This is a genomic window from Martinezella sp. CNPSo 3959 (assembly GCF_057784355.1).
In genome coordinates this window covers 169,116-226,411 of sequence record NZ_JBXSOV010000004.1, presented here as the reverse complement: position 1 = coordinate 226,411, position 57,296 = coordinate 169,116, and the positions used below count along the sequence as shown (strand labels likewise).

The 57,296-nt window shown below is 60.2% G+C and carries 51 protein-coding genes and 1 tRNA gene (2 of these 52 cut by a window edge); 15 read left to right on the top strand and 37 right to left on the bottom strand.

The features are described 5' to 3' along the window. Positions 1–43: the start of an IMP dehydrogenase gene (gene guaB, locus AC13RE_RS13495; RefSeq protein WP_488485566.1), read on the bottom strand. 1,442 nt of this gene lie to the left of the window's left edge; only the first 43 of its 1,485 coding nucleotides appear in the window; the start codon lies at positions 41–43; its stop codon lies off the left edge, out of view. Positions 44–389: 346 nt separating this feature from the next. Then, positions 390–1,913 carry an MFS transporter gene (locus AC13RE_RS13490; protein WP_488563285.1) on the bottom strand — a complete coding sequence of 508 codons (1,524 nt, stop codon included), beginning with the start codon at positions 1,911–1,913 and terminating at the stop codon, positions 390–392. Between the two features lie 52 nt (positions 1,914–1,965). Here AC13RE_RS13490 and AC13RE_RS13485 point away from each other — a divergent pair, with 52 nt between their 5' ends. Beyond that, entirely contained in the window at positions 1,966–2,895 is a 930-nt protein-coding gene (locus AC13RE_RS13485) for a LysR family transcriptional regulator (protein WP_488563284.1), read from the top strand. 173 nt (positions 2,896–3,068) lie between these two features. Here the strand turns inward: AC13RE_RS13485 and AC13RE_RS13480 are convergent, their stop codons facing one another. Continuing rightward, entirely contained in the window at positions 3,069–3,941 is an 873-nt protein-coding gene (locus tag AC13RE_RS13480) for an MBL fold metallo-hydrolase (RefSeq protein WP_488563283.1), read from the bottom strand. A gap of 344 nt (positions 3,942–4,285) precedes the next feature. Here AC13RE_RS13480 and AC13RE_RS13475 point away from each other — a divergent pair, with 344 nt between their 5' ends. Further along, complete coding sequence (locus AC13RE_RS13475) at positions 4,286–5,716, top strand: MFS transporter (RefSeq protein WP_488563282.1); 1,431 nt, start codon at positions 4,286–4,288, stop codon at positions 5,714–5,716. An 80-nt stretch (positions 5,717–5,796) separates the two neighbouring features. Here the strand turns inward: AC13RE_RS13475 and AC13RE_RS13470 are convergent, their stop codons facing one another. The 5 genes from AC13RE_RS13470 to AC13RE_RS13450 form a co-directional block, all read right to left on the bottom strand. Next, a complete protein-coding gene (locus AC13RE_RS13470; protein ID WP_112398726.1) occupies positions 5,797–6,534 on the bottom strand; it encodes an RlmE family RNA methyltransferase in 738 nt (245 codons plus the stop codon). Beyond that, positions 6,531–8,111: a Ppx/GppA phosphatase family protein gene (locus AC13RE_RS13465; protein ID WP_488563281.1), complete on the bottom strand. Its 1,581-nt coding sequence runs from the start codon at positions 8,109–8,111 to the stop codon at positions 6,531–6,533. Before AC13RE_RS13465 ends, AC13RE_RS13470 begins: the two co-directional genes overlap by 4 nt. A gap of 146 nt (positions 8,112–8,257) precedes the next feature. Next, entirely contained in the window at positions 8,258–9,061 is an 804-nt protein-coding gene (locus AC13RE_RS13460; RefSeq protein WP_488563280.1) for an anti-sigma factor family protein, read from the bottom strand. Beyond that, positions 9,054–9,698 carry an RNA polymerase sigma factor gene (locus AC13RE_RS13455; protein WP_132716675.1) on the bottom strand — a complete coding sequence of 215 codons (645 nt, stop codon included), beginning with the start codon at positions 9,696–9,698 and terminating at the stop codon, positions 9,054–9,056. Before AC13RE_RS13455 ends, AC13RE_RS13460 begins: the two co-directional genes overlap by 8 nt. A 62-nt stretch (positions 9,699–9,760) precedes the next feature. Further along, on the bottom strand, positions 9,761–10,303 hold the full coding sequence (locus AC13RE_RS13450) for a tetratricopeptide repeat protein (protein ID WP_132715887.1): 543 nt from the start codon (positions 10,301–10,303) through the stop codon (positions 9,761–9,763). A gap of 196 nt (positions 10,304–10,499) precedes the next feature. Between AC13RE_RS13450 and AC13RE_RS13445 the strand changes: the two genes are divergently transcribed. From AC13RE_RS13445 to AC13RE_RS13435, 3 genes are all read left to right on the top strand, one after another. Beyond that, on the top strand, positions 10,500–11,552 hold the full coding sequence (locus tag AC13RE_RS13445) for a type III polyketide synthase (RefSeq protein ID WP_488563279.1): 1,053 nt from the start codon (positions 10,500–10,502) through the stop codon (positions 11,550–11,552). Further along, positions 11,552–12,049: an isoprenylcysteine carboxyl methyltransferase family protein gene (locus AC13RE_RS13440; RefSeq protein ID WP_488563278.1), complete on the top strand. Its 498-nt coding sequence runs from the start codon at positions 11,552–11,554 to the stop codon at positions 12,047–12,049. The genes AC13RE_RS13445 and AC13RE_RS13440 overlap by 1 nt, the downstream gene beginning before the upstream one ends. 117 nt (positions 12,050–12,166) lie before the next feature. Continuing rightward, positions 12,167–13,414 carry an NAD(P)/FAD-dependent oxidoreductase gene (locus AC13RE_RS13435; RefSeq protein ID WP_488563277.1) on the top strand — a complete coding sequence of 416 codons (1,248 nt, stop codon included), beginning with the start codon at positions 12,167–12,169 and terminating at the stop codon, positions 13,412–13,414. A gap of 60 nt (positions 13,415–13,474) precedes the next feature. On the opposite strand, the gene AC13RE_RS13430 is transcribed toward AC13RE_RS13435, so the two are convergent. The 11 genes from AC13RE_RS13430 to AC13RE_RS13380 all read right to left on the bottom strand — a co-directional run bounded on the left by AC13RE_RS13430 (position 13,475) and on the right by AC13RE_RS13380 (position 25,153). Beyond that, complete coding sequence (locus AC13RE_RS13430) at positions 13,475–14,002, bottom strand: gluconokinase (RefSeq protein WP_488563276.1); 528 nt, start codon at positions 14,000–14,002, stop codon at positions 13,475–13,477. Between the two features lie 265 nt (positions 14,003–14,267). After that, positions 14,268–15,221 carry a peptide ABC transporter ATP-binding protein gene (locus AC13RE_RS13425; protein ID WP_488563275.1) on the bottom strand — a complete coding sequence of 318 codons (954 nt, stop codon included), beginning with the start codon at positions 15,219–15,221 and terminating at the stop codon, positions 14,268–14,270. Further along, on the bottom strand, positions 15,218–16,234 hold the full coding sequence (locus AC13RE_RS13420) for an ABC transporter ATP-binding protein (protein ID WP_488485553.1): 1,017 nt from the start codon (positions 16,232–16,234) through the stop codon (positions 15,218–15,220). Before AC13RE_RS13420 ends, AC13RE_RS13425 begins: the two co-directional genes overlap by 4 nt. Further along, positions 16,234–17,142 carry an ABC transporter permease subunit gene (locus AC13RE_RS13415; protein WP_488563274.1) on the bottom strand — a complete coding sequence of 303 codons (909 nt, stop codon included), beginning with the start codon at positions 17,140–17,142 and terminating at the stop codon, positions 16,234–16,236. The genes AC13RE_RS13420 and AC13RE_RS13415 overlap by 1 nt, the downstream gene beginning before the upstream one ends. A gap of 9 nt (positions 17,143–17,151) precedes the next feature. Beyond that, positions 17,152–18,156: an ABC transporter permease subunit gene (locus tag AC13RE_RS13410; RefSeq protein WP_488563273.1), complete on the bottom strand. Its 1,005-nt coding sequence runs from the start codon at positions 18,154–18,156 to the stop codon at positions 17,152–17,154. An 89-nt stretch (positions 18,157–18,245) separates the two neighbouring features. Next, positions 18,246–19,841, bottom strand: coding sequence for an ABC transporter substrate-binding protein (locus AC13RE_RS13405; RefSeq protein ID WP_488563272.1), 1,596 nt, complete (start codon positions 19,839–19,841; stop codon positions 18,246–18,248). A 342-nt stretch (positions 19,842–20,183) separates the two neighbouring features. After that, complete coding sequence (gene rirA, locus AC13RE_RS13400; RefSeq protein ID WP_132715878.1) at positions 20,184–20,672, bottom strand: iron-responsive transcriptional regulator RirA; 489 nt, start codon at positions 20,670–20,672, stop codon at positions 20,184–20,186. Positions 20,673–20,791: 119 nt separating this feature from the next. Continuing rightward, complete coding sequence (locus tag AC13RE_RS13395; RefSeq protein ID WP_488563271.1) at positions 20,792–21,895, bottom strand: M48 family metallopeptidase; 1,104 nt, start codon at positions 21,893–21,895, stop codon at positions 20,792–20,794. Next, positions 21,867–22,934 (bottom strand): YjgN family protein, encoded by a 1,068-nt coding sequence (locus AC13RE_RS13390; protein ID WP_488563270.1) that lies wholly within the window; start codon positions 22,932–22,934, stop codon positions 21,867–21,869. The genes AC13RE_RS13395 and AC13RE_RS13390 overlap by 29 nt, the downstream gene beginning before the upstream one ends. Positions 22,935–23,162: 228 nt before the next feature. Then, complete coding sequence (locus tag AC13RE_RS13385) at positions 23,163–23,510, bottom strand: VOC family protein (RefSeq protein ID WP_075855705.1); 348 nt, start codon at positions 23,508–23,510, stop codon at positions 23,163–23,165. A gap of 146 nt (positions 23,511–23,656) precedes the next feature. Continuing rightward, positions 23,657–25,153 (bottom strand): CoA-acylating methylmalonate-semialdehyde dehydrogenase, encoded by a 1,497-nt coding sequence (locus tag AC13RE_RS13380; RefSeq protein WP_488563269.1) that lies wholly within the window; start codon positions 25,151–25,153, stop codon positions 23,657–23,659. Positions 25,154–25,344: 191 nt separating this feature from the next. On the opposite strand from AC13RE_RS13380, the gene AC13RE_RS13375 reads away from it, so the two are divergent. Next, complete coding sequence (locus tag AC13RE_RS13375; protein ID WP_488563268.1) at positions 25,345–26,226, top strand: LysR family transcriptional regulator; 882 nt, start codon at positions 25,345–25,347, stop codon at positions 26,224–26,226. Between the two features lie 39 nt (positions 26,227–26,265). Here AC13RE_RS13375 and AC13RE_RS13370 read toward each other — a convergent pair whose 3' ends face one another. Beyond that, a complete protein-coding gene (locus tag AC13RE_RS13370) occupies positions 26,266–26,472 on the bottom strand; it encodes a hypothetical protein (protein WP_015338869.1) in 207 nt (68 codons plus the stop codon). Positions 26,473–26,656: 184 nt separating this feature from the next. Between AC13RE_RS13370 and AC13RE_RS13365 the strand changes: the two genes are divergently transcribed. Beyond that, positions 26,657–26,803: a hypothetical protein gene (locus AC13RE_RS13365; protein ID WP_015338868.1), complete on the top strand. Its 147-nt coding sequence runs from the start codon at positions 26,657–26,659 to the stop codon at positions 26,801–26,803. A 52-nt stretch (positions 26,804–26,855) separates the two neighbouring features. Here the strand turns inward: AC13RE_RS13365 and AC13RE_RS13360 are convergent. Together AC13RE_RS13360 and AC13RE_RS13355 are read right to left on the bottom strand one after the other, a co-directional pair. Next, positions 26,856–26,932 (bottom strand) — tRNA-His (locus AC13RE_RS13360). A gap of 217 nt (positions 26,933–27,149) precedes the next feature. After that, positions 27,150–27,596, bottom strand: a complete 447-nt coding sequence (locus AC13RE_RS13355; RefSeq protein WP_015338867.1) for a phasin — start codon at positions 27,594–27,596, stop codon at positions 27,150–27,152. A 223-nt stretch (positions 27,597–27,819) separates the two neighbouring features. Between AC13RE_RS13355 and AC13RE_RS13350 the strand changes: the two genes are divergently transcribed. Then, entirely contained in the window at positions 27,820–31,473 is a 3,654-nt protein-coding gene (locus tag AC13RE_RS13350; protein WP_488563267.1) for an ATP-binding protein, read from the top strand. An 18-nt stretch (positions 31,474–31,491) separates the two neighbouring features. On the opposite strand, the gene AC13RE_RS13345 is transcribed toward AC13RE_RS13350, so the two are convergent. Continuing rightward, positions 31,492–31,893: a GFA family protein gene (locus tag AC13RE_RS13345; protein ID WP_488563266.1), complete on the bottom strand. Its 402-nt coding sequence runs from the start codon at positions 31,891–31,893 to the stop codon at positions 31,492–31,494. Positions 31,894–31,915: 22 nt separating this feature from the next. Continuing rightward, a complete protein-coding gene (locus tag AC13RE_RS13340; protein WP_488563265.1) occupies positions 31,916–32,566 on the bottom strand; it encodes a Type 1 glutamine amidotransferase-like domain-containing protein in 651 nt (216 codons plus the stop codon). Between the two features lie 43 nt (positions 32,567–32,609). Here AC13RE_RS13340 and AC13RE_RS13335 point away from each other — a divergent pair, with 43 nt between their 5' ends. Continuing rightward, positions 32,610–32,804, top strand: a complete 195-nt coding sequence (locus AC13RE_RS13335) for a hypothetical protein (protein ID WP_132715865.1) — start codon at positions 32,610–32,612, stop codon at positions 32,802–32,804. Positions 32,805–32,824: 20 nt separating this feature from the next. Here AC13RE_RS13335 and chrA read toward each other — a convergent pair whose 3' ends face one another. Together chrA and AC13RE_RS13325 are read right to left on the bottom strand one after the other, a co-directional pair. Further along, positions 32,825–34,228, bottom strand: coding sequence for a chromate efflux transporter (chrA, locus tag AC13RE_RS13330; RefSeq protein WP_488563264.1), 1,404 nt, complete (start codon positions 34,226–34,228; stop codon positions 32,825–32,827). Positions 34,229–34,234: 6 nt separating this feature from the next. Beyond that, complete coding sequence (locus AC13RE_RS13325; RefSeq protein WP_488563263.1) at positions 34,235–35,047, bottom strand: chromate resistance protein ChrB domain-containing protein; 813 nt, start codon at positions 35,045–35,047, stop codon at positions 34,235–34,237. A gap of 373 nt (positions 35,048–35,420) precedes the next feature. Here AC13RE_RS13325 and AC13RE_RS13320 point away from each other — a divergent pair, with 373 nt between their 5' ends. Beyond that, positions 35,421–36,443 carry an SAM-dependent methyltransferase gene (locus AC13RE_RS13320; protein ID WP_488563262.1) on the top strand — a complete coding sequence of 341 codons (1,023 nt, stop codon included), beginning with the start codon at positions 35,421–35,423 and terminating at the stop codon, positions 36,441–36,443. Between the two features lie 87 nt (positions 36,444–36,530). On the opposite strand, the gene AC13RE_RS13315 is transcribed toward AC13RE_RS13320, so the two are convergent. Both AC13RE_RS13315 and AC13RE_RS13310 read right to left on the bottom strand, forming a co-directional pair. Beyond that, a complete protein-coding gene (locus AC13RE_RS13315) occupies positions 36,531–38,447 on the bottom strand; it encodes a DEAD/DEAH box helicase (RefSeq protein ID WP_488563346.1) in 1,917 nt (638 codons plus the stop codon). A 356-nt stretch (positions 38,448–38,803) separates the two neighbouring features. Next, positions 38,804–40,756: an acetoacetate--CoA ligase gene (locus AC13RE_RS13310; protein WP_488563261.1), complete on the bottom strand. Its 1,953-nt coding sequence runs from the start codon at positions 40,754–40,756 to the stop codon at positions 38,804–38,806. A 164-nt stretch (positions 40,757–40,920) separates the two neighbouring features. Here AC13RE_RS13310 and AC13RE_RS13305 point away from each other — a divergent pair, with 164 nt between their 5' ends. Next, on the top strand, positions 40,921–42,816 hold the full coding sequence (locus tag AC13RE_RS13305; RefSeq protein WP_488563260.1) for an AsmA family protein: 1,896 nt from the start codon (positions 40,921–40,923) through the stop codon (positions 42,814–42,816). Positions 42,817–42,843: 27 nt separating this feature from the next. Here the strand turns inward: AC13RE_RS13305 and AC13RE_RS13300 are convergent, their stop codons facing one another. The 4 genes from AC13RE_RS13300 to AC13RE_RS13285 form a co-directional block, all read right to left on the bottom strand. Further along, positions 42,844–43,659, bottom strand: coding sequence for an ABC transporter permease subunit (locus AC13RE_RS13300; protein ID WP_112398702.1), 816 nt, complete (start codon positions 43,657–43,659; stop codon positions 42,844–42,846). 3 nt (positions 43,660–43,662) lie between these two features. Continuing rightward, the gene (locus tag AC13RE_RS13295) at positions 43,663–44,574 is read right to left on the bottom strand and encodes an ABC transporter permease subunit (protein WP_132715859.1); all 912 of its coding nucleotides are present in this window, start codon (positions 44,572–44,574) and stop codon (positions 43,663–43,665) included. 2 nt (positions 44,575–44,576) lie between these two features. Beyond that, entirely contained in the window at positions 44,577–45,719 is a 1,143-nt protein-coding gene (locus AC13RE_RS13290) for an ABC transporter ATP-binding protein (protein ID WP_488563259.1), read from the bottom strand. 130 nt (positions 45,720–45,849) lie between these two features. Continuing rightward, positions 45,850–46,938 (bottom strand): polyamine ABC transporter substrate-binding protein, encoded by a 1,089-nt coding sequence (locus AC13RE_RS13285; protein WP_488485634.1) that lies wholly within the window; start codon positions 46,936–46,938, stop codon positions 45,850–45,852. Between the two features lie 325 nt (positions 46,939–47,263). On the opposite strand from AC13RE_RS13285, the gene AC13RE_RS13280 reads away from it, so the two are divergent. After that, a complete protein-coding gene (locus AC13RE_RS13280) occupies positions 47,264–48,262 on the top strand; it encodes an aldo/keto reductase (RefSeq protein ID WP_488563258.1) in 999 nt (332 codons plus the stop codon). 37 nt (positions 48,263–48,299) lie between these two features. Here the strand turns inward: AC13RE_RS13280 and AC13RE_RS13275 are convergent, their stop codons facing one another. Then, complete coding sequence (locus tag AC13RE_RS13275; protein WP_488563257.1) at positions 48,300–49,172, bottom strand: LysR family transcriptional regulator; 873 nt, start codon at positions 49,170–49,172, stop codon at positions 48,300–48,302. A gap of 88 nt (positions 49,173–49,260) precedes the next feature. Here AC13RE_RS13275 and AC13RE_RS13270 point away from each other — a divergent pair, with 88 nt between their 5' ends. After that, complete coding sequence (locus AC13RE_RS13270; RefSeq protein WP_488485539.1) at positions 49,261–49,521, top strand: hypothetical protein; 261 nt, start codon at positions 49,261–49,263, stop codon at positions 49,519–49,521. Here the strand turns inward: AC13RE_RS13270 and AC13RE_RS13265 are convergent. The 4 genes from AC13RE_RS13265 to AC13RE_RS13250 all read right to left on the bottom strand — a co-directional run bounded on the left by AC13RE_RS13265 (position 49,494) and on the right by AC13RE_RS13250 (position 54,426). Further along, positions 49,494–52,034, bottom strand: a complete 2,541-nt coding sequence (locus tag AC13RE_RS13265) for a methyl-accepting chemotaxis protein (RefSeq protein WP_488563345.1) — start codon at positions 52,032–52,034, stop codon at positions 49,494–49,496. The genes AC13RE_RS13270 and AC13RE_RS13265 overlap by 28 nt on opposite strands. Positions 52,035–52,353: 319 nt before the next feature. Further along, positions 52,354–52,497 (bottom strand): hypothetical protein, encoded by a 144-nt coding sequence (locus tag AC13RE_RS13260; protein ID WP_488563256.1) that lies wholly within the window; start codon positions 52,495–52,497, stop codon positions 52,354–52,356. Between the two features lie 165 nt (positions 52,498–52,662). Next, entirely contained in the window at positions 52,663–53,172 is a 510-nt protein-coding gene (locus AC13RE_RS13255; RefSeq protein ID WP_488563255.1) for an ankyrin repeat domain-containing protein, read from the bottom strand. A 72-nt stretch (positions 53,173–53,244) separates the two neighbouring features. Beyond that, a complete protein-coding gene (locus AC13RE_RS13250; RefSeq protein ID WP_488563254.1) occupies positions 53,245–54,426 on the bottom strand; it encodes a BaiN/RdsA family NAD(P)/FAD-dependent oxidoreductase in 1,182 nt (393 codons plus the stop codon). A 136-nt stretch (positions 54,427–54,562) separates the two neighbouring features. On the opposite strand from AC13RE_RS13250, the gene AC13RE_RS13245 reads away from it, so the two are divergent. Continuing rightward, positions 54,563–55,999: a glutamine synthetase family protein gene (locus tag AC13RE_RS13245; protein WP_488563253.1), complete on the top strand. Its 1,437-nt coding sequence runs from the start codon at positions 54,563–54,565 to the stop codon at positions 55,997–55,999. A gap of 11 nt (positions 56,000–56,010) precedes the next feature. Continuing rightward, positions 56,011–57,296 carry the 5' portion of an NAD(P)/FAD-dependent oxidoreductase gene (locus AC13RE_RS13240; protein WP_488563252.1) on the top strand. The gene runs 13 nt beyond the window's last position, so 1,286 of the gene's 1,299 nt are visible here — the first part of the coding sequence; its start codon is at positions 56,011–56,013; its stop codon lies off the right edge, out of view.

Genomic DNA, 57,296 nt, shown 5'->3' with positions numbered 1-57,296 from the left:
TCAGAGCATCCAACCCGGTTGACGTTTCAATGATGCGTGCCATGGCCAATTCCTTCGTCTGTGAAAAACAGGAAAGCCCGGAACGAATCGTCTACCGGGCGATCTTGCAAGTGTTGCTTGGAAGTTGGCGAGGGCTGGTAACACGTCTATGACAGGAAGGGAATAGCAAAAAGCGATGGGCAGCTATGCCAAACCCTGTCTTCGGTTGCAGCGTCAGGATCGAAGCCATTCACGGCGTCCCATTGTGACATGCTGGAACTTTGAAAAGATTTCCATACAAGGTGTGCGAGAGGCAGCCCGCCGGAAACGCCCGTTTCGCAAACAGTAGAAAGATCAGATGCAAGACGGACGCTTTGACCGGAGTTTTCGAAACTGCGTAAACCCTTGATCTATGCGTATGATCTCCTTCGCCCACGTAACGTATGGAAGAGAACAAGGCTTAGAGTGACGGCAGCCAAATTATAGAGCGTCGCGACTGCGAATGCCGCCCCATAGCCGCCGGCGGCCGGGACTATAGAGTTTGCTTGCACACCGCTGTCGTCAATGACGCCGAACAAGATGATGCCGACAATCGTCAGGCCGAAGGCCGAACCTGCCGCCTGAATGGTGCTGAAGACGCCGGACGCCATCCCGACTTCCGAATCGGCAATGGTGCTCAGAACCATATTGAGCAAAAGCGGAATGACAATTCCCTGCCCAAATCCTTGCAGTATCACCGAGATAGTCAAGGTCGACGTCTCTCCGCCGAGAAAGCCGTCAGCAACCGCGATTAGCAAGCCCAAGCTGAAGATGCCCATGCCGAAGATTGGCGCCTGATGCTCCATCCGCTTCGCCAAGAAGGCCGAAACCAGGGAACCCGCGAAGAAAGCGATCGTGGAGGGGAGAAACAGCATCGCCGCCTGCAAAGGGGTCCTGCCGAGGCCGACCTGTAAAAAGATCGTCAGCGACAGCGAGAAGGAACTGATCGCAGAGAAAAACAGGAACGACGCCAGCATACCGAAGGCGAAGCCGCCGTTCTTGAACAGCAGGGGATCAACAATCGGGACACCGCCTCGCCGCGTCAGGCGGTTTTCATAGGCGATGAAGGCGGCGAACAAGGGCACGGATGACAAGAGGCCGATGATCGTCCACCACGGCCAATGCTGCTCTCGCCCCATCATCGCTGGCAGGAGGATTGCCGTGAGAGCGGAAGCCCCCAGGAATGCTCCGACAACATCGAGCCTCGCCGATGCGGTTTCTCTGGTTTCAACGATGAACCACTTCCCGGCAATGATGGCGTAGGCGGCAACCGGTAGATTGACGAAGAAGATCAGGCGCCAGCCGAGATCGCCGATATCGAGCGCCATCAAGCCACCGCCGAGCACTTGCGAGGCGGCACCGGCCGCGCCCTGTACCCCTCCCATCACCCCAAACGCCCGGCGACGCTGATCCCCATCGAACAGCAATCGCAGCGACGCGTAGATCTGCGGCATGAGCAGCGCCGCGCCGATCCCCTGCAGTGCTCGCGAAGCAATCAGGCTCCAGGGCGACGAAGCGAGGCCACACAGCAAAGATGCGACCGCAAAGATGGCCATGCCAGAGAGAAACATCCGCCGCCGGCCGTAGAGATCGCCCAACCGGGCGCCATTGAGCAGCATTGCGCCATAGGAGACGCTATAAGCCACCATGATCATCTGCAACTCGGCGTTCGAGGCGTGCAAGTCCCGTTGAATATTCGGGAGCGCGACGTTGACGATGAAAAGATCGAGGATGGTGACGAAATTTCCGGTCAGTAACACTGCGAGCGATGAATTGGCCCCTGCCCAGCGAGGCTCTTTCCTAACCAACTTCATTTGTATCTCCGACTGAAGGGAAGCAGGGTGGGGTTGGGCTTCCCGTGGGAGAAACGATATCCAGTCTTGAATATTGATCAATTATGGGAAATGGACTTTCATTAAGGACAATAAGTCTTCAATTGGTATCGCTATGGATAGCTTCAGTAGTCTTGCCGCCTTCGTTCACGCAGCCGAGCAACGCAGCTATGTGGCGGCGGCTCGCGTCGCCGGCCTGTCGCCATCGGCCATCGGCAAGGCCATCGCACGCCTCGAAGCCAGGCTTGGCGTCCGGTTGTTCAACAGGACAACGCGCAACATCAGCCTGACTGAGGAAGGTTCAGCGTTCTATGAGCGCTGCAAGCGTATCATCGACGATCTCGAAGATGCGGAGGCCAGCCTTATAGAAAGCCGGATGCGCCCGAGGGGGCGCCTGCGCATCAGCGTCCCGCATATCGTCGGTCATCACCTCTTGATGCCCATGCTGCCGACCTTTGTCGCACGATATCCCGAGATCGAGCTGGAAATCGACTTTGAAGACCACGTCACCGATCTGGTGACGGAAGGAGTGGATGTCGCCGTTCGCAGCGGCGAACTCGCCGATACCCGTCTGATTGCCCGACACCTCGGGGAGCAGCATTTCGCTGTTTGTGGAAGCCCTGCCTATTTCGATCGCCACATTCTTCCGACGACGCCGGCCGACCTCGCCCTACATGCGTGCATCCATTTTAAATATCCAACGAGCGGCCGGCTGGCACCCTGGGCCTTTGCTCCTTCAAACGAAAAGCTGACCTTGCCGAGGAGCCTGATCTTCAACAATACAGACGCGAGCTTGCGGGCAGCATTGGACGGCTTGGGGATCGCCCACCTGCCGATCTATGTCGCGGCGGCATACATCCGCGCAGGGTCGCTTGTTCCCGTACTGACCTCATACATGGTCGCGTTTGGCTCATTGTCGCTCGTCTGGCCGTCCAATCGCCAATTGTCCCCGAAGGTCCGGGCCTTTGTGGATTTCGTGGCCAAGCATCTCGCAGCACGACCAGATGCTTTCCAAGCAGCGGTGATGCTGTCGCCAAACTCCTAAAGTCAGCGACAAGCTACCAATAGTGAGACGTCAGGAACAATTCTGTCGCAAGCCTGCTCTCGAAAACCCGATTTGCGCTACCGACTTTCACGACAGAAACTATCCGCATATTCGTTGCCGATCAGCCTTGTGATCTTACTTTGAAAATAGGCCGTAATCTTCCCCAGCTCGCGCTAAACATCGAACTGGTAGGACTTCGGCACATAGCGAAAACCTTCCGGCTGCTTTTCGACGAAGCCGACGGCGGGGAAAGGCATGTGGAAGCCGAGGAAGGGGATGCGGTCGGCGGCGATCATGTCGAAGATGCGGCGGCGGGTCTTGGCAGCCTGCGGCTTGTCCAGATCGAAACGCACGTCCCAGTCCGGACGACCGAGCGACAGGACATAATGGTTGGCGGTGTCGCCGGTCATAACAAGCTGCCTGCCGCCGGATTCCAGGTGGAAAACGAGATGGCCGGGGGTGTGGCCCGGCGCCAGCATGGCGGTCATGCCGCTGACGATCTGGTCACCATCCTTCAAGAAGGTCATCTTCTCGGCGAAGGGCGCGACATTGGCGAGCACGGCCTTGTGACCGCCTTCCGCCGGCGTTCCCTCGCGCGCCTTATCGGTCCAGAACCCATACTCGATCTCGCCGCTGACATAGCGAGCATTAGGAAAGGCCGGGCCGCCCTCCTCCATCAGTCCGTTGATATGATCGCCATGCAGATGCGTGAGCGCGACGACGGTGACCTGCTCCGGCGTGTAGCCGACGGCCTTCAGCCCCTCGCGAAAACGGCCGAGGCCACGCGCGCGTCCGGCTGCACCAAAGCCGGTATCGACGACGATCACGTCGGAACCGGTATCGATGATGGCGGGCGCATAGCTGTTCACGAGCTTTTCCGTCGGCAGGAAATTCTGCTCCAGCAATTTGCGAACCGTATCGGGGGCCTGGTTCGAGCCAAAGGTCTCCCAGGGATTATCCATGATGCTGGCGCCGTCCTTGACGACTGTTACGGTGCAGGATCCCAATTTGAACTGATGCGTATCCGGGGGCAGGACGGCAGTCATGAACTTACTCCTTGTGCTGATGCGCAACGTAAGCTGCGCCTATCGACGTCGTCGGCAGCAACGGCCTGGAACACATGCTGCTTGACCGAAAATTGGTCATGACAAGACGATCCGAATCCGCTAATACACCGAACGATGTTTTATGCGTTTAGCATTTACATGCTCTTAGCATATGTCAAACCCTGTGTTCCACGCCAGCGACGGCGGCCGTCACGAAGACGTGATCCCCAAGCATTCATGGAGCAAGATCCGGGATTGGCAGCGGCCTCGCATAGGACTACAGAGCGGCTGATCGCGCCAACAGCGATAGCCTTACCAAGACAGACCTATCAAGGCGGATGCCTATGAATCGCATCGTTCCATTGATCCTCGCCGTCGCACTCTTCATGGAACAGATGGATTCCACCGTCATCGCGACAGCGCTGCCGGCCATCGCCAACGATCTCCATGTCGGCCCGATCACGCTCAAGCTGGCCCTGACCTCCTACATGGTGTCGCTGGCCGTCTTCATCCCGATCAGCGGCTGGATGGCGGATCGCTTCGGCGCGAAGAACATCTTCCGTGTTGCCATCTGCGTCTTCGTCATCGGTTCCATCATGTGCGCCTTTTCGGGCGGCCTGCTGGAATTCGTCTTCGCCCGCTTCCTGCAGGGCGTCGGCGGCTCGATGATGACTCCGGTCGGGCGCCTTGTGCTGGTGCGCACCACGCAGAAAAGCGACCTGGTTTCGGCCATGGCGCTGCTTTCCATCCCGGCGCTCGTCGGCCCGCTTGCCGGCCCGCCGCTCGGCGGTTTCATCACCACCTATGCTTCCTGGCACTGGATCTTCCTGATCAACGTTCCCGTCGGCATCCTCGGCGTGATCTTGGCGTCAATCTTCCTGCCTGAGGTGGAAGCGACCAAGCCGCCGAAGCTCGATGTCATCGGTTTCCTTTTGACGTCCTTTGCCGCCTCCGGGGTCGTCTTCGGCATGTCCGTCATCAGCCTGCCGGCGCTGCCGCCCTATGTCGGCATCTCGGCTGTTGTCATCGGCTTTGTCTGCGGCTTCCTCTATGTCGGCCATGCGCGCCGACACCCGGCGCCGATCCTCGATCTCACGCTGCTGAAGAACGCCACCTTCCGCGCCTCGGTGACGGGCGGCACACTGTTCCGCATCTGCATAGGCGCCATGCCGTTCCTGACGCCGCTGATGCTGCAGCTCGGCTTCGGCCTTAATCCGTTCCAGTCCGGCCTCATCACCTTTGCCGGCGCGATCGGTGCGATCTCTACCAAGTTCATCGCGCGCCGCGTCTTTACCGCCGTCGGCTTCAAGACGGCGCTGCTTTCGGCTGCTGCCGTTACGACAGTCACGACGATCTGCACCGGTCTTTTCCAGCCATGGACGCCGCATCTCATCATTGTCGGCACCCTGCTGATCGGCGGCTTCTCGCGCTCGTTCTTCTTCACCGGCATCAATGCACTCGCCTTTGCCGATATCACCGACAAGCAGGCGAGCCAGGCGACATCGATGAGCTCGGTCATGCAGCAAATCAGCCTGGCGCTCGGCGTTGCCGTCGCCGCCATGATCCTGGAAGCCTCGACCTTCTTCAGCGGCACGCAGCTGCAGGTTCGCGATTTCCATATCGCGTTCTTCTGCATTTCGATCCTGACCGTGGTTGCCACCATCCCCTTCATCCGCATGGATCGCAGCGCCGGCGCCATGGTTTCCGGCCACAAGGCTGGCCTCAAGCGTGTCGCAGCGGTACAGCCGCAGGTGGAGCAGACGGTCGTAAAGTGACGGTCCAGCCCTCATTGCGCTTCAGCCAAACGGCAGCGCTATGAGGGTTTCGTCAGTTTAGCGATCGAGGGTCGCCGGATTTAGCGGTCGGCGGCGGATTGCTCTTCTTCCGTCTCGCCTTCCGGCTTCCGGCCCTTGAAGCCTTTCGCCAGCAGGAACATTTCCACCGACTCGGCTCTGGATGCGCCGGGCTTTACATGGACGACCTGACGGAAATTCTGCTTGAGGAAGGTCAGCAGGTCTCGCTCCGTGCCGCCCTGGAAGGTCTTGGCGAGGAAATGCCCGCCTTCGGCCAGCACCTCGACGGCGAAATGGGCTGCGACTTCGCAAAGATGCATCGTGCGCAGGTGGTCGGTCCGGTGATGACCGGTCGTCGGTGCGGCCATATCCGACAGCACCAGATCGGGCGTACCTCCGACCGCATCGATCAGCCGCTGCGGCGCATCCGGCTCCAAAAAGTCGAGCTGCAGGATGCTGACGCCAGGGATCGGCGCCATTTCGAGGAAGTCGATAGCGGCGACGCGAATATCCTCCTCGGTCGAATCGGTCACCTTGGCGGCGATCTGCGACCAGCTGCCCGGAGCGGCACCCAGATCGATGATGCGGCGAGCACCCTTGAGGATCTGATGCTTCTCGTCGATCTCCAGCAGCTTGAACGCGGCGCGGGCGCGGTAACCTTCAAGCTGGGCGCGCTGCACATAGGGATCGTTGATATGGCGCTGCAGCCATTGGCGCGACGAAGCCTTCAGCTTCTTTTTCTTGACGCGCTGACCGAGCTTGCGGCCCGTGCGGTTGCCGGCGATGGTTGGCTTGGTCACGTCTGCGGCCCCTTCATATCCCTCGGTCGATGACCCCGGCGCGAGCGGCCCCGCCGCCAAACGCCATCGTCTGCCATCATGTCGGTCAGCAATCCCTCGCGCAGGCCGCGATCGGCAACGCGCATGCGCGGGCTCGGCCAACGGCGGCGGATCGCCTCCAGAATGGCGCAGCCTGCCAGCACGAGATCGGCGCGATCCGGCCCGATGCAGGGATTGGCGGCGCGGCCGGCAAAATCCCAGGACAAGAGCTTCGCCTGCATCGCACTCACCTCGTCATCCGACAACCAGACGCCGTCGACCCTGCGCCGGTCGTAGCGCGGAAGATCGAGGTGAACGCCGGCGAGCGTCGTCACCGTGCCCGAAGTTCCGATCAGGTGGAAGTCGCCGCTGTCGCGTGCGGCGCCATGCACCGGCGGGCAATCGAAACGCTCGAGCATGCGCTGAACTTCGCACACCATCGTCTCGAACAGTTCAGGCGTCACGTCGCGACCGCCATGCCGCTCGGAGAGCGTGACGACACCGACGGGCAGCGAGGTCCAATGGGTGATGTGATTGGCCAGCCGGCTTGAGCGATTCTCGCCGATACGGATGACGGCAATCTCGGAAGAGCCGCCGCCAATATCGAACAGCACGACGGAGCGCGCCTCCGGTCCCACCAGCGACGAGCAGCCGGAAACGGCAAGCCGCGCCTCGGTCTCGCGATCAATGATTTCGAGCTGGAGTCCTGTTTCTTCGGTTACGCGCGCAAGGAATGCCTCGCCATTGTCGGCGGCGCGGCAGGCTTCGGTCGCGATCAGCCGCATGCGCCGGATTTCGCGTGTCTTCAGCTTGGCCGCGCAGATGCGCAGCGCCTCCACAGCCCGATCCATGGCATCGCTCGACAGACGTCCGCTGGCACCGAGCCCCTCACCGAGGCGCACGATGCGAGAAAATGCATCGACCACCCGGAACTGGCCGGGGCGGGTCGGCTGCGCGATCAGCAGGCGGCAATTGTTGGTGCCAAGGTCAAGGGCCGCATAGAGGTCGAGTGGCCGGGAATCGGCGTCGGCATAGTGGTGATGTTGGCCCTGCCCTTCACGGCGCGGCGGCGATTGCCTGATCTGGCGATGCTCGTCATGGGCCACTGACGCATGCGCGTTCGAAGGCGCATTGGCAGGAGCGACGATCTGCGCCACTTTCTCATGCACCAGAGGCCGGCCCTGCAGGCCACGCTTGCTGCGATGCTTGCGCCGGTTCTTGCCGCTTTTATGCGAAGACGGATGGCCATGATCCGGCGAGGCACGATGCTCAGCCGATGCCGAAAGCTGCTGTGTCTGGGAAGCAGGCTGCGCGCCACCTTGGGCTGCGCGTGCACGGCGCCGCCGCTTGCGCTTTTTGGCCGGTAAGCCGGCCTCATCCTCTGCTGGGCGTTGCACCACCTGGCTGGACTTGCCTGCCTGGGCGGCCTCCGCAGAATGAGCGTTCGGACGGCCGTGACCGCGCTTACGCTTCGCGCGCCGGGAGGATTTACCCTTCCTGCGCTCTGCTGCCGACGCCCCGTCTGCCTGCGGCGCTAGGCCGCTGTCGGGGTCACTCACGTATCTTTTCCACCGCGCCGCGCAAGGCCCCTGAGGGTATGCTGCTGGCGCTCGTTCGATTTTCGTTGGGCAAAGAATACCAGCAGGATGGGTTTTCGCCAAATTCTTTTTGAATCACGCCATTTTAGTCGCGCGCCAAACAGCCCTCAGGCGACCAGATGCGCCCTGACATCAGCCGCAAGTTGCTCCATCCGGTCGATCGGCGCATGCCCGATCAGCATGAACGCGTGGGTGGCGCTCGACCAATAGACGACATTCATGCCCTTGCGATTTTCCATGTCCGGCGCCGCCGCACCCTTGGCGGATCGGACGATGCAGAGCGCCATGGGACCGCTTTCCGGATCGAGATAGGCGATCTGAGCCAGTGGCTTGCTGTCATAATTCAGGATCTGAGCACGCTTGAACGCGATACCCGGCATGGCGACGGCTTCGGGCGCCAGCGACAGATTCAATTTGGCGCCGACTTCATTCAATTGCGCAACCTGTTGCGCATGATCGCCAGCCGGCGCGCTCAGCGTATCCGTCGTATAGAGCGAGAGATATTCCGCCACTACGGCACGCCATTCCGTATCTTCGTCCGGTTTCGAAAGCCGGTGGCCGATGCCGATCACGGCACGGTCGACGGCAATGGCAGCGACGAAGCTTGCGGCAACGGCCGCAAGGAAACCGCGGCGACCGATGCCGGCAGTGCGGACTTTGCTCTCCTCTCTCGAGGGAATGCCGGCAAGCATGGCATCCAGCCTCGCAGCCGGAGCATCGGCAAGCATCGGCTGGAATGCCTCTGCGAAGGGCAAGGTGCTGCGCGACAGAAAATCGAATCGTTCCGCCACGCGCTCGTCGTCGGCGATCAATCGTTCGATCCGCTCGCGCTCGGAGGCATTCAGCTCGCCATCGATGAAGGCGGTAAGCTGCTCGTCCGAGGGCATCTGTCCTTTATGCAATTCACTCATTTCCATTCCCCAGTCGCTCACCTCCGGACGATTTTCCGTCAGCCGCCATTCCCATGCCTTCGGCGAGTTTCGCCCGCGCCGCCGCCAGCCGGCTCATGACCGTTCCGATCGGCACATCAAGAACGTCAGCCACCTCGCGATAGGAAAGCCCTTCGACATAGGCCAGGAACACCGCAGTGCGCTGCGCCTCCGGCAGGGCCTGAACGCGTTGCAACACCTGCCCGGCCAAAATATGCGTTTCGGTTTCCCGAGCACCGTCGAAAACCAGCGTCTCGTCGGCATCGACAAAGCCCTGCCCCATGCGCACTCGGCGCGAGCGAACCTCGTTCAGCCAGATCGAATGCAGGATGGCAAAGAGCCAGCGATCGAGCCGCGTACCCGATGTGAACTGAGCCGCTCGCTCCAGAGCCCTGACGCAGGTCGCCTGCACGAGATCGTCGGCCACGTCACGCTGACGCGATAGCACCACGCCATAGCGCCACAGCCGCGTCAGATGTTGGGACAGGCCCGCCCTGATATCCTCTTCGCTCGCTATGACATCCTCCGCCACTTTCGCATGTCCGGGAGCCGCCGATCTTTTTGGCGGCTCCGCTGCCGTCAGACTATAAGCAGAAATTGCGCCACGAGCGACTGGCATCACTCCCATATCCCTCGCAAAGCTCCCTGCTTCTCGTCTTTATCTCCGGCGCTGACCTGCGATCACAGGCTGGACGGATTCATGATCGCGGCGTGGAGATCGCGATATTCCTCACAGCTCGTATTGCCGCAGAGCGTCTTGATCGTGCTCAACTGATCCTTGGCGAGGTCCATCTGGCCCTTGATGACATAGGCTTCGCCGAGATACTCGCGAACCAGCGTATACTTCGGGTCCATGGCGACGGCCTTCTGGTAATAGGAGATGCCTTCGTCGGTACGGCCGAGCTTACGGGTGGCGTAGCCGCGATAGTTCAGCGCTTCTGCCGTATTCGGATTCTTCATCGTGTCGAGCACAGCCAGGGCTTCCTCGTAGCGATGATCCTTCTTGGCGAGCGAGTAGGCATAATCCGCGCGGTTTTCGTCCGTGACGTTGGCGCCCTGCTGCTTGACGCACTTCTTCGTCTTCTGGTCGTAGATCTCGCCCTTCTTGCAGGTCGGCGTCGTGCTGGAATCGTCGCCGGCAGCAAAGACCGGGATGGCGAAAGCGCCGAGGGTCAGGCTTGCGCCGAGAGCGATGGAAGCCAGGCGAATTGCTTTGGTCGTCATGGAATGTCTCCTTGCAAAATGAACGTTGCGAGGGGAGAACACACCATCGGCATCTTTTATTCGGACGATGCGCAAAATTTTTTCGGCGCATCCCAAGCCGGGACGCCGTCACTCTTTTGTGACCGCCCCGGCATCGAATAGACCACCCTCGCCACGTGTTTCCATCCCAGGCCCCTCAAGGGCGCAGGAGAAACTCGTGACCGATACCGTCAAACTTCTAAGCCTTGCCGTCGCAACGCCCGATAACATCATCCTCCAGACTGACGCCGCCGAAACGGCGAGCCGCCTCTTCTCGAGCCGCTTTCAAGATTTCAAATATCTCGCCCGCGTTTTCGAGAGCGCGGGCATTCGCAAGCGCCATGTGGCGCGGCCTCTGTCCTGGTTCGAACAGCCGCATGGCTGGCAGGACCGTATGGCTGCCTATACGGAGGTGGCCTCTGAGCTTTTCTGCCGGACGGCGACAGCAGCCCTGCAACGCGCTGGTCTTGAGGCCCGGCATGTCGACTGCGTTGTTACAGTCTCATCCACCGGACTTGCGACGCCGAGCCTCGACGCGCGGCTGACCGGCTTGATGGGCTTCCGTACCGATATCGAGCGTGTGCCGGTCTTCGGGCTCGGCTGTGCAGCCGGCGTATCCGGTCTTGCGGTCGCGACGAAGATGGCACGAAGCCGGCCGGGCGCCGTCGTCCTTTTTATCTCGATCGAACTCTGCTCCCTTGCCTTTCGGCTGGACGAACTGACACGGCCCAACATCATTGCCACCGCGCTGTTCGGCGATGGAGCGGCAGCCTGCGTGCTGCGGGCCGGCGAAAGCGGAATTGCGGAGATCGAATCGACGGGCGAACATCTTTTCCCCGACAGCCTCGGCATCATGGGCTGGAAGATAGATGACACCGGCTTCGGGATCATCCTCGAACAATCACTGCCGGTCTTTGCCGAGACGCATCTCAAGAGCGCCGTCGCCGGCATTCTGGAGCGATCCCGGCTTTTGATCTCCGATATCGACCGCTTCATCTGCCATCCGGGCGGCGCCAAGGTGTTGGCGGCACTCGAAAGCGCGCTCGGCCTTGAAGAGGGTTCGCTCGAAATCGAACGCGAGGTGATCCGCGACTACGGCAACATGTCCTCGCCCACGATACTGTTCGTGCTGGAGCGGGTGATTGCGACCGGCTTGCCGGAGCGCTCTGCCCTGCTCGCCATGGGACCGGGATTTTCGGCAAGCTGCATCACCCTGAGGAGGGTCGCCTGATGCTGTGGCCATCGATCGCGCTTCTGACTTTCGTGACGCTGCAGCGGCTGGCGGAGCTCGTCTATGCAAGGCATAACACCGCAGCGCTCCTTGCCCGCGGAGCCCGGGAATATGCAGCGGAGCACTATCCCTTCATGGTGGCGACGCATGCGGCCTGGCTGATCGGATTGTGGTTCTTAGCCATCGGCCGGCCGGTCGATCCTTTCTGGTTCGTACTGTTCGTGGTGCTGCAGGCAATGCGCCTCTGGGTGCTGGCGACGCTTGGGGAACGCTGGACGACGCGCATCATCATCTTGCCCGGCGCCGCTCTGGTGACCAAAGGCCCCTATCGCTTCCTCAGCCATCCGAACTATGCCGTCGTCGTCGGCGAGATCGCTGTCTTGCCGCTTGCCTTCGGCATGCCGCTTTACGCCGCGATCTTTTCGCTGCTCAACGGCATCATTCTTGCGATCCGCATCCGCGCCGAAAACGCCTGCCTGAAACAGAGTACGGCCTGACCGCATTTTTCAATTGCGCCGGCGAAATTTGGCAGGCATTTTCGATGCTTAGAGCGCGGTCAGACAATACGGAACGACCGGGCGGCAATGCAATAGGCATGCGGATAGCAGGATAAAATGACAAAGGACGCAATCGTTCTCGGTGCGGGCATCGTCGGCGTTTCGACGGCAATCCATCTGCAGCGGCGGGGACGGCAAGTCGTCCTAGTCGATCGCCAGCCACCAGGCCAGGGAACCTCCTTCGGCAATGCCGGCCTCATTCAGCGCGAGGGCGTCGTGCCCTACGGCTTCCCGCAGCAATTCGGCCTGCTGCTGCGCTATGCCTTCAACAATCGCATCGACGCGCATTATCATCTGCGCGCTCTGCCCGCGCAGATCGCCTTTCTCGCCCGCTATTGGTGGAACTCCAATACCAAGCGCCACGAGATGATTTCGCGTGCCTATGCGCCGCTGATCGAACATTCCGTCAGCGAGCACAACGATCTCATCGAAGCCTCGCATGCCGAAGAGCTCATTCGCAAGAACGGCTGGGTGGAGCTGTTCCGTTCGAACGAGAAACGCGACGCCGAGTTTGCCGAGGCCGAACGACTCAACCGCGAATTCGGGATCGGCTACGACGCGCTGAGCGGTGCGGAGATCGCGGCAGCGGAGCCGCATCTCAGAGGCCATTTTTCCGGCGCGCTTCGCTGGCGCGACCCCTGGTCGGTGCTCGACCCGCACGGGCTGACATCAGCCTATCGCCGATATTTCGAAAGCATTGGCGGGCGTGTGACGACGGGAGATGCCGTCTCGCTCGGAATGGCCGGCTCGGCCTGGAGAATGGTGACGGCGGAAGGGTCGATCGAGGCGGAGGATGTCGTCGTCGCACTCGGCCCCTGGGCCGATATCGTCACGAAACGCTTCGGCTATGCCTTCCCGCTCGGAGTCAAGCGCGGCTATCACATGCATTACGCCACCGAGGGCGATGCCATCCTCAACAACTGGACGCTGGATGCCGAGCGCGGCTATCTGCTGGCGCCGATGAGCCGGGGCATCCGGCTGACGACCGGCGCCGAATTCGCCCTGCGCGATGCTCCGAAGACACCGGTCCAGCTCGACCGTGCCGAAGCTGTCGCGCGCACCACCTTCCCGCTCGGCGAACGGCTCGATCCGGAACCCTGGATGGGAGCACGGCCTTGCACGCCCGACATGATGCCGATCATCGGTAAGGCGCCGCGCCATAACGGCCTATGGTTCGCCTTCGGGCATGCCCATCACGGGCTGACGCTCGGGCCTGTGACCGGCCGAGTGCTTGCCGAACTCATCACCGGCGAGAAGCCCTTCATCGATATTTCGGCTTATGCTCCGGGCCGGTTTGCACCCTGAGCCGCTCTATCTCACGCAATTCCGGACGGAAAACCGCTACGCACTTTTCCTGGAATTGCTTTAGAGGATTGCCCGGAGGCTTTTGACAGACGCATCGACGATCTCCTCGATCGTGGCGTCGATGTCGACGGTGACGACACCGGGCTCGCCCGTCGGCACTTCCAGCGTCTGCAATTGGCTTTCGAGCAGTGAGGTCGGCATGAAATGCCCCTTGCGCTCGCCCATGCGCTTCGTCAGCAGCTCTTTGGAGCCTTCGAGATAGATGAAATAGAGGTGACCGCCGGCGGAGGCCCGCAAGCGCTCGCGATAGACGCGCTTCAGCGCCGAGCAGGTCACGGCAACGCCTTCGCCTTTCGCAAGACTTGCCGATATTTCCTGGCCGATCTTTTCGAGCCAAGGCCAGCGATCCTCATCCGTCAACGGGATGCCCTTGCTCATCTTCTCGACATTGGCTGCCGGATGGAGAGCATCGCCTTCGATGAAGTGGATGCCGAGCTTGGCCGCCACACCCTCACCGATCGAGGATTTACCGCTGCCGCTCACACCCATGACGATGATGGCAAGCGGGGTTTTGGATTGTTCATTCATGCTGTTTTCTGCCTTGGACCATGGCCGATAGGAATAGTCAGACAGAAGCTACCACTGACGCATCTCGGTGCCTGGCCCCTCACCCTAACCCTCTCCCCGTAAACGGGCGAGGGAACGACCCAGCATGCCAATCGGCGTCCAGGGTTAGGACAGAGCCAATTCTGCGCGAGGCCGGCCCCCTCTCCCCGCATGCGGGAGAGGGCTGGGGTGAGGGGCCAGGCAGAAAGGCGCGGCAAAGCGACATCTGCCCGACTCACAACTTGGATCAATCCAGCGGAAAGAAACAGGAAAATTTATGCGTTCCGTCGCCCGCCAGTTCCGGTTCAACCTGCCGGCACTTGTCCTGGGCACGCCAGCAGCGCGGATTGAAGTGGCAGCCCTTCGGCGGATTGAGCGGCGACGGCAGTTCGCCCTGGAGGCGGATGCGGTTCTTTTCGCGATCCGGATCGGCGATCGGCGTCGCCGACAGAAGGGCCGCAGTATAGGGATGGCGCGGCCGGCTGAAGACCTCGTCCGCCGTGCCGGTTTCCACCGGGCGTCCGAGATACATAACCATCACGTCGTCGGCGATGTGACGGACGACGGAAAGGCCATGCGAGATGAAGAGGTAGGCAAGGCCCATCTCCTTCTGCAGATCCATTAGCAAGTTCAGGACCTGCGCCTGGATCGACAGATCGAGTGCGGACACCGGCTCATCGAGCACCAGCACCTTCGGCCGCAGCATCAAGGCACGCGCGATCGCGATGCGCTGGCGCTGGCCGCCCGAGAACATATGCGGGTAACGATCATAATGCTCAGGGCGCAGACCGACGCGTGCCATCATCTCCTCCACCTTGCGGCGTCGGGTGGCGGCATCATCATCCGTGTTGATCTTCAGCGGCTCTTCCAGGATGGAGCCGACCTTCTGGCGCGGGTTCAGCGAGCCATAGGGGTTCTGAAACACGATCTGCACGGCACTGCGCAGGCTGCGGTCGCCGAGCTTGGCGGGCTTGCCGTCGATCAGCAATTCGCCGGCCGTCGGATTTTCGATCATCGTCACGAGGCGAGCGAGCGTCGACTTACCGCATCCGGATTCGCCGACGACAGCGAGCGTGCGGCCCGACTGCAGGCTGAAGCTGACGCCGTTCAGCGCCTTGACGGTCGCTTCCGGTTTGAAGGTGCCGCGCTTGACGGTGTAGAAACGGGCGAGATCGCGCCCTTCGAGAACAGCGCTGGTCATGCGGCACCTCCTGCTTTTTGCGTGGCGGCAATGCCGGGGTGACCGAGCGGCTTGCCATGTTCCAGCGGATAATTGCATAGGGCTACGCCCAGTTCAGGCCCCTGACGCCTCACGCCCTTGTCGCATTCCGGCGTTGCAAAGGAGCAGCGCGGCGCAAAGAGACAGCCCGTCGGCCGATCGTGCTGACCAGGAACGACGCCGGCAATCGACGGCAGGCGTTCGCCGACCTCGGCGCGCTCCGGCAGAGCCGAAAGAAGGGCTGCGGTATAGGGATGATGCGGATCGCGGAACAGTTCCTTGACCGGCTGCTCCTCGACCTTCTGGCCGGCATATTGCACCTGCACGCGCTCTGCCGTTTCGGCGACGACGCCCATGTCATGCGTGATGAGCACGAGCGCCATGCCCTGCTCTCGCTGAAGGCGCACGAGCAGGTCGAGGATCTGCGCCTGGATCGTCACGTCGAGGGCGGTCGTGGGCTCATCGGCAATCAGAAGCTTCGGATTGCAGGCAAGCGCCATGGCGATCATGACGCGCTGGCTCATGCCGCCGGACATCTGATGCGGGAAGTTCGACAGGCGATCCGCAGGGGCTGGAATGCCGACGAGATTCAAGAGCTCGATCGCGCGTTCGCGGCGCGCCTTGCGGTCGAGGCCCATATGGATGCGGAGCGTCTCGCCGAGCTGAAAGCCGACCGTGAAGCACGGGTTGAGGCTCGACATCGGCTCCTGGAAGATCATCGCCATGTCCTTGCCGATGATCTTGCGGCGCTGACGCGAGGAGATACCGCGCAGGTCCTTGCCGTCGAACATCATGCGGTCGGCGGTGATCTTCGCCGTCCAGGGCAGAAGGCCCATCATGGCAAGCATGGATACGGATTTGCCGGAACCGGATTCGCCGACGATCGACAGGATTTCTCCTTTGTCGCACGTCAGCGAGACGCCATCGACGGCCCGGAACAAGCCGGACGAGGTCTGGAACTCGACGGAGAGGTTTTCAATATCGAGAAGTGCCATTACGACCTCTTCAGCTTCGGGTCGAACGCATCGCGCAGGCCGTCGCCCATCAGATTGATGGCGAGCACCGTGATCAGGATGCAGAGACCGGGGAAAGTAACGAGCCAAGGGTTGCTCTGGAAGAATTCACGGGAGTCGGCGAGCATCGTGCCCCATTCCGGCGTCGGCGGCTGAGCGCCCTGGCCGAGGAAGCCGAGAGCAGCCGCATCGAGAATGGCCGACGAGAAGGCGAGCGTTGCCTGCACGATCAGCGGACCGAGGCAGTTAGGCAGGATCGTCTTGAACATCAGCCGCAGCGGACCGGCGCCGGCAACGCGCGAGGCGATAACATATTCCTTGTCGCGCTCGGCCATGACGGAGGCGCGCGTCAGGCGAACAAAGTGCGGTTGGTTGACAATGGAGATCGCGATCATCGCATTGGTCAGGCCCGGCCCAAGGATTGCCACCAGCACCAGGGCGAGCAGCAACGAGGGGACAGCGAGAATGATATCCATGATGCGCATGATGATCGTATCGACACGGCCACGCACATAGCCGGCGACGAGACCGATCAGGATGCCAGCAAGTGCCGAAAGCGAGGCAACGACAAGGCCGATGAACAGCGAGAAGCGCGTGCCGTAGATGAGGCGCGACAGGAGATCGCGTCCGTTGGCATCGGTGCCGAGCAGGAAACTGCTGTTGCTGCCCTCCGCCCAGGCTGGCGGCAGGCGCTGCATGTCGCTGCCATAGGCAATATCGGGATTATGCGGCGCTACGAGACTAGCGAAGATCGCCAGAAACAGGACGAAAAGGAAGATCGCAAGGCCGATGACGGCGCCCTTGTTGCGAGAGAAATAATACCAGAACTCCGCAAGAGCGGAAGGACGGTCGGATTTGACACTAACCGTTTTGACGCTAACCGTGCTCATGGGCCGCTCCTAGTGACGAATGCGTGGATTGACGAAGCCGTAGAGCAGGTCGACGACGAGATTGACGAGCATGACGATGCCGGCGATCAGCAACAGGCCGCCCTGCACCACCGGATAGTCGCGCTTGAAGACCGCATCGATCATCCATTTGCCGATACCCGGCCAGGAGAAGATGCTTTCCGTCAGGATGGCGCCGCCGAGCAGCACGCCGACCTGCAGGCCGATCGTGGTGACGACGGGGATCATCGCATTGCGCAATGCGTGCACGGAAACGACGCGCAGCGGCGAGAGGCCCTTGGAGCGGGCCGTGCGCACGTAATCTTCGCCGAGCACTTCGAGCATCGCCGAGCGCGTCTGGCGGGCGATGACGGCGAGCGGGATCGTGCCAAGTACGACGGTCGGCAGGATCAGCGAATTGAAAGCGGACCAGAAGGCGCCCTTCTGGCCGGACAGCAGGCTGTCGATCAGCATGAAGCCGGTGATCGGCTTGAAGAAATAGATGAGCCCGATACGGCCCGAAACCGGCGTCCAGTGCAGATAGCCGTTGAAGACGATGATAAGCAGCAGGCCCCACCAAAAGATCGGCATGGAATAGCCGACGAGGGCGACGCCCATGACGCTCTGGTCGAACCATGTGCCCCGCTTCACGGCGGCGAAAACACCGGCCGGTATGCCAAGACAGATCGCGAGGATCATGGCACAGATCGACAGCTCGAGCGTGGCCGGGAAGAAGGTCAAAAAGTCGGTCAGCACGTCACGCTTTGTCGTGATCGAGGTGCCGAGATCGCCATGAAGGGCATTCCAGATATATCGGCCGTACTGCACGACCATCGGCTGGTCGTAGCCGAGATCGTGCGAGATCTGCGCATGGCGTTCCGGCGACATGACGCGTTCGCCCGACAGCAGCATGACAGGATCGCCGGGAAGCAGGCGGATGAAGGAGAAGGCGACGATCGATACGCCGAGAAATGTCGGGATCAGCACCGCTAGCCGGCTGAAAAGAAATCGCAACATGGCAGATGTCCAAATTTTTCCGGCGGTCAGACAGAGTGTCTGACCGCCGGATCGCCCGATCCTAGCCGGGCATTCTCACAGATTTTTCGTTATTCGGCGATATCGACGCCGTCGAAGCGATGAATACCGAGCGGATCCTGGAAGTAGCCCGTGACATTCTTCGTCATCGGCATGAAGACTTCCGAGTGATCGATCGTCATCCACGGTGCTTCGCGCTTGAAGACGACCTGAGCCTCTTCGTAGAGCTTGGTGCGCTCCTTGACGTCAGCCGTCTGCTTGGCCTTCTTCACCAGACCGTCGAATTCCTTGTTGCACCACTGTGCGCGGTTATTGCCGCCGACAGCGTCGCAGCCGAGCAGCGTGTCAAGGAAGTTGTCCGGGTCGCCGTTGTCGCCGGTCCAGCCAAGGATGGCCGCGCCATCGCGGTCCTTGGCGGAGGAGAGCTTCAGGTACTGCGCCCAGTCATAGGTGACGATCTCGACCTTGACGCCGATCTTGGCGAGGTCCGCCTGCATGAGTTCGGCAGCACGGCGAGCGTTCAGCATGTAGGGACGCGACACGGGCATCGCCCAGATCTTCATGCTGAGATCCTTGACGCCGGCCTTTTCGAGCAGCTTCTTGGCTTCTTCCGGATTGAACGCGTCGTCCTTGATGTCCTTGTTGTAGGACCACATGGTCGGCGGGATCGGGTTGGTCGCAACCTTGGCAGAACCCTGGAAAACGGCATCGACGATGGCCTGCTTGTTGACAGCCATGTTGATGGCCTTGCGTACTTCGACCTTGTCGAACGGAGCAACCAGCGTGTTGTAGGCGAGGTAGGAAACGTTCAGGCCTGCCTGATCGAGCACCTTGAGGTTCTTGTCGGCCTTCAGATCCTTGATATCGGCCGCGTTCGGGTAGGGCATGATGTTGCACTCACCGGACTTCAGCTTCTGCGCACGAACGGAGGCGTCCGGCGTGATCGCGAAGACGAGATCGTCGATCTTTTCCTTGCCCTTGAAGTAGGTTTCGTTCGCCTTGTAGCGGATGACGGCATCCGGCTGATAGGCGACGAAGGTGAATGCGCCAGTCCCGAGCGGCTGCTGGTTCAGCTGCTCCATCTTCTTGTCGGCCTGCAGCTTGTCGGCATATTCCTTCGACAGGATCGAGGCGAAGTCCATAGCGAGGTCGGCGAGGAAAGGAGCTTCCGGGCGGTCAAGGACGAACTTGACGGTGAGATCGTCAACCTTGTCAATCGACTTGATGAGCTTCGGGAAGCCCATGCCATCGGCATATTCGTAGGTACCGCCGGCGACATACTTCGCCCAGGGGCTGTCCGTGCCGAGCTGACGGCTGATCGAGAAGATCACGTCATCAGCGTTGAGGTCGCGCGTCGGCGTGAAGAAGTCGGTGGTCTGGAACTTGACGCCCTTGCGGAGCTTGAAGGTGTATTCCTTGCCGTCCGGAGACACGGTCCAGCTTTCGGCAAGGCCCGGCTCGATTTCGGTGCTGCCATGCTTGAATTCGACAAGGCGGCTATAGACCGTGCGCGACGAGGCGTCGAAAGTATTGCCTCCGGTGTAGAGACCCGGGTCAAAACCTTCCGGCGAGCTTTCCGAGCAATAGACAAGCGTTTTTGACCAGGCGGACGTCGCCATGACCGAAGCCAGGGCTGTCACTGCCAGCAGGACAGAAATCTTTTTCATGATATCGTTTCCCAGATTTGTTATTCTTTTGAAGCCGTGGACACCACCAGAGGTTCCTATTCGGATCGCGCCGATGGAACTTTATTTTAAGTTTGAAAGCAACAAGCGCCGCCTAAAATTTTTCCAATTTCTAGAGTTTGGAAATTTTTGGACGAAAAAACCTCTGAATTGGTAATTTTCTGGCAAAAATTTGCACGCTTTTAGCAGATTCAGAACGATTTGCCGTTTTCCTCTTCCAATCCGCCAACCGCCTATTGCCCGGATAGGAGGCAATACAAACGAAAATCCGCAGCTACCGGCGGTAACTGCGGACTGAAACATGTTCGAATTTCAGAGGACCGATCAGGCGGCCGGGGCTGCAGCCACCGGCTTCTTCGCAATCGCCTTGTGATCCTTGTCGGTAAGGCCGAGGAGGAAGTTGATCTGCGGGCGCGCCTTGACGAGGTCGTCGATGGAATATTCGGTCAGAACGTCGAAGAAAGCATTGAGCGCCTTGCGCAACGCCGAGTTGAGACCGCAGCTATCGACCAACGGGCATTCCACCACGCCATCCTCGAAGCATTCCGCCATGGCGAAACTGTCTTCGGTAACACGGACGACATCGAACAGGCTGATATCGGTCGCCGGCTTGCCAAGGCGCACGCCGCCATTGCGGCCACGCACCGTTTCGACAAGGCCAGCCTTGGTCAACGGCTGCAGAATCTTAAAGAGAAACAGCTCAGATACGCTGTATGCCCTGGCGATTTCCGGAATTCGGCTCAGATGGCCTTCATTAGCGGCGCAATACATGAGCATGCGCACTGCGTAATTGGTCTGCTTGGTCAAACGCATGCCGATCTCCTGGAATCGAGGCTGCTTAGGGGCTGGCCCCGTATATAGTGGCTTTCTTAGTTTTGAACAATTCCAAAATATGAAATTCATATTCAGCTTATTTAGAAAGCCTAAGCCCTTCACCCCTTCGGCTTTCTCCCCTTCTCCTTCAGCTCCCTGGCATAATCAAGGATCGCCTGCTTGCGCTCGGGTGTCCCCGGATGGGTTGAGAGCATGCTGGTACTGCTATGATCGCCAAGCCTCGTTTCAAGGATCTCGAAGAACCGTGAGAGTGCCGTCGGATCCATGCCCGCCGCCTGCATCAGCTCGACGGAGCGGCGATCGGCCTGTGCCTCCGCTTCGCGGGAATAGGAAAGCGCAAGTAGGCCGCCGCCTTGCGTCAATAGGTCCTGAATGCCGGACCCTACGTCACCGGCTATCAAAAGCACGAGACCTGCAACACCCGCAGCACGGTAAAGCTGACGCAGGCTGTGCCTGTATTCGACGTGACCGATCTCATGGCCGAGCACGGCGGTAATCACTTCCTTATCACCGCCGGCAAGTTCGACCAGTTGATCAGTCAGAACGAGGTTTCCGTCCGGCAGCGCGAAGGCGTTTGGACCGATGAGGCCGCCATCGCGGAAATTCAAATGGTAACGGCCGGCACCACCTTCCGCATTTGCGGCTATCATGGCGAAATCATTACGAATTTCCGTCTGCTGTGCCGTCGGCAGCTTGCTGGGGCCGAAGGTCACCTGGTCCAATGTCTTCAGCGTCCCTGCGGACATCATCTCCGGCACCACGGGCGGCGTCACCAGCACCGCAACCTCCACCAAGACCGGCAGGGCATAGCGATAGATGGCCGAAGCAAGGACGATCGTCGCGAGAGCAAAGGCGATCAGACGGGGACGAACGATCTCAAGCCCATGAATGAAACCACTGCGTCCCTCGCCGCGGCTTCGCAGGTAAGCATCGACAGCGTCGTTATCGCGGGTTTCAAAAACCGATTCATTTCCGAACATAACGCGACGCGGGATGGAGCCGACGCGCGGGCTGACCTCGATATCCGAGCGGATGCCCCAGGCGAGCCGCTTGCCTTCCTCATTCTCTTCAGACGAGAGCACGATAAGGGACCCGCCGATATCCATCAGCCGGGACGGAACCTCCCGGCTGGAATGCGGCGGATGCCAGACACCCGTCGCGATCGTCTGCGGATCAGAAGCCAAAGTCGAATCCATCGACATCGAGATATTCCGCGCTGATCGCGTTGCCGGTCGAGCGGATCTGGTCGAACACGACGCCGATTTCGCCATCGATACTGATCGCCGTATGCTCCGCCAAGAAGCGCTGCATGCGCACCGCCGCCCAGGGGCGCATCAATCCGAGAGTTACCAGGGTGACAACGACATTCGAAATTGCAATCCATGCATAGCTCCGGCGACCGAGGTCGCTTCTGAGCTCATGACGATGATCGACCGTTGCGGCCGACCAGACGATGTTGCGCACCGTCGCGCGGTAATAAAGACCAGCGAATAGGTAAATCGGGAAAATAAGCACAATCATCCAATGCCACAGGCTGAGGCTGCCCATTTCCGGTCCCATCGAGTTGCTGCTGAAACCGATCGCGAAAGCGCTGACAACTCCTAATATCACGATGCTTACGATCATAATCGCGATTACGGTGACGAGGGCCTGGTAGAGCGCGCCCAATCGCGGTTCGGTCGAGAACGGCCGATCACCATAGCGCAGATTTTCGAAGATATATTTATAGAACCAGCGGCTTGCGATCGGGGACAGTAGCCCAAACGATACAATCGTTACCAGGGCGCCGAGGAAGATTGCCTTGAATGCGCCGCCATAGGTCCCGACGAAATCGAAGCGCACATTGCGATAGCTCGTGACCCGCGCATTGAACCGAAGGCCGCGCATGAGGAACCATGGGAATACCACCAGCAAGACGGGCCAGATCACCAAAACTGCCAGCGGCGCAACATGCGAAAGTACATTCAACACGAAGAAAACGCCGAACACGATCAGCCGGCCGATCAATATCTGCTTGCCCTTGGCGTGATATTCGAAACTGTGGTCCATAATGACCGTATTCCCATAGAAATACCGGTTCCGGCGGACCTTTGCCCAGGCTGAATAAATACCCAGCGTAACGATCGTCAGCAGAATATTGACGATCCAGATGCCGAAATATTCGGAGGCGTTGCCCGTAAAGGAAGCCCTTTGGAAAAAGGGCCTTCCGCCCAACGGATAGCTCTGCTCAACAACTGCCATGCTATGTTCCCCTACCCACAAGAGGACGAGCGTTCCCACGGGCGCTCCCAGTAAGCACCAGACGGTAGGCGACGTGTTGCGTGACACGTCACTCGCCTTAACATTGCATTTGAGATCAGGAAAACGACCGTCAATCAACGAAAAAATACAGGCTTACCCCACTTGAAGCGCGAGCGGGCAATTTGCCCACAAGACTGCAACCTTAATGCCACAACGGCGCGAATTCACTTATGGCGCAGACACCCAGACCGCCATTTCGCAGCCGCCCGGTTCGCGGAAATGGAACCGACGACCGCCCGGAAAATCGAAAGCCGGGCGGGTGATGACGCCGCCGGCGAATTCGACGGCACGCTGAGCAGCTTCCAGATCGGTGGTGCGCACGACGGGCAAAGGCGTGCCGGCCGCCTCCCCCGCGTCCCCGTCTATGCCGGCATCTATTCCGGCCGCCTCGATGACATGGTAAGTCGGTCCATAGCTGACAAAACTCCAGTCGAAGGCTTCCTCGAAGAAGCGGCGGGTCTTCAGGCCGTCTTTCGACGGAAATTCGAGATAGTCGATCTGATAGGTCACGGCCATCGCGCGGCCCTCCCGTTGTTCTTGTTTTGTTCTAAATGAAAACAGCGGCCCTGACAAGATGACTCCATCGAAAACAAACGCAATAAAAAAGCCGCCGTCCGAAAAAATTCCGGACGACGGCCGATGGAAGCCAATGATTGCGGTGCTTATTTCATCGTCGGCATGACGAATTCGGCGCCATCCTTGATACCGGACGGCCAGCGCGCGGTGATCGTCTTCGTGCGCGTCCAGAACTTGATGGAGTCCGTGCCGTGCTGGTTGAGGTCACCGAAGCTCGAAGCCTTCCAGCCGCCGAAAGAGTGGTAGGCGAGCGGAACCGGGATCGGAACGTTGATGCCGATCATGCCGATATTGATGCGCGAAGCGAAATCGCGAGCTGCATCGCCGTCACGGGTGTAGATGGCGACGCCGTTGCCGTATTCGTGCTTCATCGGCAGGTCGAGGGCGTCCTCGTAGTTCTTGGCGCGAACGACCGACAGAACCGGCCCGAAGATCTCGGTCTTGTAGATGTCCATCTCTGGCTTAACGTGATCGAACAGCGTGCCGCCGACGAAATAGCCGTCTTCATAACCCTGCAGCTTGAAGCCGCGGCCATCGACGACCAGCTTGGCGCCTTCTTCGACGCCACGGTCGATCAGGCCGTTGACGCGGTTATAGGCATCCTTGGTGACGAGCGGGCCCATGTCGGCCTTCTCATCGGTATAGGGGCCGATGCGCAGGGATTCGATCTTCGGAACCAGCTTTTCGACGAGACGGTTGGCCGTCTCCTCGCCGACCGGAACCGCGACCGATACCGCCATGCAACGCTCGCCGGCCGAGCCGTAGCCGGCGCCCATCAGGGCGTTGACGGCCTGGTCCATATCGGCGTCAGGCATGATGATCATGTGGTTCTTGGCGCCGCCGAAGCACTGAGCGCGCTTGCCGTTCATGGCGGCCGTGCCATAGACGTAGCGGGCGATCGGCGTGGAGCCGACGAAGGAAACGGCAGCGATATCCGGATCCGTCAGGATGGCATCGACGGCAGCCTTGTCGCCATTGACCACGTTGAGGATGCCTGCCGGCAGGCCGGCTTCGATCATGAGTTCGGCAAGGCGGATCGGCAACGACGGATCGCGCTCTGACGGCTTCAGGATGAAGGCGTTGCCGCACGCGATCGCCGGCGCGAACATCCACATCGGGATCATGCCTGGGAAGTTGAACGGCGTGATGCCGGCGCCGACACCGACCGGCTGGCGGATGGAGTACATGTCGATCGCTGGGCCAGCGCCTTCGGTGAACTCACCCTTCTGCAGATGCGGAATGCCGCAGACAAATTCGCAGACTTCGAGGCCGCGGATGATATCGCCCTTGGAATCCTCGACCGTCTTGCCGTGCTCCGAAGAGAGCAGGGTCGCCAGCTCATCCATGTTCTGGTTCAGCAGTTCGACGAACTTGAAGAAAACGCGGGCGCGGCGCTGCGGGTTGGTGGCGGCCCATTTCGGCTGCGCAGCCTTGGCATTTTCGACGGCTGCGCGCAGTTCGTCGACGCTCGCGAGCGCGACGGTTGCCTGCACTTCGCCGGTTGCCGGATTATAGACGTTGCTCGTGCGTCCGCTCGTGCCGGCGACGTGCTTGCCGCCGATGAAATGACCGATCTCACGCATGGATGTGCCTCCTCGTTTTCTTGGATGCTGACAGGATGGCACTTCAATTTGCACAAATCAATGAGCTGCTATAAGCAACCGTTGTGCAAAAATTGAAGTCCGAAAGCATGCCCGCAAAGGTGTATGGCGGTTTTTGCGATAACGACATGCGGAAGACCACAGGGATTTAAAGTGCAAGAGAGGATATGCTGGTGGATTGGGATGATGTCCGCATGTTTCTCGCCGTGGCGCGCACCGGGCAGATCCTGGCCGCTTCGAAACGGCTGGGCGTCAACCACGCCACCCTCTCCCGCCGCGTGACGACGCTGGAGGAACGGCTGAAGACGCGGCTGCTCGTGCGCCGCACCAATGGCTGCGACCTGACGGCGGAAGGAGAGATCTTCCTTCACGCGGCAGAGCGCATGGAAACGGAGATGCTGCGCGCGCAGGCAAGCGTCGGTCACCTCGACAGCGCGATCACAGGCACGGTTCGTATCGGCGCGCCCGACGGCTTCGGGGTTTCCTTTCTCGCGCCGCGGCTCGGGCGACTGATCGCCCGCTATCCGGAGCTGCGCATCCAGCTCGTGCCCGTTCCCCGCTCCTTCTCGCTGTCGCAGCGCGAGGCCGATATCGCCATCACGTTGGAACGGCCGGAGCAAGGTCGCCTGGTCTCCTCCAAGCTCACGGATTACACGCTCGGGCTCTATGCCTCGAAAGCCTATCTGGAACAGGCGGGATTGCCCGACAGCATCGAGGCGCTGAAGCTGCATCCGCGCGTCGGCTATGTCGAAGACCTGATCTTCACGGCATCGCTCAATTTTTCCGGTGAGATCATGCGCAGCTGGGACGCCTCGTTCGAGATCTCCACGGCCATCGGCCAGACGGAAGCAGTGCGTTCTGGCGCAGGCGTCGGTATTCTGCATGATTATATCGCAAGGCAGTTTCCGGAGCTCACCCGCATTCTGCCGGATGTCTCCATCAAGCGTGCCTACTGGACGACCTATCATGAGAGCGCTCGCGATCTCGTGCGTGTGCGCACTGTTGCCGACTTTTTGCAGGAACTGGTGAGCGAGGAGCGGCGGATCTTCCTGTGAATAACGCCGATGGAGGCGCCTCCGACTCGAAGGTAATGGTCACGGCATCAAGCTGCACCACCATGATGGCGCATGCGGCGGTTGAGCTTCCGCATGCTTCGGCGGCTCCTCGTTCTCGTCGGGGTTGGGCACGGGAGCTTCATCCGGCAACCTGTCCGGCTCCGGCTCTCCAATCGGCGGCTTCGGCGCCCAGCCTGGCTCCGGCATCGGAGGCGTATCGGGAATAGGCTCGTTCGGTACAGACATGCCCGCTCCTTTCGTCTGCTTGCCGATATGGACACAACGATGAGCGATGCCGACGGTTCCAAGATAATTTGGGGATGCGGGCAGCGTTTGCGATAGAGGCGCGGTTCGCCACCCTCACGCCTTGCTGCTGGACAAAGGCCGGATGAAGCCTAGTATTTTCGCGGAGAGATCAGGAGCCAGGACGATGAGCGACAAGAAGCAGCAGAAACTGGACGAGAAGGAACACAAGGAACAGGACGATTATCTGGAGGAAGCGCTGGAGGAGACTTTTCCGGCAAGCGATCCGATATCGCCCGGCCATGTCTCGAAGAAGCCTGAAGACAAGAAGTAGGCCCGCCAGGCCAAAGGCGTCGGCATCTTCTACGAACGAACCGGGGAGAAAATGGTACGGTTGGGGGGTCTCGAACCTCCGACCTCAGGTGCCACAAACCTGCGCTCTAACCAACTGAGCTACAACCGCACTTGCTCGCGTCGCCGCGAACGGGGGTGACATACGAGGACTTTGAAATTATTTCAAGTCCTATCTCCCCGCAATATGAAAAAGCTTTGCAGATATCCAAATGATGATACGCGGCCAGATACCGGCCAGGCCGGCTTCTGCTGCAAATGAAAAGTCCCGCCCCAGGCTTTTACCTGGGAACGGGACATTCGTGCCTTGGGAGGCTTGTCAGAAATGATTAGGCCTTGAAGGAGGCCATTGCCTTTTCAGCGGCGTCCTTGGCCGGCTTTGCCAGCTTTTCAGCAACCTTCTTGGTGGTGTCCTGAATGGACTTGGCCTGCTCGACGGTAACTTCGGCCTGCTTGCGGATGAAAGCGGTCTGAAGTTCGAAGAGTTCCGCAGCTGACTTGACGCGAAGCAGGGCTTCCATGTGAGCCAGCGAGCTTTCAGCATTGGTGCGCAGAACGTCGATAGCCTTGAGGCCGATTTCTACGGAACCAGCCTGTGCAGTCTGAACGGTTGCTTCAACCGTCTTGCCTGCCTCTTCGGTGGCGGCCTTTAGCTTTGCAAAGGCTTCCTTGGACTGGGCAGCGCCCTTTTCCGCGAAGTCGCGGAAGGATTCGGAGAACTTGGACGGGTCGAATGCCGCCGTTGAAAAAACGTCGTCTTTCTTTACAGTAGCCATGATTACGCTCCTAAAAGGGCCCTCTTTGAGGTGGGCCGCCGTGAACCTGTGTGAGGAGTATATAATATAAATTATTGTGCAGTGCAACATAATTGTGCGCCGCACAAGGCGTTAACCTTTCCGGCCGAAAAATGGACCGTTCGCTGGACCGAAAAGCGGGGTGCCGTTATTAATAAACCGTTAAATCACGAGAGGCGGTTACGCCCGCAAAACAGGTTGGAAAATGCCCGCAATTCAATATCCGTTCATTGACATTGCCGTGCATCCGCGCGTTCGGGAGCGTTTCGCGCGCGGTGAAGCCATGGTCATGTTCTCGACCGGCATGGACCGCGTGCTATGGGCAAACGCCGCCGGCGCCAACCTTTTCGGCTATAATATCATTTACGATTTCCTCGAGCAGGGACCGAAGTCCGGCGACATCTCGTTTCGCCAGATCGAGGCGACCGCGCGTGGCCTCGGTGCGGTCGGCGACCAGCGCACATTTCTGATCCGCATGGCTTCAGGCTTCCAGCGGGCCGTCGTCAATGCGGCTGTCGAACTCATCCGCATCCAGGCCGGCGAAGAAGCGGTGCTGTTCTCCTCTCCGGTCTCCTCAAAGCCGCTCACATCAGCCGAATGCGCCAAGCGCATGATCGATGGGTTCGACGATCCCGATACCCATATGGCCGTCATCGGCCGCGATGGCGAGATCGTTACCGCCTCAGCCGGCTTCAGGACGCTTGGCGTAACGCCGCAGACCGCGCGGATGATGACGACCATGGCCGGCGCACAGTCGGATCGGCTGATCAAGCGACCGATCCCGACCGGGCGTGGTTATCTGCCCGCCGCCATCGGCAAGCTCTCCGAAATCCCGGCCCTACACCTGCTGTTCGTCGTCGAAACGGTGCTTGGCCATCTCGACCCGACGGAAAGCCTTGCCGACGAAGGCCGCTCCGCTGCGGCCAGCGAACCGCAGGCGGAGGAAACCCGCAAGGAGCTCGAGGCAGCAGTGCCGGATGAGGAGCCGAAGCCCGCGCCCGCCGCACCCTTCGGCGACATCATCGATGCGGTGGCTGAGATCGAGGAACTGGACGAGACACCGGAATATCGCGAGGACGAGCAACAGGAGGTGGCCCCGGCCGCCGGAAGCTCGAGCGAAGCCGGAACGGAAGCGGCTGCCGATGCGGATATCGCGACCGACGCAATGGCCGAAACCGAAGCTCACGCCGATGAGCATCAGCCGGAAACCGTGAAGGACGGCGGAGACAATGCTGCCGCAGAGGCGACGGCAGCTGCAGAGCCGTCTTCGCGGGAAGCCCATGCAGATACCGAAAACACGCCCGCACAAGGCTTCAATTTCAAGCGCAACGGACGCGCCACCCGTTTCGTCTGGAAGATCGATGCCGCCGGCCATTTCAGCGAGGTTTCGCGCGAATTTGCCGATGCGGTGGGGCCGCATGCCGCCCAGATAGCCGGCACGGCGTTTGTCGATGTGGCCCGCCGTTTCAATCTCGATCCGGACGGCAAGATCGCGGAACTATTGGCGCGGCGCGACACATGGTCCGGCCGCACGATCTACTGGCCGGTGGAAGGGACGAGCCTGACCGTGCCGGTCGACCTTGCCGCCCTGCCGACCTATACGCGCAGCCGCGAATTCGATGGCTTCAGGGGCTTTGGCGTCGTCCGCCTGGCGGATGCCGTCGAAGATCCGATGAAGCGCGGCATGGCTCTCAGCACGCAGGTGGCTGACGACGCTGCGACCGATGCCGAAATGCCCCTGGAAGCAGAGGCGGTATCGAACGAGTCTCTCGCCCCCGAAGTTGAAACCCCTCCGACGACAGAAGAAATAGAGAGCTCCGCTCAGGATAGCGTGGAAGCCGACCTGGCTCCCACTTACGAACCGCCCGCCCTGCGAATTTCCGAGACGCCGAACCGTCGAGAGTCGGACAAGGTCGTTCGCCTGCATGAGCGCCGGACATTGGCGCAAACCGGCCTTTCACTCAGCGAACAGGCAGCCTTCCGCGAAATAGCCCGCCAGCTTGAACCTCTGGGCAAACGCGCGGAACCGTCTGGGGAGCAGCCCGGTGACGAACCGCATGAGGACGGTACCGACACCCCGCCGCAACCGAATGCGGCAGACGAGATCCTTTCCGAGACCTCCGAAACGGGCGGTGAAAATGGCCAAGTCGACGACCAGCAGCCGGCTATACCAGGTGTAGAAGAAAAAGCATCGCCGCCGGTCGTGACGTTCATTGAAGCGGCGGATGATAACAGCCCGAAAACGGCTGACGAGGCCACCACCGAAGTTGCGCCGGCAGCAGCCGAGCCGGAGGAAGATTTCGACCCCCTCGATGTCCTGAACAACGCCATTCCGTCACGCGTGAAGATGCGCACGGGCCTGTCGTCCGACATCGTCGACCAGCTGCCGCTCGCGATCCTCATCCACGCCGGTGACCGCCTGATCCACGGCAATCCGGAATTCCTACGGCTGACCGGCTATGACAGCCTCGATGAACTCGAACAGGTCGGCGGGTTGGATGCGCTGCTGCAGCGCAATGACCTGGAAGGCAAGACCGAGCAGCCCGGCGCGATGATGGTGGTGCGCGCCGACGATGCGCTGGTGCCGGTGACGGCCCGGCTGCAGTCGATCCGGTGGGAAGACGGCACAGCCTTGATGTTGGCGTTGATGCCGGTGGAAAAAAGCGAGCCGCCCGCACCGCCGCCACAGCCAATTCCTGAAGAAGCCCGCCCGGAACGCATCCTCGAAAAGGTCGCCAAGTTGCAGGTGGAGATCGAGGAGCTGCGCTCGACGCTGGAAACGGCAACCGACGGCGTAATCATCATCGGCCAGGACGGTGAGATCCGCTCGATGAACCGCTCGGCAAGCGCCCTCTTCAATTACGACGATCAGGAAACCCGCGGCAAACCTTTCGTGATGCTTTTTGCGCATGAAAGCCAGAAGGCGGTGCTCGATTATCTCGGCGGCCTTTCGGGCCATGGCGTCGCCAGTGTGCTGAACGACGGCCGCGAGGTGATCGGCCGCGAGGCCTCCGGCGGCTTCGTGCCGCTGTTCATGACCATGGGCCGGCTGAACTCGTCGAACGGCTATTGCGCCGTCATCCGCGACATCACGCAATGGAAACGCACCGAAGAAGAGCTGCGCAACGCCAAGCGCGCCGCGGAAACCGCCAATGCCCACAAGACGGATTTCCTTGCCCGAGTGAGCCATGAAATCCGCACGCCGCTCAATGCCATCATCGGCTTTTCCGACATGATGGCCGGCGAGCGCTTCGGGCCGATCGGTCACTCACGCTACATCGAATATGCCACCGATATCGGCCGCTCCGGCCGCCACGTGCTCGACATCGTGAACGACCTTCTCGATATCTCGAAGATCGAAGCCGGCGAGATGGACCTGGATTTCGCCTCGGTCGGCCTGAACGAAGCGATTACCGAAGCGGTGTCGCTTGTGCAGCCGCAAGCCAACAGCCAGCGCGTCATCATCCGCACCGCTCTGTCGCAAGCCGTGCCGAATGTCGTCGCCGACCTGCGCTCGATCAAGCAGATTGCGCTGAACATCCTTTCGAATGCCATCCGCTTCACGCCATCGGGCGGCCAGATCGTCGTGTCGACTGCGTATGAGGGCAATGGCAGCGTTGTCCTGCGCATCCGCGATACCGGCGTCGGCATGACGCGCTCGGAGCTGGAGCAGGCGATGAAGCCCTTCCGGCAGGTGTCCACCAATTCCCGCAAGCGCGGCGATGGCACGGGCCTGGGACTGCCTCTGACCAAGGCGATGGTCGACGCCAACCGGGCGACTTTCTCGATCAACTCGGCTCCGAACGAAGGCACGCTGGTCGAGATCACCTTCCCCTCGCCACGGGTATTGGCGAATTGAGATGATCTCGGCGTGCCGTCAAAACCAGAGATCGCGCACGCATCGCCCGTCGGAAGGAAGGTCTTCAAACGTGTCAAGCCCATCGAAGTGATCGATCGGCAGGTCGGCAACGAGATCCGGCGGCGCCAGCCGAACATTGACCGCCATGCGCCGGCGGCCATCCTTTTGCAGCCTCAGGCCGCGCCAGCTCACCACGCAGGCGCAGGACGGGCAGAACAGTATTTCGAGAGACGGCCTGTCCTTGCCGGCGCGGGTATAGGAGGCAGTCTGGCCCGTGACGGAGACCCGCTCTCCTTCGTAATCGTAGGCCCATAGCGTGCCGTAACGCCGGCAGAGCGTACAGTTGCAGGCGGTAATCGAGCCTGGATCGCCTTCGAGCGTCCAGCCCGCCTTGCCGCAATGACACGAGCCGATCAGCATGGTTTACTTTACCTAAAGTGCTTTAGGAGTCTTGCGAAAGGACCAGTCCGTCGAGAGTGATGTCGTTTGCGTGCCTGACCTCGCCGTCTGCGATCCAAACAGGTTTTCCGATACAATCCGCCCGTCCGTTCGAAACGACAATGCCATCCCCATCATTGCAGGCCAGAATTGGTCGGTTCGTGAACTTGCTGTAACGGATAAGCTCGTTGAGATAGCTTGCCTTTTCGTTCAGGTGCGGAAAGAATTCGAATGGCACGAGGTCGAGCGCCGTTTCCTTGACCAGAGCTTCCGGCATTTCACCTGTGAACAGGGCGTCGGTGGCAATCGTCGGTGTCATGAGAATGGCGCCGGCGCTGGTCCCAATCAAAACACCGCCGCCGAGCGCCCAATCTCTCAGAAGCGAGAGCATCCCGCTTCGTCGCAGCCGCTGTAGATATTCAGCAGTGTGACCACCCGTCAGATGAATGCCATCGCACGCGAAAAGCGCTTCTCTGTCTTCGATAGCCCTCGACCCTTCCGGATCATAGAACAGCGACACCTCTATACCGTGGATATTATAATATTGCCTACGGTCGTTAAAAAAGCGCCGGTCCGGTTCAGGGCCAGATGGAATGTATCCGATCCGGTTTCCCAATTTGAGAGCAGCCATCATTGACAGAAGCTTGAGGTCCACTCTTCTGTTCTCAGGTATTATTTGATCACTATAAAAGACTAGATTGACCATACTGGATTCCAACGGAAGGGTGATCGAGCCTTCCACAGTGTGCGGCGAAACAGGCACTATTAAAACTGCCGCCAGTCTTCATTCCAAGCACGATCTGCAGAACTTGCACCTGTCGAGCGCTAAAATGGCGATGTTAGTCGGGTTGGCAGTAGCGCTGATGGGCATTTGGCTGCCCTTGCGCGATTGAGGACGCCAATGCGTCTGCCGTCAGGAAACGAAGACAGTCCAGCCAACGCCCAAAGCTGCAGATGCCAATAAGGTCGATATCACCGACATCTTCAGGCGAAATATGGCGATGGCGGCAAGCAAGGTCAGCACTAGCGAGGGCAATGAAAGCGAGGTCAGAACGGGCACATCCATCGTCCACGAACCATAGGCCAAGCTTGTGGTCTGACCGAACAGCACATGCAGCCCGAACCAAATCGCGAGATTGAGGATGACGCCCACTACAGCTGCCGTTATCGCAGACATGGCACCGGTCAGCGCGACATTGCCGCGCATCTTCTCGATGAACGGCGCACCTGCAAAAATCCAAAGGAAGCTCGGCAGAAAGGTGACCCACGTTGTCAGCATGGCAGCGAAGGTCGCCGCCGCAAGGGGGCTAAGGGTGCCGGGATTGCGATAACCCGCCAGGAAACCAACGAACTGCGTGACCATGATCAGCGGTCCCGGGGTCGTTTCCGCCATTCCCAGACCGTCCAGCATCTCGCCCGGTCGCAGCCAACCCAATTGCTGGACGGCCTCTTGTGCAACATAAGCCAGCACGGCATAGGCGCCCCCAAAGGTTACGATTGCCATCTCGCTGAAGAATATCGCGATTTTGGAAAAGACATTGTCGGGGCCGAGCGTCATCACGAGGGCCGCAACCGGAATGAGCCATGCGGCCGCCAGCACACCCGAGGTCTTCAGAGACCAGGCGAGGTTTGGTCGAGCGTGCAAAGGGATCTCCTCGCCAAGAACGGAGTCCTTGTCTTCCAGAATTGTCCCGGAGCCCGACTTGTGCCCGCCGCCCATCTTGAAGGCGGCAACCCCTGCCCGAGAGGCCAGGTAGCCGATAAGCCCGGCTCCAACGATGATGACGGGGAACGGAACATGCAGGAAGAAGATCGCCACGAAGGCAGCGGCGGCCAAAGCAACCATAGCCCTGCTCTTGAGGGCTCGGCTCCCGATGCGAAAGACCGCCTGAACGACGACCGCCAGCACGGCGCATTTGAGCCCGAAGAACATCCCTTCGATAAAGGTCAGGTTTCCGAACAGGACATAAACGTAACTGAGCGCGAGAATTGCCAGGAAGCCCGGCAGGACGAACAGAATGCCGGCGATCATCCCACCCAGGGTCCTGTTCAGCAGCCAGCCGATATAGATTGCAAGCTGATGCGCTTCTGGGCCCGGCAGCAACATGCAGTAGTTCAGGGCATGAAGGAACCTGTGCTCTCCTACCCATTTCTTCTCGTCGACAACGATGCGGTGCATGACGGCGATCTGCCCAGCCGGTCCGCCGAAACTCAGGGCGGCGACGCGGATCCAGACCTTAATGGCCTCATGGAGGGGAACGATGTCCCGATCAGCCGCGCTTGATCGCTCGGCTACATTTTTTGCGAGGTCGGTCATAGTCTCTTACATCTTCCTCGGATTTGGCCAATTGTGCGTCTCTTCCGTCGCATCACGACACCAGCGATAGAAGGCATCGTAAAGCGCCATGCCGGCTTCCAACTGCTGCAGGTCGTCGTTGAACATTCGCGAAAGCCCAAGCGAGGCCGCAAGCAGCCCCGGCACTTCCGGTGCCAAGTCCGGCCGGGCGGTATCGGCGCCCCGAACGATGGTTGCAAGATGAAGGAGAGGTTCTGTGCCGAAACCGAATTCCTCGATCATGACATCGAAGGTGCACAGCTCGCCGCGATGGCTCCAGAAGACATCCTCTATATCGAATGGTGTCGCTTTAAAGCGATCGCCGACGGCCGAAACTTCGGTTGCGGGAACGAACAGGAAGATTGCTGACGGATCGATGAAGCGCCGGATCAGCCATGGGCAAGCGATACGATCGATCTTCGGCCGTGCCCTCGTTACCCATACGGTCCGCCCCTTGGCATCGCGGGGAGGCAGCTTTTCCTCGGCGACCAGCATGTACTTCGCGCTGCGCCACGCTTCGAACCCGCCTTCGAGGACCTCCGCCTCCTTTCCCACGACGCGCAGATGGGCAGCAACTCCGTGGGCGAGTTTCTGTCCTTTCTGACAGAGAATGATGGCAGGCCCCGCCAGTTCGCTCGCCCAGTCGGCTACCCTTCGATAGTCGCGACGACTGGAGCCGGGAATAAGACGAGGATCAGCGGCGAAATCCTCGTCATTACGGACATCGATAATCGCAGGCAAATTGGGCGTGCCGATAATGCGATTGAGCTTGTCGGGTGTAATTTCCAGAAATGACGGCATAGCGCGTCCTCCGTTGGCTCGGTTTCACGGACGCGATTCTTCAGCCGTAGCCTCGTGGGGTGATCGCAGCCCCATGATCAATTTTCTGCCTGACGTGCTTTAAATGTCAAGCCGAATAACCGCGTGCCGCACCGGGCAAACATTCCTCGGCTTCCGCAACCACTTGCAAATTGATCGTAACGTCGCGGTTGTCGTGAAGTTCTGTCGCGACGATGGGAGGTCCCGACGACGTCAACCGCGCCGACGGCCAAGAATATCTGATGTATCTTCTTAGTATTATCGATGGCAAACTTAAACTCAGGCGCCTTCTGTGAGATAATTCATCCTTGCGACCGACTATTCCGGTCGGTCATTGGGCACATAGGGGGATCCAATGTCATCGACGGCAGTAGAAGCAGACGTAGGCGAAGTTTCGCCCAATCTAGTGGTCGATGCGATGTTTGCGTGCCGAAAGACGGCCGCCATCGTAGCCGCCATAGAACTCGATCTTTTTACCTTGATTGGCGACGGCAGCAATGCAGCATCCCTGGCGGCCGCAACAAATGCAGCCGAAAGAGGCGTGCGCATTCTGTGCGACTATCTCGTTGTGAACGGCTTTCTCACGAAAACAGGCAATCAATATGCTCTGACCGCATCCAGCCGAGTTTTCCTCGACCGGCATTCACCAGCCTATATGGGCGGGGCCATCGAATTCCTGGCCGCCCCGGAGATCCTCAAGCAGATCCTGGACGATCCGTCTTCCTATGTCCGCAACGGCGGGTCCATTGGATTGGCAAACATGTCTCCGGACAATCCGGTGTGGGTGAAATTTGCTCGCGGCATGGGCTCGTTCACTGGCGGCAGCGCGATCGGCCTCGCCACCGAAATGGCCAACTTGCCCATGCAGCCAAGGAAGATACTCGATATCGCCGCAGGGCACGGGCTTTTCGGGATCGAGATGGCGAAGGCTTTTCCTTCGGCCGAGATCGTTGCGGTCGATTGGGGCTCCGTTCTGGAATTGGCCAAACGTAATGCGCAGCAATTTGGCGTCGCCGAACGCTACAAGGTCATTGCCGGCAGCGCATTCGAAGTCGACTGGGGCACGGACTATGATCTTATCCTGCTGCCGAACTTCCTGCATCACTTCGACCTGGAAACTTGCGCCGAATTGCTTAGGAAGAGCCGGGCTACCTTGAGCGCCGAGGGCAAGGTGGTTGCGGTGGACTTCGTGCCCAACGACGATCTCGTATCGCCGCCCTTCCCAGCCGCTTTCTCATGGGAGATGCTGGCCAGTACGCCAAAAGGCGAGGCCTACACGCAGAAGGGCCTGACCGAGATGGCTAGGCGTGCCGGTTTTCATAATGTGAGGGTAAAGCCACTACCACCATCGCCGGCAAGCTTGATCTTCTTCGAGTAGCGGTGCCCGGAGTACCCGTCTCCTCTTGCCGGGGATGCGGAGATAGTGCCAAGGGGGCTACCGCCCCCTTGAACTCAGAGATAGAAATTATTCCCCCTGAACGCGCGCGGCCTTGCGCTTGGCCCTCGAATTCGGCTTGCCTGCTGACGGCCCGTCGTTCTTGGCGAAGCCCGGTTTTCCGGGCTTTTTCGCCCAGGGCTTCTTGTCGGAACGCTCGGAAACGCTGCCCTCGCCTGCATTCGCTCGCTCCGGCTTACGGTCGGACTTCCATTTCGCCTTCGGGCCGTCATTCGAACGCGGTCCCTTCTCAGCGAAGGGCTTCTTCTTTGCGAAGCCGCCTTCCCGCTTGGCCTGGAAATCCGGCATGCCGGCGAGCGGTTTGACCCTGATGCCGCGCTCCAGGGTCTTGTCAGGGCCGATGGCCGCGAGGAAGCGCTCAAAACTTTCCGTCGAGAGCTCGACGAAGGTTTCCTCAGGCTGCATCTTGATGGCACCGATGTCGCGCTTGGTCAGATTGCCGTTGCGGCAGAGCATGGGGATCAGCCAGCGCGGCTCGGCATTCTGCTTGCGTCCGACAGAGAGCGATACCCAGAGACCATCGGTGAAGTCGTTGCGCCCAGCAGACGAGCCCTCATCGCGAGGTGTGACCGGGAAATCGTCGCGGCGGGGCTTTCGGCGCTCGCCTTCGGCCGGCACGTCCTGCAATTCCTCGGGCGCGGAATGGCCGGCGCGATATTGCCGTAGGAATGCGGCAGCAACCTGCTCGGCGCCGTGGCGCTCCAGCAGCTGCCGGACGATCGACTCCTCGTCTTCGGCAAGCGGCGCTTCAAAGACCGGATCAGCGAGAAGACGCTCGTCGTCGCGCTGGCTCACTTCATCGGCTGACGGCGGCTTTGCCCAGGTGGCGCGGATGCAGGCTGCTTCCAGCAGGCGTTCGGTGCGGCGGCGGGCGCTGAGCGGCACGATGAGGGCGCTGACGCCCTTGTTGCCGGCGCGGCCGGTGCGGCCGCTGCGATGCAGCAGTGTGTCCGGATTGGTCGGCAGGTCCGCATGGATGACCAGTTCCAGGCCCGGCAGATCGATGCCGCGGGCGGCCACGTCGGTGGCGATGCAGACGCGGGCGCGGCCGTCGCGCATGGCCTGCAGGGCGTGGGTGCGCTCGTTCTGGCTAAGCTCACCTGAGAGCGCAACAACCGAAAAGCCACGATTGTTGAAGCGAGCCGTCAGGTGATTGACGGCAGCACGCGTCGAGCAGAAAACGATGGCATTGCGCGCCTCATAATAGCGCAGCACGTTGATGATGGCGTTTTCCCTGTCGCTCGGCACGACGGTCAGCGCGCGATAATCGATATCGACATGCTGCTTGGCCTCAGAGGCGGTGGCGATGCGGACGGCGTCGCGCTGATAGTTTTCGGCGAGCTTGGCGATCGAACGCGGCACGGTGGCGGAAAACATCAGCGTGCGACGATCAGACGGCGCGGATTCCAGAATGAACTCCAGATCCTCGCGGAAACCGAGATCGAGCATCTCGTCGGCCTCGTCGAGTACGACGGCCTTGAGTTCGGAGATATCGAGCGAATTGCGGCGGATGTGATCGCAGAGACGCCCCGGCGTGCCGACGACGATGTGGGCTCCGCGTTCCAGTGTCCGCCGTTCCGTGCGCATATCCATGCCGCCAACGCAGGAGGCGATCGTGGCGCCCGTGAGCCCATAGAGCCATTCCAGCTCGCGCTGGACCTGAAGCGCCAGTTCGCGGGTCGGTGCAATCGCCAGCGCCAGCGGCGCGCCGGCGCGGCCGAAACGTTCCGCGCCATCAAGCAGGCCGGGCGCCAGCGCCAGGCCGAAGGCAACCGTCTTGCCCGAGCCGGTCTGGGCCGAGACAAGCGCATCCTTGCCGGCCAGGCCCGGATCGAGCATGGCCTTTTGCACCGGCGTCAGCGTTTCGTAACCGCGCTTCGCCAAAGCCTGGGCAATCGCAGGAGCGATGCCTTCGAATTCAGTCATCATCTGTCTTTCGGAATTCTTCGCGCGCCATAAGGCGGCGATCATCGTGGCTCGCACGTCGCGAACCTCTTCTTCACGCGTGCACATACTTGCTCAAGGCGGCAATGTACAGAGCAGACGCGTTTTCGTGCGGGGCGAAACGAAAAAAAGGCAGCGAATCGCGCTGCCTTTGAAGTTTATGCTGTCGAAAAGCCAGCTCGAGTCGGGGAACTTCATGTCTCGGGCGCCGAGAGTGGCTCCAATCCGCTCCAGCTCATGCGAACGGTCTCAAGTTGGCCTTTACTTTTGACCAAGCTTTCTTAACGCGAGGTTAGCAAACGATGGTCATCGTTTGCCCGTCGGTTTTAAGGCTCACCTTAACTTTTGAGTTCTTCCAGCCCGGCGAAGAGATCGAGCGCTTCCGGATTGGCGAGTGCTTCCTTGTTCTTGACCGGACGGCCGTGCACCACCTCGCGTACCGCAAGCTCGACGATCTTGCCGGATTTCGTGCGGGGGATATCCGTAACCGCGATGATCTTGGCCGGCACATGGCGCGGCGAGGCGCCGGTGCGGATGCGGGTTTTCATCGCCTTAACCAGGTCTTCGGTCAGGGCGACGCCGGCGGCAAGGCGAACGAAAAGCACCACGCGGACGTCATCGTCCCAATCCTGACCGATGCAGAGCGCCTCCAGAACCTCGGGAATCTGCTCGACCTGATTGTAGATCTCGGCCGTGCCGATGCGCACGCCGCCGGGATTGAGTGTGGCGTCGGAGCGGCCGTGAATGATGAGGCCGCCATGCTCTGTCCACTCCGCGAAATCGCCATGGCACCAGATATTGTCGAAGCGCTCGAAATAGGCGGCGCGATATTTGGCACGCTCGGGATCATTCCAGAACATGACCGGCATGGAGGGGAACGCCTTGGTGCAGACGAGCTCGCCCTTCTCGCCGCGCACCGGCTTGCCTTCATCGTTCCAGACATCGACGGCGAGGCCGAGGCCCGGCCCCTGGATCTCGCCGCGCCAGACCGCTTGCAGCGGGTTGCCGAGCACGAAGCAGGAGACGATATCGGTACCGCCGGAAATGGAGGCGAGCTGGATATCGTCCTTGATGCCTTCATAGACGAAGGTGAAGCCCTCGGGCGACAGCGGCGAGCCCGTGGAGGTCATCAGCCGCAGGCTCGAAAGATCGTGAGAGGTCTTCGGCGTGAGGCCGCTCTTATGGACGGCGTCGATATATTTGGCCGAGGTGCCGAACAGCGCGAATTTCTCTTCCTGCGCATAGTCGAACAAAATGTTGCCATCGGGCGCGAAGGGCGATCCGTCGTAGAGGCAGAGCGTCGCGCCGGCGGCAAGGCCGGTCACCAGCCAGTTCCACATCATCCAGCCGCAGGTGGTGAAGTAGAAAACCTTCTCACCCGGCACGACGCCGCAATGCAGGCGATGCTCCTTGAGGAGCTGCAGCAGCGCGCCGCCGGTCGAATGCACGATGCACTTCGGGACACCCGTCGTGCCCGAGGAAAACAGGATGAAGAGCGGATGGGAGAAGGAGACGGGCTCAAACTCGACCGCTTTCGCCTCGAAGGGGGCAACCAGATCGTCGAGGGTTCGCCCGCCCGGCGTTGCCGCCACGACCGCCTCGGCATTGCCGGCATAGGGCACGATGACGGTGGGCGCTTTCAGGCGCTGAGCGATGGCGCTGACCTTTGCAGTGACATCCTGCAGCTTGCCGCCATACCAATATCCACTGCAGGCAATGAAGAGCTTCGGCTCGATCTGGCCGAAACGATCCATAACGCCCTGTTCGCCGAAATCCGGTGAACAGGAGGACCAGATTGCGCCGATCGACGCGGCCGCCAGCATGCAGGCAATGGTCTCAGGCATGTTCGGCATCATGGCCGCCACGCGGTCTCCCTTGCCGATGCCCTCGGCGCGGTAGGCCTGCTGCAGGCGAGATACCATCGCGGCCAGCCGGTCCCATGACCAACGATCACGCACCTTGTCCTCGCCCCAGAAGACCAGCGCATCGCCCTCGCCGCTTCGCGACAATAGGTTTTCGGCGAAGTTCAGCTCGGCATCGGGAAAGAAGCGGGCATCCAGCATGACATCGCCATGGATCAGCGCCCGCTCACCGCGCTTGCCCTTCACGCCGCAGAAATCCCATACCGCCGACCAGAAGTTTTCACGATCGGCGATGGACCAGGCATGGAGGCCGGCAAAATCTGCCAGCGAGAGGCCGAAGCGGCGATTGCACTCCTGCATGAAGGCAAACATCGGGCTCTGGTTGCGAAATTCCTCCGACGGCGTCCAGAGCGGCTGCTGATCCTGCATATTTCTCTCCCCGCTTTTCGCTCTATATAGCGATGTTGCAGCGCATTATAAAACATGGTGTTGTGGGCATTGCCAGTGCGTGATGTTTGCATCGGGCAAACATTTCCTATATCCGGCAAACTCAGGCAGACTATCCCTATCAGTTCAAGAGTCTCCTCGGGATCATGAGAGCTTCGAAAAACAACAAGTGGCGGTTGACGATGCGTTCGGCCTCGCGCTGGCTGCCTGCCTTTGCTCGCACGACCGGCCTCATTCTTCTCACGATCCTCATCGTGTTCGCTGTCTTCAGAGCGACTGCACCTTTCCTGATTTCAAGCGGCCTGGTGCGCTCCGGCATCGAGAAGGCACTTTCGGAATGGACGGGATATCGCGCCCAGATCGAAGGCGACCCGACACTTGATTTCTGGCCGACGCCACGCGTGACGCTCAACCAGGTCACCATCCGCGAACCGTCGAGGAACGGCAAGGTCCTTGGCCACGTCGATAGCCTCTCCGCGGATTTCTCGCTGTGGTCGGCGATCCGCGGGCACGCGCATTTCCACGAATTCCATTTCCTGCGCCCGACCCTTTACATCCGCCGCGACGAGAATGGCCTGATCGACTGGACGAACGAAGGCCGGCTTTCCAAGGCGATCGAGCAGGCGGGGGCCACCTCCGGCGACGGCATGCGGATGAGCAAGGAACAGGACGCGGCCATCGGCATGCTGACAATCGAGGACGGCAGCGTTGAGATGACCGACGAGCACAGCGGCAATATCTATAAGCTCAACGCCGTCAACGCCGACATCGCATGGCCACGACTTTCCCAGTCGCTGAGCGCCGTTATCCTTGCCCGCTTCAACGGTCAGGACATCAAGCTGAATTTCGATTCGACGCAGCCCCTGCTGTTCTTCGCCGGCAAGAATGTGAACACCACGACCAGCTTCGTCTCGCCGCTGATCAACTGGACCTATACCGGCATCACCAGCATAGCGGACTTTTCGGCGCTTTCGGGCAATCTGGATCTGAACGTGCCGAACGTTCCCTCCTTCATCGCCTGGAGCGGTCAGCGCCTGCCGGCAGCAGATGCCCTCAAGAATATCTCGCTCACCGCAAACATCGCAGCGATCGAAAACGGCCTGCGCTTCAACAATCTGAGCTTCAAAGTCAACGATTCCGCTGCCTCCGGCATCATGGACCTGAACTACACAAAAGCGGGCAAACCGAAGATTTCCGGCACGCTGGCGTTCGATCAGATGAACCTCAATCCCTTCCTGGCCGCCTTCTCCATGCGCCTTGCGGCTGAAACCGCCATCGATGCGCTGCTGAATGGCAACCCGCTGCAGCGGCTCGATCTCGACCTGCGGCTATCATCGAACAAGGCGGCTCTCGGCCCCTTCCAGTTCGATGATATCGGCGCCAGCCTGCTGGTGTTAGGCGGCAAGGCGAAATTCGATATAGGCGACAGCGGCTTCGAAAATGGTTCCCTGACCGCGCATCTTGAGGTCGCGCCGGGCGATTTCGACGGCGGCGGCAAATTGCAGATATCGATCCGAAATGCCGATTTCGGTGGGCTCTTCACGCGCCTGAAGCTGATTGGCCCGCTGCCTATGCCTTCATCGGCCTCTCTGGATCTTGCGCTCAGCACTTCGAAGCCGATCTGGGTTGCCACGCTCAGCGACGTCGCCGGCACGCTGCACTTCGCTTCGTCGGCAGGGTCGTTTCGCCAATTCAATCTCGCCACCTTCCGGACGCTTGCCGCCCAGAAGGCATTCTTCCGGATGAGCGACATCGCCGACTCGTCTTTCGACTTCGACAGCATCAACGCGGATGCAAGTTTTGCCAAAGGCTCCGCCGAGGTACAGAACGCAACCGTTACGGGCCGCAACGAAACGATCACCTTCAACGGCGTGGTTCCGTTCCGCACCAACGGGCTGGCCCTCTCCGGCGCGATCGAGGCGACCTCACCATCCGATGCCGACGAATTGCCGATGCTGCCCTTCTTCATTGGCGGCAGTTGGCCGAACCCGGTGATTTCGCCGGTCGCAACGCTTCTGCAAAAGCCGATACCACAGCCGTAATTCTTCACGCCGTTTGCCTGTAGCACTTCAAGCTGCTGCAGCGGCGTGCTCATCCCTTTGTCGCTGAACCTCGCGACGTTTCGTCACGATGGAAGTGCAGATGACCCCGACGGCGACCACGCCGATCAGAATGGTGCAGATGGCGTTGATTTCCGGCGTCACGCCAAGCTTCACCTGGCTGTAGATCAGCATCGGCAGCGTCTTGGCGCCGGCACCGGAAGCGAAAGTCGCAATCACCAGATCGTCGAGCGACAAGGTCAGCGCCAGCACCCAGCCGGAGAAGACGGCCGGGGCGATGATCGGCAGCGTCACCTCGAAGAAGGTGCGCACCGGCGGTGCGCCGAGATCCAGCGCCGCCTCCTCGATGGAACGATCGAAGGTGAGCAGGCGGGACTGCACCACGACGGCGACGAAACACATGGTCAGCGTCGTATGCGCCATGACGATCGTCCAGAATCCGCGATCGACGCCCGACGTCACGAAGAGCAACAGCAGCGACAGGCCGGTGATGACGTCAGGCATGACCAGCGGCGCGTAGATCATGCCCGAAAACAGGATGCGGCCGCGGAAACGCGTGTAGCGCACCAGCGTAATCGCCGCGAAGGTGCCGAGCACCGTTGCAATCGTCGCCGAGAGCAGCGCGATGCGCACCGTCAGCCACGCCGCATTCAGCATCGTATCATTGCTGAAAAGATGAACGTACCATTGCGTCGAGAAGCCGCCCCAGACTGTAACGAGGCGCGAGCTGTTGAAGGAGTAGATCACCAGCAGCAGGATCGGCAGGTAGAGGAAGGCCAGGCCGAGCGTGACCGAGACGATGTTGAAGCGGGACCAGCGGATCATAAGTTATCTCCCCTTCTCATCGGCTTTCGCCTGGAAATGCTGGAAGAAGACGATGGGCACCACCAGCACCAGAAGCAGGATGGTCGCCACCGCCGATGCCAGCGGCCAGTCGGTGTTGCTGTAGAATTCCGTCCAGAGCACCTTGCCGATCATCAGGGTTTGCGATCCGCCGAGCAGATCGGGGATGACGAACTCGCCGACGGCGGGAATGAAGACCAGCATGCAGCCGGCGATGACCCCGGGAAGCGAAAGCGGAAAGGTGACGCGCCAGAAAGCGCCGATCGGCGTGCAGCCAAGATCCTGCGCGGCCTCGATCAGCGTGCCGTCCATTTTTTCCAGCGCGGAATAAAGCGGCAACACCATGAAGGGCAGGTAGGAATAGACCATGCCGATATAGACGGCGGTATTGGTGTTCAGGATGACAAGCGGCTCATGAATGATGCCGAGCGCCATCAGCAGTTGGTTCAGGAGGCCCGTCGTGCTCAGGATCGACATCCAGGAATAGACGCGGATGAGGAAACTCGTCCAGAAGGGCAGAATGACCAGCATCAGCAGCGTCGGCCGAATCGTACGCGGCGCCTGCGCCATGCCATAGGCGATCGGATAGGCGATGATCAGCGTCAGGAGCGTCGAGATGCCGGCGATCTGCAGGCTCTGCAGGTAGGCGTTCATGTAGAGCGGGTCGCCGGCAAGCCATATGTAATTGTCGAACGACATGGTTTGCAGCTTGTCCCACCAGTCGCCGAAACTGTCAGTCCAAGCGAAGGACGGATCATAGGGTGGCACCGACAGGGCCTTCGTCGACAGCGAGATGCGGAAGACGATGAGGAAGGGCGCGAGAAAGAAGAGCAGCAACCAGGCATAGGGAACGATGATGACGAGGCGCTGATAGATAGAGGAGCCGAGCGCTTTCATGATCAATCCTTCAGCAAGACGCCGGCATTTTCATCGAAGGAGATCCAGACGTTCTGGTCGTAGGCGAAGGGCTCTTCCACGGCGCGGACTGCGTTCAGCGACGAGGCCTTGACCACTTGCCCGCTCTTCAGCTTGACGTGGAAAACGGTCATGTCGCCGAGATAGGCGATGTCCCAGATCTCGCCTTCTGCTGCATTGACCGAGGCATTGGCCGGCGGGCGCGGCGAAACCCGAAGCTTTTCCGGGCGGATGGCGAGACTGGCGCGGCTTCCAGCCGATGGTATGTCGCCAGAAGCCGTCCGCACCGTGAAGCCCGATTCGATCGCGATCTCGACGATGCCCGATTGTGCCGAGTTGACATTACCGTCGAGGATATTCACATCGCCGATGAAGTCGGCAACGAAGCGGCAGTTGGGCGCCTCGTAGATCTCGGCCGGCGTCGCCACCTGCACCACCTTGCCGTGGCTCATGACTGCGATGCGGTCGGCCATGGTCATCGCCTCTTCCTGGTCGTGGGTAACGACGACGAAGGTCAGCCCCAGGCTCTGCTGCAGATCCATGAGTTCGAACTGGGTTTCCTCGCGCAGCTTCTTGTCGAGCGCGCCAAGGGGTTCATCGAGCAGCAGCACCTTCGGCCGTTTCGCAAGCGAGCGGGCCAGGGCCACGCGCTGGCGCTGGCCGCCGGAAAGCTGGTTGGGTTTGCGCTTGGCGAACTGTTCGAGTTTGACGAGCTTCAGCATTTGCGCGACGCGATCGTCGATCTCGGCTTTCGGCATGCCATCCTGGCGCAGGCCGAAGGCGATGTTCTTTTCCACCGACATATGGGGAAACAGCGCGTAGGACTGGAACATCATATTGACGGGGCGGCGATAAGGCGGCGTGCCGGCAAGATCTTGCCCATCGAGCACGATCTCTCCCGTCGTCGGCTGCTCGAAGCCCGCCAGCATGCGCAAAAGCGTGGACTTGCCGCAGCCCGATGCGCCGAGAAGAGCGAAGAATTCACGATTGTAGATATTCAGGGAGAGGTTATCGACGGCGGTGAAATCACCGAACTTCTTCGTCACGTTCTTGAAGGAAATGTAAGGCTTGGCCGAAGGGTCGGTCCAAGGAGCAAAGGAACGCCGGATATTACCGAGTGACTTCATTATCTATCCCCAAATGGATGCCCCTACGGGCGCTCGACGCGCCGGCTCTTCCCCATCTCGGCGCGCTCGTGATTTCCTGCATTATCCTCATAAGGAAAGGCCCGGACGTTGCCGTCCGGGCCGCTTCGATTTATTGGCCTGTCGTGACCTTTGTCCACAAGCGCGTCGCCACGCGCTGCGTTTTAGAGTCCCAAGGGGTCAGCGTGTACAGTTTCTCGCGGACCGCGTCGGTCGGATAAACGGACGGATCTTCCAGTACATCCTTGCTCACGAACTGCTGCGACGCCTTGTTGCCGTTGGCATAGGAAGTGAAGTTGCTCGCCTTGGCGATGACCTCAGGCCTCATGATGTAGTTGAGGAAGATATGCGCCTCCTCGACATGCGGCGCATCGGCGGGGATCGCCATGACGTCGAACCACATCTGCGCGCCCTTTGTCGGGATCGAATAGGCGATGTTAACGCCGTTCTTCGCCTCGGCGGCACGGTTGCGGGCCTGCAGCACGTCGCCGGAATAGCCAAACGCCAGGCAGATATCGCCATTGGCAAGCGCATTGATATATTCGGAGGAGTGGAACTTGCGAACGAAAGGACGGATCGCGGTCAGGAGATCCTCGGCCTTCTTAAAGTCTTCCTGCTTGGTCGAATTCGGGTCGAGGCCCAGATAGCGCAGCGCGGCCGGAATGACGTCGGTCGGGGAATCCAGCACGTAGATGCCGCAATCCTTGAACTTGGCGGCGAGCTTCGGATCGAAGATCACGTTGATATCGGGCGCATCGTCAGTGCCAAGGATCTGCTTCACTTTGTCGACATTATAGCCGACACCGCTCGTGCCCCACATGTAGTCGATGGCGTACTGGTTGCCGGGATCGTAGGTCGCAATGCGCTTCTGCACCGTATCCCACATGTTGGAGATATTCGGCAGCTTGGACTTATCGAGCTTCTGGAAGACACCGGCCTTGATCTGGCGCTGCAGGAAGTAAGCCGTCGGTACGACAATGTCGTAGCCGGTCTTGCCGGCCAGCAGCTTGGTTTCCAGCGTCTCGTTCTGGTCGAAGGTATCGTAGACGACCTTTATGCCGGTTTCCTTGGTGAAATCCGCGAGGATCGAATTGTCGATGTAATCGGACCAATTGTAGATATTGACGACCTTGTCTTCTGCCTGAGCGACCGTCGCCAGCGAAACGACCGCAAAAGCCGTTGCTGCAAGCCGTGCGAACATGGACTTCATAGTCTCTCCTGTTTTGTTCAAGGGCATCCAGCCGATGCCCAACCCTCTGTTTTTCCCGTTAGACTAGAAAGGAAATCGAAAGGCGACAAGGGAAAAAGGCAGGTCAGCGCGCGCTTTAGCTTTTTTACCCAAAAACGATCGAGCGCTCTGCAAATGGCTGCCGTTCGCACGCAATCGTGAACTCAAGTCCTGCTTCACGCGTGAATACGCAAGCCGGCTTTGCTAACATCGCGACGTTCTCGCTCGCGAACATTTTCAAACCTGTTTCGCCGCCCCGCTCAGCGGGCAAACTCAAACCCATCACCAGGGGTTCATCATGCAGTATCAGAAATTCGGCAATACCGGTCTCAGCGTCTCGCGTCTTTGCCTAGGCACGATGACCTTCGGCCTGCAGATCGAGCAGGAAGACATCGCTCATGCCATTCTCGACAAGGCGGCAGATGCCGGAGTCAACTTCATCGACACGGCCGATGTCTACCCGCTCGGCGGCGGCGAGCAGCTTGCCGGCCGCACCGAAGAGATCGTCGGGCGCTGGCTGAAGGGCAAGCGCGACCGTTTCATCGTCGCGACCAAAGCTGTCGGAAAGGTCGGCCCGTCTCCCTGGGATCAGGGTGCGTCGCGCAAGCATCTCCTCGACGCCATCGACGCTTCGCTGCGGCGACTCGGCACCGATTATGTCGACCTTTACCAGCTGCATTCGGACGATCGCGAAACGCCGATCGACGAGACGCTGGAGGCGCTCGACGTCATCGTGCGCTCGGGCAAGGCTCGCTATGTCGGCGTGTCGAATTTCCTCGCCTACCGGCTGGCACTGGCGCTCGGCCGCGCCGATTTCCTGCGCACCGCCCGCTTCGTCTCGGTGCAGCCGCGCTACAATCTCTTGTTCCGCCAGATCGAGCGCGAACTGCTGCCGCTTGCCGAAGAACAGCGTCTCGCCGTCATCCCCTATAACCCGATCGCCGGCGGCCTCCTTACCGGCAAGCACAAGCATGATGTCGCGCCGACAGAAGGCCGCTTCAGCGCACAGCTTCGCAGCGCCGGCAGCAACTATCTGCAGCGCTATTGGCACGAGCGCGAATTCGCGACCATCGAGAAGCTCCGCGACATTGCCGAAGAGGCCGGGCAATCGCTTACCAAGCTTGCCGTCGCCTGGGTTGCGGCCAATCCGGTCATCACCTCAGCCATCATCGGCGCCAGCCGTCCTGAACAACTGACAGACACCTTGGCCGCCATCGATCTGCAGCTCGATCCGGAGCTCAAAACCAAGCTTGACGAAGCCACTGTCGAATATCGCTGGGGTGACGCGGCCCGTTGAAGAAGTACGAACCGGCGGTCAATTGCCGTCGGCTCTTTCACAGATAGGTCGGGCGCTTGCCGGCAAAGAGTTCGGCGTGGCTTTTCAACAGCTTGATCATGCGGTCGACCACCGTGCGGATTTCCTGGCGGTGGCGGTCGACATTGTTCATGACGATCCATTGCCGGTGGCGCAGCTCGTGGATTTCCTCGCCGACCCGCTCCAGCCGCGGCTCCTGATCTCCGACGAAACAGGGCAAAACGGCAACGCCGGATCCGGCGAGCACCAGATCGTGCAACGAGCGCGGGCGGCTGACCGTGAAGGCGATTTCCTCGCGTCTATTCTGATGCGGCCAGCGCAGATAGGCCGAGATCGCTTCCTCCTCCGCCACCGCGATCCAGCGCTGCGGTCCGACAAAGCGCATATTGCGGGCCTGATAAGCGGCATAGGCGACATCACCGATCTTGACGGCGGCGAGATTGGTTTCTTCCGGCTCGAAGGCACGGATGCCGATATCGCTCTCGCGATGGGCGAGGCTGGCGCGGCGCTCGCCGAGATGCAGATCAATGCGGAAGCCGTCCCGCTCCGAACAGATCGTGGGCATGTTTTGGCTGAGCAGCCAGCCGACCCAGGTACCGGCAGCGATGCGGACCACGGACGTGCCCTGGGCATCGCGCTGCCAGCTGTCGACCTTGCGAGCCGCCGCCTCCATCTCCAGCAGCTGATCGAACAGCGTCTGACCGTCGCCGGTCAGCGTGTAGCCCGACTGGCTGCGCTCGAAGAGCGGGCGGCCGATCTGCGCTTCAAGTTCCAGCATGCGCCGACCGATCGTTGCCGGGCTGAGGCCGCTTGAAGGGACAGCGCCCGTCAAGCCGCCGCCGCGGGCCACATCCAGAAAAAGCTGATACGAATCCCATGACGAGTTTTTCATAATTGAAAAACATAAGACGATCATGGCTGTTTATAAAGAAAATTCGGATGTGTAGTTGAAGGGATGCCTCACAGGAAGGAGACATCCCATGATGGACAGCATGGCTCTGGCGAAAGCCATAGAAATCCAAAGCCTAGCGCGCGAAGAGCAGTGGCGCTGCGACGAGGATCTATTCTACCTCGACTACGGGCTCGAGCCGCCGCGGCTTTTCATATGGATTGAGCGCATATTTGCTGCTTCGGGCATTCGGCGCAAGGCAATGAAAAAGGCGGACCGGCCGGAAATCGGCCGATCCGCCTGCAGTGGCAATGATAGCTGCAGTCAGGCTGCCGCCTGCTCGCGCATGTAATTCGCGCTGTAACCAGCCTCGATCTTGAACTGCTGAATGAGGTGCAGCAAAGCATCGGCCTCGGCTGCAAGCTCCCGGCTGGCGGCCGTGGTTTCTTCAACCATGCCGGCATTCTGCTGCGTCATCTGGTCCATGTGATTGACCGACGAGTTGACCTCCTGCAGGGCGCTTGCCTGATCGTGGCTGGCACGGGCGATCATTTCCACATGCTGGCTGATCGTCACGATCTGGCTGCTGATCTGCGCGAGTACCGAACCGGCCTCCTGCACGAACTGCGAACCGGAACTGACCTCCTCGGTCGACTTGTTGATGAGACCCTTGATCTCCTTGGCGGCAGCGGCCGAGCGCTGTGCGAGCTCGCGCACCTCCATGGCGACCACGGCGAAACCTTTACCGGCGTCACCGGCGCGGGCGGCTTCGATGCCTGCATTGAGCGCCAGGAGATTAGTCTGGAAAGCGATCTCGTCGATGACGCCGATGATCTGCTCGATCTTGCGGGATGCATCTTCGATCCGGGTCATCGCGTCGATGGCGTTGCCGACAACAACAGAGCTGTCATCGGCGCTGCGCTTGGCTTCGCGCACGATGGCATCCGCATCCTTGGCCCGCTCGGCGGACGAACGGACGGTGACCGTGATCTCGTCAACGGCCGCGGCGGTCTCCTCGAGAGACGCCGCCTGCTGCTCGGTGCGCTTCGACAGAGCCTCGGCAGAAGCAGCCATCTGGTTGCCGTTGCTCTGAATCATCTCGACATTGTCGCGCACCTGACTCAGCGTCTGCTGCAGGCGCGATAGCGAACTGTTGAAATCCTGGCGGAGCTGTTCGAGACGGCCAATGAACGGCGTTTCGATCGTTGCCGAAATATCTCCCTGGGCAAGGCGCTCGAGACCGGCAGCAAGCTCGCTGACGGCATAGTCGATCTGTCGGTCGAGCTCGCGCTTTTCGGCGTCGTTGCGCTGACGTTCGTGCTCTGCGGCCGCACGCTCCTCATCACTCTGTTCCTCGATACGGATCTTCGAGATGGCGTTTTCCTTGAAGATGCCGAGTGCTCGGGCCATGTCGCCGATTTCGTCGCGGCGCTGCTCGCCGGAGATCGAAGTTTCGAGCAAACCGTCAGCGATGCGGCGCATGGCGGCGGTGATCTGGCCGATCGGTCGCTGCAGGGTCAGGACGAGCGCGATGCCGCCGGCAACGGAGAGGATGATGCCGAGTGCGGTTGCCAGGATGGATATGGAATTTGCCTGGTTGCGCTCGCTACCGGCGCTCTGCTTCTGAGTCTCGGCGAAGGCGGTGAGCTGGCCCCAGACCTGATCGAGCTGCTGGCGGGCGCCGGCATATTCGGCGATCCGCTGGTTGATCGTATCGACCAGCTTGCCGCCGGCGTCATCCATCGATTTGATCGCCGGACGAATGGCCGAGTCGATGTCGCCGGCAAAATCCATGCTCTTGGCGCTCTGGTTCAGCGTATCGATATCGCCGCCGAGCTTTGAGACTTCCTGACGCAGGCGGACGAGATTGTCCTTGTTGGTATTGGCGTTGAAATCCGCCAATACGAGCTGCAGGGAATAGATGGAATCCTGCAGGCGGCGCGTGTCCTGCAGAACCGAATTGGTCTGTGCGACGCGGGCGTCGAGGGACACGAAGGTCGTGGTCGCCTGTCGCATCATCTGCGTCGCCGTCAGCTGCGTGTAGGTCGAGGTCTGACGGAAGCGCGAGAGCAGCCGGCCGATATTGGTGATCGTGTCATCGGTCGGAGCATCGGTGCTTTCAGTAAAGGCGGCGAGATCCTTGATTGTGCCCGTCAGCGACTGGACGACGCTCTTCTGGTTCTGCGGCAATGCGAGGTCGATCGACCGCTGCGCCTTGTTCAGATCCGGCAGACGATCCTTCAGAAGCTTGACCTTGTCAGCCGGCGTCGCCGCATTATTGAAGTCTTGCGCCACGGCAACCAGCAGGTCGCCGCCCTTCAGCAACCGATCGGCCGAGCGCAGGGTCGAGGTCGCATCGGCCTGATCTTTGCGCATCTGGTCTTCAAGCTGCTGACTGTTGAAATTGACGTTGAAGCGGGCGCTAATCAGGGCGCGCTGGCCGTCGTCGATCGTCTTGCGCAGGGACAGTTCCTGTTCGTGGAGCGACCATAGCCTGCCGACGAGGTTGGACATGTCGGCGGTCTTTGTCGTCGCTTCGGTGAGGCTGTCGCGGCCCTCCGCCTCCGGAGCGAGCTGACTCAGCGTCGAATTGAGCACGCTCTGCTGCGACTTGATGTCTTCATAGAGCTTGTCGCGCTGGCGAGTGTTGGTGATGCGCAGGAAATCATCCATGGAACCATACAGGTTCTTGAAGCCGGTCAAGGACTGCAGGACGCTGTTGGAAATCTCCATACGTCCCTGAAGCAGGCCCGACGCATAAAGCCCGGTAAGGCCTACGGCAGAAATGCTGATGACGAACGGCAGGACGAATATCAGAACCTTCGTCCTGATGTTGAAACGCGACAATATCTTGTCAATGAACATTTTGGCCCAGACCTCACACCGCTCCCCCGTCGACGCCGCCTCGGCGCTGACCGGATGTATAACCATCGCTCTTGAAATATCCGCAGGCGGGGTTCCTGAGTATAAGTCAGGAAGCAATCATTGCTTCGGCTCCAGCTTGCGGTGGAGCGCCCCAAGAAATCGAGTGAGATTGTGTGTCTGATTAATTAATTTTCAGATAAGGATGTAGTGCGACCCACAGCATACAACCAAGCGCTGAAAAGCGGACGATAAGGCCTATCTATATGCGCGAGCCAACGCTACCGCAGGGCGGCGGCCAGGAACAATGGGGCGGCTGTACTCAGAAGCCGCGTACGGCAAGATAAGCGATGCAAGCGGCTGTCACGCCGGTCGCCAACATCAACAGTCTTGCCGTCAGAAGCTTGGCATTGTCACGGGTCTGAGCGATTGCAATGGCGCGAGCGCGACGATGTGTTCTGTTCATGAGTATATTCCCATTTTCGCACTGACACGATAACCGGCAAAAGGCCGTTTTCGCAACAGGCAATATACAAAACAGAAATGTAGGAAAAGAAAACGTGAAAACCAGATGTTAGCCGCAAGCCTCGCGGCTAACCGTAATAGATGCGCGAATTGTGGCCGAAGCGCGCTACTTCAATAATGCGGCGATAGCAGGATCCGTCGCCGTTTCCGCAGCCGTCTTGCCGGAGGCAGACTTGATGGTCTTGTCGGCGCCATTCTTCAACAATGCCTTGACGACAGCCGGATCATCCTGCTGGCTCGCCATGTGCAACGGTGTCCAGCCATCGTAATCGCCGGGCGCGTTGACGTCGGCGCCCTTGGAAACCAGCAAATCAATCATTTCGGGAGGACCGTAATAGGCCGCGGTATGGAGCGGATACCAGCCCTCCGTCGTCTTCATGTCCAGCTTGGCGCCGCATGCCAGCATCTTCTTGACGACATCGCCTTTCTTGTCGCGGATCGCAATGGCGAAATTCGTATCGCCGCCCGCATCCTGACCGTTCGGATCCAGCTTCTTGCATTGCGCAGAAGCAGCGCTCGCATCGGACGCCGTGACGGCAAGCATGCCGGGCATCGCCATGGCCGTAACGATACCTGAAAGAACTGTGCCGCGGCATATCAGAGCCTTAAACGTCATGATTGTCTCCAATGAGTATCTTCGCGCTTGAGATGCTCTTTGCCCGTTTCGCGGCCTGTTGGCAAGGTCAATTCAGGCCGCGTCGCCGGCGACATGGCCGGAAGCCCATGCCCATTGGAAATTGTAGCCGCCAAGCCAACCCGTGACGTCGACGCACTCGCCGATGAAGAAGAGGCCGGGAATGGTTTTCACCTGCATCGTCCGCGAATCGAGGCAAGCTGTATCGATGCCGCCGAGCGTCACCTCCGCCGTGCGATAGCCTTCGGAGCCCGAGGGTTTGAGGCTCCATGACTGGATGGCTGCCGCGAGCTGCTGCAGGCGCTTGTCGGATTGATCGGCCATGTTGCCGGAGATGCCTTCGCTATCGACGACATACTGAGCCAGCCGCTTCGGGAGGATTTCCGCAAGAACGGTCTGCGCCGACTGTCGACCATTCCCCTGCTTGGCTTTCTTGAGAAGCGCAAAGACATCGATATCGGGCTCGATCACGACCATGATCTCCTCACCCTCCCGCCAATAGGAGGAGATCTGCAGGATGGCGGGGCCGCTGAGGCCGCGATGGGTAAAGAGCAGGGCCTCGCGGAACGCCGTCTTGCCATGGCGGATCTCGGCGGGCGCAGCAATGCCCGAAAGCGACGCCAACCGCTGAAGCAATTGTGGATCGAGTGTCAGCGGCACGAGGCCCGGTCGGGTTTCGACTATAGGCAACCCGAATTGCTCGGCGATGCGATAGGCAAAGCCGGTGGCGCCCATCTTTGGAATGGATTTGCCGCCGGTGGCGAGGACCAGCGAGGATGCTTCGAAGGCGCCTTCCGAGGTGCTGACGCGATAGCCGCCGGCAGTTTGCTCGATATCGCCGATTTCCGTTCGCAATCGCAGTTGCGCGCCCGCTTCGCGCATCTCGTCTGTGAGCATGCGGATGATGTCCTTGGCGCTGCTGTCGCAGAAGAGCTGGCCGAGCGTCTTCTCATGCCAGGCGATGCCATGGCGTTCGACCATGGCGATGAAATCCTGCGGTGTGAAACGGGCGAGCGCCGATTTGGCGAAGTGCGGATTGGCCGACAGGAAGTTCTTCGGGCCGGCATGGATGTTGGTGAAATTGCAGCGGCCGCCGCCGGAAATGCGGATCTTCTCGCCCGGCACCGCGGCGTGATCAAGCACGAGGACGGACCGCCCGCGCCGGCCGGCGCGGATGGCGCACATCATGCCTGCCGCGCCCGCACCGAGGACGATCACATCATATCTGCCAGCCACGCTTTAGCCCTTCATTCTTCGCCGCGCTCTCTCGCCATGTTTCCATCATACGGCGAAAGTCCGAGCGGTTTCCCCCTCGCCAATTGGCAAACTGCAGTTATGATGCAGTCGTCGATCAACCCAAATACGGTGTTTTATGCCCGCGAGAAAGACCCCGCTGAAAGCTTCCATACCCGTCTCGAAAGCTCCTACAGTACCTCCTTCTCTGAGATCGGCACGCGGCGTGGCAAACTGGAAGGAAGCGGCGCAATGGCTGCGGGCACGCGGGATCGAGGACATAGAATGCATCACGCCGGATCTCGCCGGCGTGCCGCGTGGCAAGATGATGCCGACGTCGAAATTCACCTCCAACACGTCGCTGGCGCTGCCCTCCGCGATCTATCGCCATACGATTTCCGGCGAGTATCCGGAGGAGACCGAAAGCTTCCGCTACGAACCGCGCGACAGCGATCTCAAGCTGGTGCCGGACCTTTCGACGCTTTCGGTCGTGCCCTGGGAGAGCGATCCGACGGCGCAGGTGATCTGCGATATCGTCAATTCGGAAGGACATGCGGTGTCCTACACGCCGCGCAATCTGCTGAAGCGGATCATGGGGCTCTATCGCGATCGCGGGTGGAAGCCGGTGGTGGCGCCGGAAATCGAGTTCTATCTCGTCGCCAAGAATGACGATCCGGACTATCCGCTGCACCCGCCGAAGGGCCGCTCCGGCCGCTCGATCCTCGGCGGACAGGGCTATTCGATCGCCGGCATCAACGAATTCGACGAACTGATCGATGATATCTACCATTTCTCGGAGAAGCAGGGTCTCGAGATCGATACGCTGATCCATGAAGAGGGTCCGGCGCAGCTCGAGATCAACCTGCGCCATGGCGACCCGATCGAACTGGCCGACCAGGTGTTCATGTTCAAGCGCACCATTCGCGAGGCGGCGCTGAAGCACGGCATCTACGCGACCTTCATGGCCAAGCCGATGCAGAGCCAGGCCGGCTCGGCGATGCATATCCATCAGTCGGTCGTGAACATCGAGACCGGCAAGAACGTCTTCACCAATCCGGACGGCAGCCCTTCGCAGGAGTTCTTTCATTTCATCGGCGGCATGCAGCGCTACGTTCCGAATGCGCTCGCCATGCTCGCTCCCTATGTGAATTCCTATCGACGGCTGGCGCCGAACATGTCGTGCCCGGTCAACAATGCCTGGGGCTACGACAATCGCACAACCGCCTTCCGCGTTCCCGTTTCCGATCCGCAGGCGCGGCGCGTCGAGAACCGGCTGCCGAGCTCCGACGCCAATCCCTATCTCGCACTCGCCGCCTCACTCGCGTCCGGCCTGCTCGGCATCATGAAAAAGGTGGAGCCCACCGCGCCGACCGAGGATTCGGCCAATGAAGGCTCGATCGACCTGCCGCGCGGCCTTCTGGAAGCCATTGCGCTGCTTGAGGACGAGCCAGCCTTCGAGGAGGTGCTCGGCAAGGACTTCATCGACATCTATGCCGGCGTCAAGCGAGGCGAATTCGAAACCTTCATGCAGGTGATCAGCCCGTGGGAGCGGGAATTCCTTCTGCTTAACGTGTGAAGGAGGCGCCCATGACGCTGCAGGAAACATGGCAAAGCCCGATCGCGCCCGGCCTTTCCTTCTACCAAGCGACCGTCGGCCCGCGGGCGAGCTATCCGAAGCTCGACGGCTCGCGCCGCGCGGATGTCGCGATTATCGGTGGCGGCTATACCGGTCTTCAGGCTGCCTACAATCTTGCCAAAGGTGGCGCGGAGGTCGTGCTGATCGACGCCAACCGCTTCGGCGACGGCGCCTCCGGCCGCAATGGCGGACAGCTCGGCACCGGCCAGCGCTGGTGGCCGGAAGAGATGGAAGAGAAGATCGGCTATGAGCGGTCGAAGGCCTTGTTCGATCTGGCCGAGGACGCCAAGCGGCATCTTCTCGATTTTTCCGCCGAGCATGGTATCGACATCGATTTCCTGCCCGGCCAGATGAATGTCACGCACAAGCGCAGCTACAAGCGTGACTACATGGACAGTGCGGAGATCGCAGCGACCCGCTACGGCTATCCGCACATGACATTCATGGATGAGGCCGAAACCCAGGAGCGGCTGGGGTCGTCGTTCTATCTCTATGGCGTTCGGGATATGGGCACGGGCCATATCCATCCCCTGAAACTGCTCATCGGCCTTGCCCGCGTCGCGGCAGAGGCCGGTGCGTCGCTCTTTGAAATGACCAAGGCGAAGGGCTTCCGGCAATTCGGTGGCAAGACGATCATCGAAACGGATGGCGGCGAGATCACAGCCGACCGGGTGCTGATCGCCTGCAACGGCTATATCGGCAATCTGGAGCCGGTGACGGCAAGTCACGTCATGCCGATTCGCTCCTTCATCGGCGCGACCGAACCGCTCGACCGCTTTCCGGCGATTCTTCCCGGCAACGAGGCCGTCGCCGATTCGCGATTCGTCGTACGCTATTTCCGCAAATCCAAAGATGGACGCCTGCTCTTCGGCGGGCGAGAGGCCTATACGGCGGACAATCCGCGCGACATAACGCAGCACATCCGCCGGCAGATCACCGAAATCTATCCGGCTCTCGGCGATATCAGCATCGATTATGCCTGGGGCGGCTCGGTTGGCATCACCATGCCGCGCCAGCCTTTCGTGCGCGAGGTCATGCCTGGCGTCACTTCCATCGGCGGCTATTCCGGCCATGGGGTGATGCTGTCAAATTATTGCGGTAAACTCTATGCGAAAACGGTTCTCGGGAATGCGGATGAACTTCATCTCTTTAGAGAGTTGAACATACCGCCCTTCCCCGGCGGTGCGCGCATGCGGGCGCCTCTGCTGTTCCTGGCGCTCTCGTGGTTTGCGTTGCG

Excerpts from the sequence above, each read along its gene's own strand:
- AC13RE_RS13485 (WP_488563284.1), top strand. The coding sequence starts at position 1,966 with ATGGATAGCTTCAGTAGTCTTGCCGCCTTCGTTCACGCAGCCGAGCAA.
- AC13RE_RS13480 (WP_488563283.1), bottom strand. The coding sequence starts at position 3,941 with ATGACTGCCGTCCTGCCCCCGGATACGCATCAGTTCAAATTGGGATCC.
- AC13RE_RS13475 (WP_488563282.1), top strand. The coding sequence starts at position 4,286 with ATGAATCGCATCGTTCCATTGATCCTCGCCGTCGCACTCTTCATGGAA.
- AC13RE_RS13460 (WP_488563280.1), bottom strand. The coding sequence starts at position 9,061 with ATGAGTGAATTGCATAAAGGACAGATGCCCTCGGACGAGCAGCTTACC.
- AC13RE_RS13455 (WP_132716675.1), bottom strand. The coding sequence starts at position 9,698 with ATGCCAGTCGCTCGTGGCGCAATTTCTGCTTATAGTCTGACGGCAGCG.
- AC13RE_RS13450 (WP_132715887.1), bottom strand. The coding sequence starts at position 10,303 with ATGACGACCAAAGCAATTCGCCTGGCTTCCATCGCTCTCGGCGCAAGC.
- AC13RE_RS13440 (WP_488563278.1), top strand. The coding sequence starts at position 11,552 with ATGCTGTGGCCATCGATCGCGCTTCTGACTTTCGTGACGCTGCAGCGG.
- AC13RE_RS13435 (WP_488563277.1), top strand. The coding sequence starts at position 12,167 with ATGACAAAGGACGCAATCGTTCTCGGTGCGGGCATCGTCGGCGTTTCG.
- AC13RE_RS13430 (WP_488563276.1), bottom strand. The coding sequence starts at position 14,002 with ATGAATGAACAATCCAAAACCCCGCTTGCCATCATCGTCATGGGTGTG.
- AC13RE_RS13425 (WP_488563275.1), bottom strand. The coding sequence starts at position 15,221 with ATGACCAGCGCTGTTCTCGAAGGGCGCGATCTCGCCCGTTTCTACACC.
- AC13RE_RS13420 (WP_488485553.1), bottom strand. The coding sequence starts at position 16,234 with ATGGCACTTCTCGATATTGAAAACCTCTCCGTCGAGTTCCAGACCTCG.
- AC13RE_RS13415 (WP_488563274.1), bottom strand. The coding sequence starts at position 17,142 with ATGAGCACGGTTAGCGTCAAAACGGTTAGTGTCAAATCCGACCGTCCT.
- AC13RE_RS13410 (WP_488563273.1), bottom strand. The coding sequence starts at position 18,156 with ATGTTGCGATTTCTTTTCAGCCGGCTAGCGGTGCTGATCCCGACATTT.
- AC13RE_RS13405 (WP_488563272.1), bottom strand. The coding sequence starts at position 19,841 with ATGAAAAAGATTTCTGTCCTGCTGGCAGTGACAGCCCTGGCTTCGGTC.
- rirA (WP_132715878.1), bottom strand. The coding sequence starts at position 20,672 with ATGCGTTTGACCAAGCAGACCAATTACGCAGTGCGCATGCTCATGTAT.
- AC13RE_RS13395 (WP_488563271.1), bottom strand. The coding sequence starts at position 21,895 with ATGTCGATGGATTCGACTTTGGCTTCTGATCCGCAGACGATCGCGACG.
- AC13RE_RS13390 (WP_488563270.1), bottom strand. The coding sequence starts at position 22,934 with ATGGCAGTTGTTGAGCAGAGCTATCCGTTGGGCGGAAGGCCCTTTTTC.
- AC13RE_RS13385 (WP_075855705.1), bottom strand. The coding sequence starts at position 23,510 with ATGGCCGTGACCTATCAGATCGACTATCTCGAATTTCCGTCGAAAGAC.
- AC13RE_RS13380 (WP_488563269.1), bottom strand. The coding sequence starts at position 25,153 with ATGCGTGAGATCGGTCATTTCATCGGCGGCAAGCACGTCGCCGGCACG.
- AC13RE_RS13370 (WP_015338869.1), bottom strand. The coding sequence starts at position 26,472 with ATGTCTGTACCGAACGAGCCTATTCCCGATACGCCTCCGATGCCGGAG.
- AC13RE_RS13365 (WP_015338868.1), top strand. The coding sequence starts at position 26,657 with ATGAGCGACAAGAAGCAGCAGAAACTGGACGAGAAGGAACACAAGGAA.
- AC13RE_RS13355 (WP_015338867.1), bottom strand. The coding sequence starts at position 27,596 with ATGGCTACTGTAAAGAAAGACGACGTTTTTTCAACGGCGGCATTCGAC.
- AC13RE_RS13350 (WP_488563267.1), top strand. The coding sequence starts at position 27,820 with ATGCCCGCAATTCAATATCCGTTCATTGACATTGCCGTGCATCCGCGC.
- AC13RE_RS13345 (WP_488563266.1), bottom strand. The coding sequence starts at position 31,893 with ATGCTGATCGGCTCGTGTCATTGCGGCAAGGCGGGCTGGACGCTCGAA.
- chrA (WP_488563264.1), bottom strand. The coding sequence starts at position 34,228 with ATGACCGACCTCGCAAAAAATGTAGCCGAGCGATCAAGCGCGGCTGAT.
- AC13RE_RS13325 (WP_488563263.1), bottom strand. The coding sequence starts at position 35,047 with ATGCCGTCATTTCTGGAAATTACACCCGACAAGCTCAATCGCATTATC.
- AC13RE_RS13320 (WP_488563262.1), top strand. The coding sequence starts at position 35,421 with ATGTCATCGACGGCAGTAGAAGCAGACGTAGGCGAAGTTTCGCCCAAT.
- AC13RE_RS13315 (WP_488563346.1), bottom strand. The coding sequence starts at position 38,447 with ATGACTGAATTCGAAGGCATCGCTCCTGCGATTGCCCAGGCTTTGGCG.
- AC13RE_RS13310 (WP_488563261.1), bottom strand. The coding sequence starts at position 40,756 with ATGCAGGATCAGCAGCCGCTCTGGACGCCGTCGGAGGAATTTCGCAAC.
- AC13RE_RS13305 (WP_488563260.1), top strand. The coding sequence starts at position 40,921 with ATGAGAGCTTCGAAAAACAACAAGTGGCGGTTGACGATGCGTTCGGCC.
- AC13RE_RS13300 (WP_112398702.1), bottom strand. The coding sequence starts at position 43,659 with ATGATCCGCTGGTCCCGCTTCAACATCGTCTCGGTCACGCTCGGCCTG.
- AC13RE_RS13295 (WP_132715859.1), bottom strand. The coding sequence starts at position 44,574 with ATGAAAGCGCTCGGCTCCTCTATCTATCAGCGCCTCGTCATCATCGTT.
- AC13RE_RS13290 (WP_488563259.1), bottom strand. The coding sequence starts at position 45,719 with ATGAAGTCACTCGGTAATATCCGGCGTTCCTTTGCTCCTTGGACCGAC.
- AC13RE_RS13285 (WP_488485634.1), bottom strand. The coding sequence starts at position 46,938 with ATGTTCGCACGGCTTGCAGCAACGGCTTTTGCGGTCGTTTCGCTGGCG.
- AC13RE_RS13280 (WP_488563258.1), top strand. The coding sequence starts at position 47,264 with ATGCAGTATCAGAAATTCGGCAATACCGGTCTCAGCGTCTCGCGTCTT.
- AC13RE_RS13275 (WP_488563257.1), bottom strand. The coding sequence starts at position 49,172 with ATGAAAAACTCGTCATGGGATTCGTATCAGCTTTTTCTGGATGTGGCC.
- AC13RE_RS13270 (WP_488485539.1), top strand. The coding sequence starts at position 49,261 with ATGATGGACAGCATGGCTCTGGCGAAAGCCATAGAAATCCAAAGCCTA.
- AC13RE_RS13265 (WP_488563345.1), bottom strand. The coding sequence starts at position 52,034 with ATGTTCATTGACAAGATATTGTCGCGTTTCAACATCAGGACGAAGGTT.
- AC13RE_RS13260 (WP_488563256.1), bottom strand. The coding sequence starts at position 52,497 with ATGAACAGAACACATCGTCGCGCTCGCGCCATTGCAATCGCTCAGACC.
- AC13RE_RS13255 (WP_488563255.1), bottom strand. The coding sequence starts at position 53,172 with ATGACGTTTAAGGCTCTGATATGCCGCGGCACAGTTCTTTCAGGTATC.
- AC13RE_RS13245 (WP_488563253.1), top strand. The coding sequence starts at position 54,563 with ATGCCCGCGAGAAAGACCCCGCTGAAAGCTTCCATACCCGTCTCGAAA.